At 67.7% G+C, this 57,671-nt stretch carries 49 protein-coding genes and 1 pseudogene (1 of these 50 running past the window's edge); 23 read left to right on the top strand and 27 right to left on the bottom strand.

The genetic code is table 11. The annotated features are described in order from the left end of the window. A partial coding sequence (locus E3T49_RS11940) for a DUF222 domain-containing protein (protein WP_134425135.1) occupies positions 1–807 on the top strand: 807 nt, incomplete at its 5' end. Positions 808–1,083: 276 nt separating this feature from the next. Here E3T49_RS11940 and E3T49_RS11950 read toward each other — a convergent pair. The 4 genes from E3T49_RS11950 to rpoB all read right to left on the bottom strand — a co-directional run bounded on the left by E3T49_RS11950 (position 1,084) and on the right by rpoB (position 12,395). After that, the gene (locus E3T49_RS11950; protein ID WP_134425136.1) at positions 1,084–3,978 is read right to left on the bottom strand and encodes a putative bifunctional diguanylate cyclase/phosphodiesterase; all 2,895 of its coding nucleotides are present in this window, start codon (positions 3,976–3,978) and stop codon (positions 1,084–1,086) included. A 78-nt stretch (positions 3,979–4,056) separates the two neighbouring features. Continuing rightward, positions 4,057–4,749, bottom strand: a complete 693-nt coding sequence (locus E3T49_RS11955; protein ID WP_134425137.1) for a hypothetical protein — start codon at positions 4,747–4,749, stop codon at positions 4,057–4,059. A 209-nt stretch (positions 4,750–4,958) separates the two neighbouring features. Next, the gene (locus E3T49_RS11960) at positions 4,959–8,855 is read right to left on the bottom strand and encodes a DNA-directed RNA polymerase subunit beta' (RefSeq protein WP_134425138.1); all 3,897 of its coding nucleotides are present in this window, start codon (positions 8,853–8,855) and stop codon (positions 4,959–4,961) included. Positions 8,856–8,900: 45 nt separating this feature from the next. Continuing rightward, entirely contained in the window at positions 8,901–12,395 is a 3,495-nt protein-coding gene (gene rpoB / locus E3T49_RS11965; protein ID WP_134425139.1) for a DNA-directed RNA polymerase subunit beta, read from the bottom strand. A 303-nt stretch (positions 12,396–12,698) separates the two neighbouring features. On the opposite strand from rpoB, the gene E3T49_RS11970 reads away from it, so the two are divergent. The 4 genes from E3T49_RS11970 (at position 12,699) to E3T49_RS11985 (ending at position 16,257) form a co-directional block, all read left to right on the top strand. Beyond that, a complete protein-coding gene (locus E3T49_RS11970) occupies positions 12,699–13,568 on the top strand; it encodes a spermidine synthase (RefSeq protein WP_134425140.1) in 870 nt (289 codons plus the stop codon). A gap of 155 nt (positions 13,569–13,723) precedes the next feature. Continuing rightward, positions 13,724–14,287, top strand: a complete 564-nt coding sequence (locus E3T49_RS11975) for a hypothetical protein (protein WP_241972801.1) — start codon at positions 13,724–13,726, stop codon at positions 14,285–14,287. Positions 14,288–14,602: 315 nt separating this feature from the next. After that, a complete protein-coding gene (locus E3T49_RS11980) occupies positions 14,603–15,760 on the top strand; it encodes a PQQ-dependent sugar dehydrogenase (protein ID WP_134425141.1) in 1,158 nt (385 codons plus the stop codon). Then, entirely contained in the window at positions 15,760–16,257 is a 498-nt protein-coding gene (locus E3T49_RS11985; protein ID WP_134425142.1) for a SprT-like domain-containing protein, read from the top strand. The genes E3T49_RS11980 and E3T49_RS11985 overlap by 1 nt, the downstream gene beginning before the upstream one ends. A gap of 8 nt (positions 16,258–16,265) precedes the next feature. On the opposite strand, the gene E3T49_RS11990 is transcribed toward E3T49_RS11985, so the two are convergent. The 4 genes from E3T49_RS11990 to E3T49_RS12005 form a co-directional block, all read right to left on the bottom strand. After that, complete coding sequence (locus E3T49_RS11990) at positions 16,266–16,568, bottom strand: DUF427 domain-containing protein (protein ID WP_134425143.1); 303 nt, start codon at positions 16,566–16,568, stop codon at positions 16,266–16,268. Positions 16,569–16,665: 97 nt separating this feature from the next. Then, a complete protein-coding gene (locus tag E3T49_RS11995) occupies positions 16,666–17,262 on the bottom strand; it encodes a 2-phosphosulfolactate phosphatase (protein ID WP_198414252.1) in 597 nt (198 codons plus the stop codon). Between the two features lie 61 nt (positions 17,263–17,323). Continuing rightward, positions 17,324–18,589, bottom strand: a complete 1,266-nt coding sequence (locus tag E3T49_RS12000; RefSeq protein ID WP_134425144.1) for a hypothetical protein — start codon at positions 18,587–18,589, stop codon at positions 17,324–17,326. Between the two features lie 125 nt (positions 18,590–18,714). Beyond that, positions 18,715–19,143 (bottom strand): EVE domain-containing protein, encoded by a 429-nt coding sequence (locus E3T49_RS12005; protein WP_241972802.1) that lies wholly within the window; start codon positions 19,141–19,143, stop codon positions 18,715–18,717. A gap of 43 nt (positions 19,144–19,186) precedes the next feature. Here E3T49_RS12005 and E3T49_RS12010 point away from each other — a divergent pair, with 43 nt between their 5' ends. The 4 genes from E3T49_RS12010 (at position 19,187) to E3T49_RS12025 (ending at position 22,935) form a co-directional block, all read left to right on the top strand. Beyond that, positions 19,187–19,789: a hypothetical protein gene (locus E3T49_RS12010; protein WP_174722425.1), complete on the top strand. Its 603-nt coding sequence runs from the start codon at positions 19,187–19,189 to the stop codon at positions 19,787–19,789. Then, a complete protein-coding gene (locus tag E3T49_RS12015; protein WP_134425146.1) occupies positions 19,786–20,466 on the top strand; it encodes a DUF1684 domain-containing protein in 681 nt (226 codons plus the stop codon). The genes E3T49_RS12010 and E3T49_RS12015 overlap by 4 nt, the downstream gene beginning before the upstream one ends. Before the next feature lie 234 nt (positions 20,467–20,700). Next, entirely contained in the window at positions 20,701–22,254 is a 1,554-nt protein-coding gene (locus tag E3T49_RS12020; RefSeq protein WP_134425147.1) for a DEAD/DEAH box helicase, read from the top strand. Between the two features lie 147 nt (positions 22,255–22,401). After that, positions 22,402–22,935 (top strand): GNAT family N-acetyltransferase, encoded by a 534-nt coding sequence (locus E3T49_RS12025; protein WP_134425148.1) that lies wholly within the window; start codon positions 22,402–22,404, stop codon positions 22,933–22,935. A gap of 124 nt (positions 22,936–23,059) precedes the next feature. Here E3T49_RS12025 and E3T49_RS12030 read toward each other — a convergent pair whose 3' ends face one another. Further along, positions 23,060–23,647 carry an NUDIX hydrolase family protein gene (locus E3T49_RS12030; RefSeq protein WP_134425149.1) on the bottom strand — a complete coding sequence of 196 codons (588 nt, stop codon included), beginning with the start codon at positions 23,645–23,647 and terminating at the stop codon, positions 23,060–23,062. Between the two features lie 464 nt (positions 23,648–24,111). On the opposite strand from E3T49_RS12030, the gene E3T49_RS12035 reads away from it, so the two are divergent. After that, complete coding sequence (locus E3T49_RS12035; RefSeq protein WP_134425150.1) at positions 24,112–24,837, top strand: alpha/beta hydrolase; 726 nt, start codon at positions 24,112–24,114, stop codon at positions 24,835–24,837. 23 nt (positions 24,838–24,860) lie between these two features. On the opposite strand, the gene E3T49_RS12040 is transcribed toward E3T49_RS12035, so the two are convergent. Continuing rightward, the gene (locus tag E3T49_RS12040; protein ID WP_134425151.1) at positions 24,861–25,298 is read right to left on the bottom strand and encodes a DUF5997 family protein; all 438 of its coding nucleotides are present in this window, start codon (positions 25,296–25,298) and stop codon (positions 24,861–24,863) included. A 96-nt stretch (positions 25,299–25,394) separates the two neighbouring features. Between E3T49_RS12040 and E3T49_RS12045 the strand changes: the two genes are divergently transcribed. Next, positions 25,395–26,189 carry a LysR substrate-binding domain-containing protein gene (locus E3T49_RS12045; protein ID WP_166785534.1) on the top strand — a complete coding sequence of 265 codons (795 nt, stop codon included), beginning with the start codon at positions 25,395–25,397 and terminating at the stop codon, positions 26,187–26,189. Between the two features lie 7 nt (positions 26,190–26,196). After that, the gene (locus E3T49_RS12050) at positions 26,197–27,426 is read left to right on the top strand and encodes a GAF domain-containing protein (protein ID WP_134425153.1); all 1,230 of its coding nucleotides are present in this window, start codon (positions 26,197–26,199) and stop codon (positions 27,424–27,426) included. 18 nt (positions 27,427–27,444) lie between these two features. Here E3T49_RS12050 and E3T49_RS12055 read toward each other — a convergent pair whose 3' ends face one another. Genes E3T49_RS12055 through E3T49_RS12065 form a run of 3 tightly spaced genes read right to left on the bottom strand, consistent with a single transcriptional unit; the run spans position 27,445 to position 30,009 of the window. Beyond that, the gene (locus E3T49_RS12055) at positions 27,445–28,140 is read right to left on the bottom strand and encodes a GyrI-like domain-containing protein (RefSeq protein WP_134425154.1); all 696 of its coding nucleotides are present in this window, start codon (positions 28,138–28,140) and stop codon (positions 27,445–27,447) included. A gap of 49 nt (positions 28,141–28,189) precedes the next feature. After that, positions 28,190–29,017, bottom strand: a complete 828-nt coding sequence (locus tag E3T49_RS12060) for an ABC transporter permease (RefSeq protein ID WP_134425155.1) — start codon at positions 29,015–29,017, stop codon at positions 28,190–28,192. Next, positions 29,014–30,009 (bottom strand): ATP-binding cassette domain-containing protein, encoded by a 996-nt coding sequence (locus E3T49_RS12065; RefSeq protein ID WP_134425156.1) that lies wholly within the window; start codon positions 30,007–30,009, stop codon positions 29,014–29,016. The genes E3T49_RS12060 and E3T49_RS12065 overlap by 4 nt, the downstream gene beginning before the upstream one ends. A 198-nt stretch (positions 30,010–30,207) precedes the next feature. Between E3T49_RS12065 and E3T49_RS12070 the strand changes: the two genes are divergently transcribed. Then, positions 30,208–30,837, top strand: coding sequence for a potassium channel family protein (locus E3T49_RS12070; RefSeq protein WP_134425157.1), 630 nt, complete (start codon positions 30,208–30,210; stop codon positions 30,835–30,837). A gap of 26 nt (positions 30,838–30,863) precedes the next feature. Here the strand turns inward: E3T49_RS12070 and E3T49_RS12075 are convergent, their stop codons facing one another. Then, a complete protein-coding gene (locus tag E3T49_RS12075) occupies positions 30,864–31,679 on the bottom strand; it encodes a transglutaminase-like domain-containing protein (protein WP_134425158.1) in 816 nt (271 codons plus the stop codon). 78 nt (positions 31,680–31,757) lie between these two features. On the opposite strand from E3T49_RS12075, the gene E3T49_RS12080 reads away from it, so the two are divergent. After that, positions 31,758–32,315, top strand: coding sequence for a pyridoxamine 5'-phosphate oxidase family protein (locus E3T49_RS12080; protein ID WP_134425159.1), 558 nt, complete (start codon positions 31,758–31,760; stop codon positions 32,313–32,315). A 1-nt stretch (position 32,316) separates the two neighbouring features. Here the strand turns inward: E3T49_RS12080 and E3T49_RS12085 are convergent, their stop codons facing one another. The 7 genes and pseudogenes from E3T49_RS12085 to E3T49_RS12110 all read right to left on the bottom strand — a co-directional run bounded on the left by E3T49_RS12085 (position 32,317) and on the right by E3T49_RS12110 (position 41,710). Next, positions 32,317–33,279, bottom strand: coding sequence for an FKBP-type peptidyl-prolyl cis-trans isomerase (locus E3T49_RS12085; protein ID WP_134425160.1), 963 nt, complete (start codon positions 33,277–33,279; stop codon positions 32,317–32,319). Between the two features lie 187 nt (positions 33,280–33,466). After that, on the bottom strand, positions 33,467–35,251 hold the full coding sequence (locus tag E3T49_RS12090; protein ID WP_134425161.1) for a MinD/ParA family ATP-binding protein: 1,785 nt from the start codon (positions 35,249–35,251) through the stop codon (positions 33,467–33,469). Positions 35,252–35,405: 154 nt separating this feature from the next. Continuing rightward, positions 35,406–35,609: a hypothetical protein gene (locus E3T49_RS12095; protein ID WP_134425162.1), complete on the bottom strand. Its 204-nt coding sequence runs from the start codon at positions 35,607–35,609 to the stop codon at positions 35,406–35,408. Positions 35,610–35,799: 190 nt separating this feature from the next. Further along, complete coding sequence (locus tag E3T49_RS12100; RefSeq protein WP_338145428.1) at positions 35,800–37,449, bottom strand: AMP-binding protein; 1,650 nt, start codon at positions 37,447–37,449, stop codon at positions 35,800–35,802. A 93-nt stretch (positions 37,450–37,542) separates the two neighbouring features. Then, on the bottom strand, positions 37,543–38,760 hold the full coding sequence (locus E3T49_RS16620) for an acyl-CoA dehydrogenase family protein (protein ID WP_241972810.1): 1,218 nt from the start codon (positions 38,758–38,760) through the stop codon (positions 37,543–37,545). 339 nt (positions 38,761–39,099) lie between these two features. Further along, positions 39,100–40,800: pseudogene (locus E3T49_RS16625) on the bottom strand (3-hydroxyacyl-CoA dehydrogenase NAD-binding domain-containing protein); the annotation flags it as partial. A 175-nt stretch (positions 40,801–40,975) separates the two neighbouring features. After that, positions 40,976–41,710 carry a TetR/AcrR family transcriptional regulator gene (locus E3T49_RS12110; protein WP_134425164.1) on the bottom strand — a complete coding sequence of 245 codons (735 nt, stop codon included), beginning with the start codon at positions 41,708–41,710 and terminating at the stop codon, positions 40,976–40,978. A gap of 514 nt (positions 41,711–42,224) precedes the next feature. On the opposite strand from E3T49_RS12110, the gene gtfA reads away from it, so the two are divergent. Both gtfA and E3T49_RS12120 read left to right on the top strand, forming a co-directional pair. Further along, positions 42,225–43,715, top strand: coding sequence for a sucrose phosphorylase (gtfA, locus tag E3T49_RS12115; RefSeq protein WP_134425165.1), 1,491 nt, complete (start codon positions 42,225–42,227; stop codon positions 43,713–43,715). Positions 43,716–43,763: 48 nt separating this feature from the next. Next, on the top strand, positions 43,764–44,738 hold the full coding sequence (locus E3T49_RS12120) for a magnesium transporter CorA family protein (protein WP_134425166.1): 975 nt from the start codon (positions 43,764–43,766) through the stop codon (positions 44,736–44,738). Positions 44,739–44,864: 126 nt separating this feature from the next. Here the strand turns inward: E3T49_RS12120 and E3T49_RS12125 are convergent, their stop codons facing one another. Further along, on the bottom strand, positions 44,865–45,098 hold the full coding sequence (locus tag E3T49_RS12125; RefSeq protein ID WP_134425167.1) for a hypothetical protein: 234 nt from the start codon (positions 45,096–45,098) through the stop codon (positions 44,865–44,867). A gap of 121 nt (positions 45,099–45,219) precedes the next feature. Here E3T49_RS12125 and E3T49_RS12130 point away from each other — a divergent pair, with 121 nt between their 5' ends. The 3 genes from E3T49_RS12130 to E3T49_RS12140 are packed head-to-tail and all read left to right on the top strand — an operon-like array spanning position 45,220 to position 46,761. Next, positions 45,220–45,798 (top strand): RNA polymerase sigma factor, encoded by a 579-nt coding sequence (locus E3T49_RS12130; protein WP_134425168.1) that lies wholly within the window; start codon positions 45,220–45,222, stop codon positions 45,796–45,798. Next, positions 45,795–46,388, top strand: a complete 594-nt coding sequence (locus E3T49_RS12135) for a hypothetical protein (protein WP_241972803.1) — start codon at positions 45,795–45,797, stop codon at positions 46,386–46,388. The genes E3T49_RS12130 and E3T49_RS12135 overlap by 4 nt, the downstream gene beginning before the upstream one ends. Then, positions 46,381–46,761, top strand: a complete 381-nt coding sequence (locus E3T49_RS12140) for a hypothetical protein (RefSeq protein ID WP_134425170.1) — start codon at positions 46,381–46,383, stop codon at positions 46,759–46,761. The genes E3T49_RS12135 and E3T49_RS12140 overlap by 8 nt, the downstream gene beginning before the upstream one ends. Before the next feature lie 94 nt (positions 46,762–46,855). Here the strand turns inward: E3T49_RS12140 and E3T49_RS12145 are convergent, their stop codons facing one another. After that, on the bottom strand, positions 46,856–49,765 hold the full coding sequence (locus E3T49_RS12145; protein WP_134425171.1) for a putative bifunctional diguanylate cyclase/phosphodiesterase: 2,910 nt from the start codon (positions 49,763–49,765) through the stop codon (positions 46,856–46,858). A gap of 212 nt (positions 49,766–49,977) precedes the next feature. On the opposite strand from E3T49_RS12145, the gene E3T49_RS12150 reads away from it, so the two are divergent. Then, entirely contained in the window at positions 49,978–50,811 is an 834-nt protein-coding gene (locus E3T49_RS12150; RefSeq protein WP_134425172.1) for a shikimate 5-dehydrogenase, read from the top strand. Positions 50,812–50,838: 27 nt separating this feature from the next. On the opposite strand, the gene E3T49_RS12155 is transcribed toward E3T49_RS12150, so the two are convergent. The 3 genes from E3T49_RS12155 to E3T49_RS12165 are packed head-to-tail and all read right to left on the bottom strand — an operon-like array spanning position 50,839 to position 53,450. After that, positions 50,839–52,032, bottom strand: a complete 1,194-nt coding sequence (locus tag E3T49_RS12155) for an acetyl-CoA acetyltransferase (RefSeq protein WP_134425173.1) — start codon at positions 52,030–52,032, stop codon at positions 50,839–50,841. Then, positions 52,029–52,685 (bottom strand): CoA transferase subunit B, encoded by a 657-nt coding sequence (locus tag E3T49_RS12160; RefSeq protein ID WP_134425174.1) that lies wholly within the window; start codon positions 52,683–52,685, stop codon positions 52,029–52,031. Before E3T49_RS12160 ends, E3T49_RS12155 begins: the two co-directional genes overlap by 4 nt. Before the next feature lie 48 nt (positions 52,686–52,733). Beyond that, positions 52,734–53,450, bottom strand: coding sequence for a CoA transferase subunit A (locus tag E3T49_RS12165; protein ID WP_134425175.1), 717 nt, complete (start codon positions 53,448–53,450; stop codon positions 52,734–52,736). A gap of 177 nt (positions 53,451–53,627) precedes the next feature. On the opposite strand from E3T49_RS12165, the gene E3T49_RS12170 reads away from it, so the two are divergent. Beyond that, positions 53,628–54,425, top strand: coding sequence for an IclR family transcriptional regulator (locus E3T49_RS12170; protein ID WP_241972804.1), 798 nt, complete (start codon positions 53,628–53,630; stop codon positions 54,423–54,425). Positions 54,426–54,440: 15 nt separating this feature from the next. On the opposite strand, the gene E3T49_RS12175 is transcribed toward E3T49_RS12170, so the two are convergent. Next, positions 54,441–55,121 (bottom strand): TetR/AcrR family transcriptional regulator, encoded by a 681-nt coding sequence (locus tag E3T49_RS12175; protein ID WP_134425176.1) that lies wholly within the window; start codon positions 55,119–55,121, stop codon positions 54,441–54,443. Between the two features lie 107 nt (positions 55,122–55,228). Between E3T49_RS12175 and E3T49_RS12180 the strand changes: the two genes are divergently transcribed. Together E3T49_RS12180 and E3T49_RS12185 are read left to right on the top strand one after the other, a co-directional pair. Further along, positions 55,229–56,821 (top strand): oleate hydratase, encoded by a 1,593-nt coding sequence (locus E3T49_RS12180; protein WP_134425177.1) that lies wholly within the window; start codon positions 55,229–55,231, stop codon positions 56,819–56,821. A gap of 90 nt (positions 56,822–56,911) precedes the next feature. Further along, a protein-coding gene (locus E3T49_RS12185; RefSeq protein ID WP_134425178.1) for an oleate hydratase crosses the window boundary here: on the top strand, positions 56,912–57,671 show its 5' portion. The gene runs 836 nt beyond the window's last position; only the first 760 of its 1,596 coding nucleotides appear in the window; it begins with the start codon at positions 56,912–56,914; its stop codon lies beyond the right edge, outside the window.

Here is a 57,671-nt window from a genome sequence, read left to right on the forward strand (position 1 = left end):
GGCCTCTTCGCTCCGGAAGACGGCGAGTTCGTGCTCTCGACTTTTGACTCCATCACCAGCCCTCGCCGCGGCGGGGTGCGGTTCGTCGACAAGGAGAAGTCAGCCTGGGCCAAGCGCGTCCAGGATGACCCCCGCAGCACCGAGCAGATCGCCGCCGACGCCCTGGTGCAGTTGCTGAAGATCGCCGGTGAGGCCGACCAGGGCCGGGTCTTCGGCGGCCGCCGCCCCGCGGTGCGGGTGATCGTGACCGAGAAGGCCCTGAAGTCGGGCCAGCCGGGCCAGCCGGCCGGTCAGGCCGGACAGCCGGCCCCCGGCCAGGCTGCCCAGGGCGGACCGGTTCCCGCCACAGCCGCCGAAACCCTTCACGCCACCGACGCCCATGGTCAGATCGAGGGCAACCCCGTTCCCATCTCGCAGGAAACCATCGACCGGCTGCTCTGCGACACCGGCACACGAGGCATACAAGTCGACGACACCGGGCAGATCATCAACGTCGGCCGTGACCAACGCCTCTTCACCGAAGCCCAGCGCGCCGCGATGGGGGTGCGGGACGGCGGCTGCCGCTGGGTCGACTGCGACCGATCACCCGCCTGGAGCGAGGCGCACCACATCAACGAATGGTTGAAAGGCAACGGGTACACCGACCTTGCCGACGGAATACTCCTCTGCCATCCGCACCACCTGCTGCTGCATAACCAGCACTGGAGCATCATCCGCACCGGAACGGAGTACTGGCTTCGGCCACCCGTGGAGGTTGACCCGGAACAGAACCTGATCCCGCTGCCGAGCAAACGGGTGGGGCTGTAGGAGTTGGTGTTTGGTTGCTGGTCTCTGGTCTCTGGTCTCTGGTCTCTGGTCTCTGGTCTCTGGTCTCTGGTCTCTGGTCTCTGGTCTCTGGTCTCTGGTCTCGACAGGCTCGACCACCGTCGCGGGCGCCTCTGGCGAGCGGGTCACCGGGTCTCGACAGGCTCGACCACCGGGGCTCGACAGGCTCGACCACCGTCGCGGGCGCCTCGGAGGGGCGGGTCGCCGGGTCTCGACAGGCTCGACCAACGGGGCTCGGGCGACGGGCAGCGGGGAGGGTCAGTGCGCGAAGACCACCGCGGGAGCTGCACTCGGAGCCGGCTTGGAGAAGAGATAGCCCTGACCGTAACGGCAGCCCATCCCCTGCAGCAGATCACGCTGGGACGTTGTCTCGATACCCTCGGCCACGACATCCAGGTTCAGGGAATCGGCCAGACGCAGAATGCCCTCCACGATCGCGCGATCGTGGTCAGAACTCTCCACGTCGCGAATGAACGTCAAGTCGATCTTGAGCAGGTCAACCGTGAATGCGCGCAGATGAGTGAAGGACGAATACCCTGTGCCGAAGTCGTCGATCGCCAGTTTCACGCCGAGCCCACGCAGCTCCTGGAAGGTCCTCGCCGCGGAATCGATCGCGTCGAGCACCGCGCTCTCGGTCAACTCCAGCCAGAGCTGTTCCGGGGGCAGCCCCGACTCGGCAAGGGCGCGCTTGACGACGTCACCGAAGTCATCCTGCACGAACTGGCGTGCGGAAACGTTGACGCTGACCGCCATCCCCCGGTCCAACTCGGTGGCCGCACGGCACGCCTGGCCGAGCACAGTCGATCCGATCCCCTTGATCAAACCCACCTCCTCAGCCAGAGCGATGAAATCGCCCGGCATCACGATGCCGCGGTCCGGCCGCCGCCATCGCGCCAGAGCCTCGGTGGCCACCACCGTGTGGTTCTGCAGATCCACGATCGGCTGGTACCAGGTTTCAATCTCGCCCAGTTCGACCGCATCGCGCAGGGCCAGTTCACAGTCGAGCCGCTGGTGAATGCGGTAGCGCAGGTCGTCGTCGAAGACCTCATAGCGGGCCCGCCCGCGATCCTTCGCCTGATACATGGCCTGGTCCGCGTTGCGCAGCAGCAGCTCGGCATCGTCGTGCCCGAGGCCGAAGGCGATCCCGATGCTGGCATCGACGGATGCGATCTGGTCGCCGACCGCGATCGGCCGCGCGATGGACGCCTGGATCGTATCGGCAATCTGGCGCACGTCGGCGCTGCTGCCGACATCCGGGCAGATAACGACGAACTCGTCGCCACCGATCCGGGACACCGTGTCACCGGAGCGGATGCTCTGCCGCAAACGGATGCCCACCTCAGTCAGCACGGCGTCGCCGGCGTGGTGCCCCAAGCTGTCATTGACGAACTTGAATCGGTCGAGATCGATGAACAGGACCGCGACGCCGAGCCCCAGGCGCGACGCCTGCAGAAGCGCCTGATTCAAACGGTCAAGCAGCAAGAGACGGTTGGGAAGGTTCGTGAGCGGGTCGTGGAAGGCCAGGTGCTCCACCCGCGCTTCAGCCAGGCGTCGGGCGGTGATGTCCTCCACCTGGTACAGCAGTCCCCCGGCCTGGTCGCCCTCGAGGATCTCGGCAATGCTGACCTTGACCCAGGTTTCCTGCTCACCGCCGTGGCGCATCCGCCGGTCCATGCGCTGTCGAGTGGACGCACCATTGAGGCCCGTGCCCTCGGCCAGCCCGTCGTCACCGTGCTCAGCCGGCATGAAGATCGTCTCGATGTGCGCGTTGACCAGAGTGGCGCTCCCACCCGCCAGGCTGAGGAGCCTTCTGTTGGCGGCCACCACAAGCCCGTCCAGGGTGACGATGGCCGTGCCGAGCGGCGAGGACGCGAAGGCCGCCTCGAACCGTGCGGCAGCCTCCGCCGCCGCGTTCTCGGCCACCCGCTGCGCCGTCACATCGGTGACACTGGCCAAGTGCCCGACGATGCCCCTCTCGTCGCGCATCGGGGCGGTGTTCACCTGCACCCAATTGACCTGGCCAACAGGGGTAAGGAACCGCATCGTGGTCTCGTAAGGCTCACCGGCGGCGGCTTTCAACTCCCATTGGGCGAACACGCGCTCCGCGTCGTCCGGATGAACCGCACTCGCCCAGCCGTCACGACGCGATGCACTCTTCGTCAGCCCGCTGAGCGCATGCCACTGGTCGTTGGCGGAAACAAGACCGCCCGCGGCATCCAGCTGCACGATCCCGACCGGCGCGATCTTGATGAGGGTGTGCAGGGTGTCCGCTGTTTCCGCGAGCTGACGGGTGCGGTTCTCGACCGTCTCCTCGAGCGTGTGGTTGGCCTCGGCGAGATCCTGCATGGCCGCCTGGCGCAGGCGATCGACGACGCGCAGTCGACGAGCCGCGACCCACGCGAGGACGCAGCCGAGAATCGTCACGCTCATGACCAGGATGGCGATGCCGAACGCTGTGTCGTACCACCCTCGGCGCTCACCCCAGAGCTCAAGCCAACCGAGCACGAACGGTCCGACAACCAGGAACGGAACCACCTGACGGAGAAGTCGCCCCGCGCTCCCATCGGTGCGGATCAGCCCGAGGAGACCGGCATCGGGACGCTGGAGCAGAACGGCCGACGCCAGGATCACGATGCCCAGGGCCGTGGGCCAGGCCATGCTCGTGTAGCCACCGACGGAATAGAGGGACGAGACCCCGAAGGCATAGCCCATGATCGCGATCAGACTGACGCTCAGCGCCGCGAACGCGAAGCCGAGCATCGCGGCCGAGCGAGCGGTTCGGCTGGCGATGACGGATGTCCCGAGCAGGATCAACGCCACCGCGGTGGACGGCGCCATCCGCTCCGACTGGCCCTGGAAGTCGATCCCCGGCAGGAGCGCGTCGATGCCGAGCGAGTTGCCGGAGACGAACTCTGCCACGGTGAGAGCCCCGATCACGAGGGCCATCAAACCCAGTGTGAGCGAGAGCCAGCGCCGGTCGAACGAGAAAACGCCGACCGCGACCAGAACGAGCCCCAGCGCTGTCATCGGCTTCATCGCCAGCAGGAAACCCATCGACGAGGGCATGGAATCGAAGCCGATGTACCACCCGGCGAGAATGATGAGCGCCGTGGTACCGACGAATGCCGCACCGAGCCTGCCGACCGCGCGCATGCTTATCCCCCGCTTCCGAAAAGCAGGACTGCCACTCGTTGTTCCAACACTACTTCGTTCGCGGATTGTGATCCGGCGCTACGCGTCGGCCCAGACATTCGCGATCATGTCGTGCGTGTAGCCATCCGGACCGGCGTTGAAGTAGTACGTGGCCAACCAGATTCCATCCCTGAGGAAATGCGACTCACCAGAGACGCCACCGTCATCAGTGCCCTCGACGATGCACCGCATCCCCGCGAGTTCCTCGTAGCAGTTCATTCCCGCCGCCGACAGCCGGCTCTGCACCGCGGCAGACTGCTCGGGCGTCACCCAGACCAGTTCCGTGGTGAGTCCGACACCGGAGGCACCGCCCGCATTGGCCCACACGCAGGTGAGTTTCTCTTCGGCCGCGTCGATCAGGGTGACGAGTTCCGGGTCGGCAGACCCGCGATTGGCTCCCGAGTTCTCCTCGGCGACCCAGGCGGGATTGAGCGCCAGATCGCCGAAGGCCGCCACCATCGCCGGGCTGTACAACTGCTCACACTGTGACGGATGCGGCCCGTCCGTTACCGATTTCGACGGGGGTTGCGGCGAGGCGGTGACCGCCAGCGGGGCCGGCGTCGAGCTCGGCTGCGGGCGACTCGCCGCTTCGGTCTCAGGCACACCGGCACCCCCGCGCCACACGATGAGCAACACAACGAGGGCGATGACCAGCAGGGAGCCGACGGCACCGAGGAGCACCCACATCCGTCGACGCGTCATTGCCGAAGCGGACACTGGACCTGCAGCCATGCGATACCCCCAGAGAGAATTTCGGCTAGCTTATCGCGGGTCTCGACGCGCTCGGGTCTCGACAAGCTCGACCACCGGGTGGCTCGGGGTCTCGACGCGCTCGGGTCTCGACAAGCTCGACCACCGGCGGCTCGACCACCGGCGGGCGGTTAACGGAGGATGGCCCCCTGCCGAAGCAGGGGGCCATCCGTGGAACCTATCGCTAGTGACTAGTTGTAGGTGCCGGGGGTGAAGTCATCCGACGAGAAGCTGTCGAAGTCGACGAAGCTCAGGTCACCCTCGTTGAACGTTGCATCATCGGTGAAGATGCGGTTCGGGTAACGCTCAGCCTTGGCCTCATCCGTTGCCTCGACGGTGACGTCGCGGTAGCGGGGAAGACCGGTGCCGGCCGGGATCAACTTACCGATGATGACGTTCTCCTTGAGGCCCATCAGCGGGTCGCTCTTGCCTTCCATGGCCGCCTGGGTCAGAACCCGGGTGGTCTCCTGGAAGGAAGCGGCCGACAGCCAGGACTCGGTCGCCAGTGAAGCCTTGGTGATACCCATGACTTCCTGACGGGCAGAGGCCGTCTTCTTGCCCTCGGTGAGCGCGGTGCGGTTGAGTTCGTTGTACTTCAACCGGTCAACGAGCTCGCCGGGGAGCAGGCCGGTGTCGCCGTGCTCGACGACGGTCACCTTGCGAAGCATCTGACGAACGATGACCTCGATGTGCTTGTCGTGAATCGGCACACCCTGCGAACGGTAGACATCCTGCACGCCACCGACGATGTGCTTCTGCACAGCGCGGACACCCTTGACTCGAAGAACTTCCTTCGGGTCGACGGCGCCGATGATGATCTGCGTGCCGAGCTCGACGTGCTGGCCATCCTCGACGAGGAGGGTGGAGCGCTTGAGCACCGGGTAGGCAATCGCCTCATCGCCGTTGTCGGGGGTCAGAATGACCTTCCGGCTGCGGTCGGTGTCTTCGATGGTGATGCGACCGGCGGTGTCGACGATCGGCGACGCACCCTTGGGGGTACGAGCCTCAAACAGTTCCTGCACACGAGGCAGACCCTGGGTGATGTCGTCGGCGGATGCCGATCCACCGGTGTGGAAGGTACGCATCGTGAGCTGGGTACCCGGCTCACCGATGGACTGCGCGGCGATGATGCCGACGGCCTCACCGATGTCCACGAGCAGCCCGGTGGCGAGCGAACGGCCGTAGCAGACCGCACACACACCGACGGCCGACTCACAGGTCAGAACCGAGCGCACCTTGATGGTCTCGACACCGGCCTCGACCAGCTTGTCGATGAGCACGTCGCCCACGTCGTCGCCGGCGTCAGCGACAACCTCACCCTTGGCGTTGACCGCCGGGGTGGCCAGGCTGCGAGCGTAGACCGCGTTCTCCACGTTGGGGTGACGAACGAGATCGCCCATCGGGTTGATCTCGGCGATCGGCAGTTCGAGACCCTTGGTCGTTCCACAGTCGTCTTCGCGGATGATGACATCCTGCGAGACGTCCACGAGACGACGCGTGAGGTAACCCGAGTCGGCGGTACGCAGAGCGGTGTCGGCCAGACCCTTACGAGCACCGTGAGTAGCAATGAAGTACTCGGCGACGGACAGGCCTTCGCGGTAGCTCGAGATGATCGGGCGAGGGATGATCTCACCCTTCGGGTTGTTGACCAGGCCTCGCATACCGGCGATGTTTCGCACCTGCAGCCAGTTACCACGGGCACCGGACGTGACCATGCGGTTGATGGTGTTGTCCTTCGGGAAGTTCTCCTGCATGGCCGCGGCAACGTCTTCCGTTGCCTTCGTCCAGATCTGGATGAGCTCCTGGCGACGCTCGAGGTCGGTCGTGAGACCCTTCTCGAACTGCGACTGAACCTTGGCGGCCTGCTTCTCGTAGCCGGCAACGATCTGCGGCTTGTTCGGCGGGGTCAGGATGTCGCTGAGTGCCACGGTCACACCGGAGCGGGTAGCCCAGTAGAAACCGGCATCCTTGACGCGGTCCAGCGTCGCGGCAACTTCCACCTTCGGGTACCGCTCGGCGAGGTCGTTGACGATCGCCGAGAGGGTGCCCTTGTCGGCAACCTTTTCGAAGTACGGGTAGTTGACCGGCATGGCCTCGTTGAAGATGGCCCGACCGAGCGTGGTCGTGACCAGCACGACACCGACAGCCTGTCCGTCGACGAGTTCGACGCCCTCGGGCTGCGTGCCCTCCTCGAAGAACTTGTCGGTGAGACGGATGCGCACCTTGGCGTTGAGGTCGAGCGACTTCTGGTCGAAAGCAAGGATCGCTTCCGCAACAGAGGAGAACGCGCGGCCCTCGCCGATGACGCCTTCCTTGAGCGTGGTCAGGTGGTGCAGACCGATGATCATGTCCTGCGTGGGCAGGGTCACCGGGCGACCGTCAGACGGCTTCAGGATGTTGTTCGAGGCGAGCATCAGAATGCGCGCTTCGGCCTGGGCTTCCATCGACAGCGGCAGGTGGACTGCCATCTGGTCACCGTCGAAGTCGGCGTTGAACGCGGCACAGACGAGAGGGTGCAGCTGGATGGCCTTACCCTCCACGAGCTGCGGTTCGAACGCCTGGATGCCGAGGCGGTGAAGCGTCGGCGCACGGTTCAGCAGCACGGGGCGCTCACGGATGATCTCCTCGAGCACGTCCCAGACCTGCGGGCGTGAACGTTCGACCATGCGCTTGGCGGCCTTGATGTTCTGAGCGTGGCTCAGGTCGATCAGGCGCTTGATCACGAACGGCTTGAACAGCTCGAGCGCCATCTGCTTGGGCAGACCACACTGGTGCAGTTTGAGCTGCGGGCCGACGACGATGACCGAACGGCCGGAGTAGTCGACGCGCTTGCCGAGCAGGTTCTGACGGAAACGACCCTGCTTGCCCTTGAGCATGTCGCTCAGGGACTTGAGGGCGCGGTTGCCGGTACCCGTGACGGGACGGCCACGACGACCGTTGTCGAAGAGCGCGTCAACGGCCTCCTGCAGCATCCGCTTCTCGTTGTTCACAATGATCTCGGGGGCACCGAGGTCCAGCAGACGACGCAGACGGTTGTTGCGGTTGATCACACGACGGTAGAGGTCGTTGAGGTCGGATGTCGCGAAGCGGCCACCGTCGAGCTGCACCATCGGGCGCAGTTCGGGCGGGATCACGGGGACGACGTCGAGCACCATGGCAGCCGGCGAGTTGCCGGTGATGATGAAGGCGTTGACCACGCGGAGACGCTTGATCGCACGGATCTTCTTCTGGCCCTTGCCCTCGGCGATCTGCAGGTGCAGGTTCTCGCTCTCGGTGACCAGGTCGAAGGAGAGCAGGCGCTTCTTGATGGCTTCGGCGCCCATGTAGGCCTCGAAGTACATGCCGAAGCGGTCCTGCAGCTCGTGGAAGACCGAGTCCTCAGGCTTGAGGTCGCCGACCTTGAGGGTGCGGAAGTCTTCCCACACGCGCTCGAGGTGAGCGATCTGCTCGTCGAGAGACTTGCGGACCTGGCTCATCTCCTTCTCGGCGGCGTCCTTGGTGCGCTTCTTCTGGTCGCTCTTGGCGCCTTCGGCCTCCAGTGCGGCGAGGTCGGTTTCCAGGCGCTGCAGACGGTCGGCGATGCGAGAATCGCGCTGGCCCTCGAGGGTCTTGATCTCGAGGCGAAGCTCGTTCTCAAGGCCCGGCATGTCCTGGTGGCGGCCGTCTTCGTCCACCGTGATGACCATGTACGCAGCGAAGTAGATGACCTTTTCGAGGTCCTTCGGAGCCATGTCCAGCAGGTAACCGAGACGCGAGGGGACACCCTTGAAGTACCAGATGTGGGTGACCGGGGCGGCGAGCTCGATGTGGCCCATGCGCTCACGGCGCACCGACGACTTCGTGACCTCTACGCCACAGCGCTCACAGACGATGCCTTTGAAGCGAACTCGCTTGTACTTGCCGCATGAGCATTCCCAGTCCCGGGACGGTCCGAAGATCTGCTCGCCGAACAGGCCGTCTTTTTCCGGCTTGAGCGTGCGGTAGTTGATGGTTTCGGGCTTCTTGACCTCACCGTGAGACCAGCGACGGATGTCGTCGGCGGTCGCAAGGCCAATGCGAAGCTCGTCAAAAGTGGTTACGTCGAGCAATTTCTCTCCTTGGAAAGTATTCGAAGTGTTCGTCATCGGCCGGGCCTAGATGTCGTCGATCGAGGACGACTCAAACCGGGTGGAAATGTTGATGCCGAGCTCTTCCGCAGCGCGGAACACCTCGTCATCCGTGTCGCGCAGGCTGACGGCGGTACCGTCGCTCGACAGCACCTCGACGTTCAGGCACAGCGACTGCATTTCCTTGATCAGAACCTTGAAGCTCTCGGGGATACCCGGCTCCTGGATGTTCTCACCCTTGACGATGGCCTCGTACACCTTCACGCGGCCGAGGATGTCATCCGACTTGATGGTGAGGAGTTCCTGCAGGGCGTAAGCGGCTCCATATGCTTCGAGCGCCCACACCTCCATCTCACCGAAACGCTGTCCACCGAACTGCGCCTTACCACCCAGCGGCTGCTGCGTGATCATGGAGTAGGGGCCGGTGGAACGGGCGTGGATCTTGTCATCGACAAGGTGGTGGAGCTTCAGGATGTACATGTAGCCCACGGAGACCGGGTTCGGGAACGGCTCACCGGAGCGGCCGTCGAACAGCTGGGTCTTGCCCGAGGAACCGATCAGGCGGTCGCCGTCACGGGTCGGGGTCGTGGAGTCGAGGAGACCCTCGATCTCGACCTCGAGCGCGCCGTCGAACACCGGGGTCGCGACCTTGGTGTTCGGAGCTGCGCTGTGCGCGGCCTCGGGCAGACGGCCGGCCCACTTGGGCTTGCCTTCCACCTGCCAGCCCTGCTTGGCGATCCAGCCCAGGTGGGTTTCCAGGACCTGGCCGAAGTTCATTCGGCCCGGGATGCCCAGCGGGTTGAGGATGATGTCGACCGGGGTTCCGTCGGCGAGGAACGGCATGTCCTCGATCGGCAGGATGCGGGAAATAACACCCTTGTTGCCGTGACGGCCGGCGAGCTTGTCACCCTCGGTGATCTTGCGCTTCTGGGCGATGAAGACGGCAACGCGCTGGTTGACGCCCGAGCCGAGCTCGTCGTCGCCATCCTGCGAGTCGAAGACCTTGACACCGATGATGGTGCCGCGCTCACCGTGGGGAACCTTCAAGCTCGTGTCGCGAACTTCACGGCTCTTCTCGTTGAAGATGGCACGCAGCAGGCGCTCCTCGGCGGACAGCTCGGTCTCGCCCTTGGGCGTGACCTTGCCGACGAGGATGTCGCCGGGGCGAACCTCGGCACCGATCCGGATGATGCCGCGCTCGTCGAGGTCGGCGAGCAGGTCGGGCGACACGTTGGGCAGGTCGCGAGTGATCTCTTCCTTGCCCAGCTTGGTGTCGCGAGCGTCAACCTCGTATTCCTCGATGTGAATCGAGGAGAGGGTGTCGTCCTTGACCAGGTTCTGGCTCAGGATGATCGCGTCCTCGAAGTTGTAGCCTTCCCACGGCATGAACGCGACGAGCAGGTTCTTGCCGAGAGCGAGCTCTCCGTTCTCGGTGGCGGGGCCGTCGGCGATGACTTCGCCGACTTCGATCCGCTCGCCGGCGGTGACGATGACGCGGTGGTTGTAGCTCGTGCCCTGGTTGGAGCGCGCGAACTTGCGCAGGTAGTACTCCTGCGTGCCGCCCTCGTCGAGCTGGATGGTGACGACGTCGGCCGAAACCTCCATCACCACACCGGCCTTGTCGGCGGTGAGCACGTCACCGGCGTCGATGGCCGCGAAGACCTCCATGCCGGTACCGACGAGCGGGCTCTCGCTCATCAGGAGCGGGACGGCCTGACGCTGCATGTTGGCACCCATGAGGGCGCGGTTCGCATCGTCGTGCTCGAGGAACGGGATGAGCGAGGTGGCGACGGACACCATCTGGCGAGGCGAGACATCCATGTAGCCGATGTCTTCCGCGGGGAAGAGGTCGACCTCTCCACCCTTCTTACGGGCGAGAACACGGGCGTCGGCGAAGTGCCAGTCCTTGGTGAGGGGGGCGTTCGCCTGGGCGACGATGAACTCGTCTTCTTCGCTGGCGGTGAGGTAGTCGATCTGGTCGTTCATGACCTTGCCATCGACGACGCGGCGGTACGGGGTCTCAATGAAACCGAAGGCGTTGATCCGCGCGAATGAGGCGAGCGAACCGATCAGGCCGATGTTCGGGCCTTCCGGGGTTTCAATGGGGCACATGCGGCCGTAGTGCGAGGGGTGAACGTCTCGCACCTCGACGCCGGCACGGTCACGGGACAGACCACCCGGGCCCAGCGCGGACAGGCGACGCTTGTGCGTCAGTCCGGCGAGCGGGTTGTTCTGGTCCATGAACTGCGACAGCTGGCTGGTTCCGAAGAATTCCTTGATCGCGGCGACGACGGGGCGCACGTTGATCAGGGTCTGCGGGGTGATCGCTTCGATGTCCTGCGTGGTCATGCGCTCGCGAACGACGCGCTCCATACGGGACAGGCCGGTGCGCACCTGGTTCTGGATGAGCTCGCCGACGGCACGGATGCGACGGTTACCGAAGTGGTCGATGTCGTCGATGTCGATGCGGATGTCGGTCTGCTTGCCGTCGCGGACGCCGGAGATCGTGGTCTGGTTGTCGTGCAGCGCAACCAGGTACTTGATCGTGGCCAGGATGTCCTGCAGCGTCAGCACGGAGTCGCCGAGCGGCGCCTCGAGGCCGAGCTTGCGGTTGATCTTGTAACGACCGACCTTGGCCAGGTCGTAGCGCTTGGAGTTGAAGAAGAAGTTGTCGAGGAGCGCACGCGCGGCCTCGGCGGCGACCTGCTCGCCCGGACGCAGCTTGCGGTAGATGTCCTTGAGGGCTTCTTCCTTGGTCAGGATGTTGTCCTTCTCAAGGGTGAGCTCGATGGACGCGAAGCCCTTGAACTCTTCGAGGATCTCTTCGCTCGTCAGGCCGAGGGCCTTGAGGAAGACCGTGACGGACTGCTTGCGCTTGCGGTCGATGCGAACGCCGACCTGGTCGCGCTTGTCGATCTCGAATTCGAGCCAGGCACCGCGGCTCGGGATGACGCGAGCGGAGTAGATGTCCTTGTCGGACGTCTTCTCCTGCTGGCGGTCGAAGTAGACGCCCGGGGAGCGGACCAGCTGCGACACGACGACACGCTCGGTGCCGTTGATCACGAAGGTGCCCTTGGGGGTCATCAGCGGGAAGTCACCCATGAACACGGTCTGGGTCTTGATCTCACCGGTGAGGTGGTTCATGAACTCAGCGTTCACATAGAGGGGTGCGGAGTAGGTCTTACCCTTTTCCTTGCACTCGTCAATGGTGTACTTCTCCGGCTCGAGCTCCGGGTTGGTGAACGACAGTTGCATCGTTTCGCCGAGGTCCTCGATGGGTGAGATCTCTTCGAAGATCTCGTCGAGTCCGGTGCGAGTCGGCAGGTCCTGACGACCGGCCGCCTGGCCTTCTGCGACACGCTGTTTCCAGTTGTCGTTACCGACGAGCCAATCGAAGCTCTCGGTCTGCAAGGCAAGCAGATCCGGAACAGTCAGATTGTCGGTGATCTTCGCGAACGAAAGACGGCCAGCGGCACGTCCGTTCTTGGGTGAGTTGGTGGTTGCGTTGCGCGCAGCAGCCAAGGAAATAACCTCCGTGGACCCCGTCAGGTCTAGTCACTGTTAGTAAGGAATACCGAGTACGAACTCCTCAGACCCTCGAGTTCTGAACTACTGAACGAGGTATGCGTCAAGGTGGCTTGAGCACGCAAAGCCGACCGCAATATGAAGGCAGAGTTTAGTCTGGGAGCGCAAAGAACAACTATATGCTGATTGACCCGCTCTGTCCACTAAATTCTTGACCTCTTGCATATTCTCAGGTATAACCCGGTTTTGGGTGTCTTCCGTCGGCGTTGTCGCCTGGGATGGAGGGCGCACACTTGAGGAATGAGTAGGCCTGTCGCGCAGCATCCGTCGATCACCCTGAAACTGAGCGGCCACCACGCCGTCATCGAGCCCGACCGGTTCACCCCGGGCAGCTTCAACCTGATCGTGGACGGCACGCCGCAGTCGAACGTGAACATGGACGACCCCGGTGAGCTGTTCTTCGAGTACGTGCAGCGGATCGGGCACGTGATCGACCTGATCGGCGACGTGGGCGAGCCGATCACCGCCGTGCACCTGGGCGCCGGGGCGCTGACCCTCCCCCGCTATGTGGAGGCCACCCGGCCCGGCTCCCGCCAGCAGGTCGTCGAGCTGGAGAGCGACCTGATCGACTTCGTGCGCGGCGAGCTGCCCTGGGACAAGCGCGCGCAGCTGCGCGTGCGGCACGGGGACGCCCGCGAGGTGCTCGCGAAGCTGCCGGCCGGACTGCACGGCGCCGTCGACCTCGTCGTCGTCGACATCTTCTCCGGAGCGCGCACCCCCGCCCATGTGACCAGCCGTGAGTTCTACGAACTGGCCGCTCCTCTGCTTTCGCCGCGCGGGGTACTCGTGGTGAACGTCGCCGACGGGCCCGGGCTGCCGTTCGCCCGCTCGCAGGCCGCGACGCTGTCCGCCGTGTTCGGGCATGTGCTCGCCCTCGCCGAGACCCAGGTGCTCAAGGGGCGCCGGTTCGGCAACATCGTCTTCGTCGCCGCGCACACCCCCATCGACACGAGTTGGGTGTCGCGGTTGCTGGCGGGCGGGCCGCATCCGTCGAAGGTGGTCGAGGGCGCCGAGCTCACCCAGTTCATGGCGACCGCCCTGGTCACGACGGATGCGACGGCCACGCCGTCGCCGCTCCCCGGCCGCACGGTGTTCCAGCTCGGAAGCTGAACGGGGTTGGGCTCGCCAGGTCGGGCCCGCTCACACGTCCAAGTCGCCTGAGTCAGCCACAGACTCAGCGACGGATGTGACGGATCGCCCCCGATCGGGGACCGTCCCACCCGGCCGGGGCTACGCTGGATGGGACCACGTTTCGCCCGCGGCATGTGCCGCCTTCGCCTCAGGACCACACCCTGCCCATCATCACTGGCTACGATGCCGTCACCCTGCGTGAGAAAGTCGACCTCCAAGCTGCGCAGCTGCGCCTCGAAGAACTCGGCGAGCTGCGCAGCCTCTCCGCTCTCAACGAGAAGGTCGTGCTGCTGCGACTGACCGGCCGGCTCGACGAGGCCTGGGACATGGCCAACACGGCACTGCGCCAGTCCCGATTCACCGGGTCGCGGGAGGAGCTGGCGTTCAGCCGCATCCGTCGCGCCCAGGTGCAGCAGTACCGGGGCAAGCTCGACGAAGCGGTGACCGAACTGACCCACTGCGTGCTCGAATCCGAGACGCACGAATGGGCCAGCGTGGCATCGTTCGCCCGGGAGAGCCGCGGCAAGGTGTACTTCGAACAGGGCGACCTCGACGCCGCCCTGGCCGACTTCCGGGCTTCCGTGACGCTGCGCGAGCAGGCCGGGGCCACGCCGGCCCTCCTCGAGAGCGCGCTCGTCGCCGTCGCGGTGGTCGAGTCCTTCATCGCTGAGCGTCGCCAGGGCCGCCCACAGCAGTAGGGCGGCGCACCGCACACCGGGCCCCTGCGCCAGGACGAGGCAGCGAGCATCCGTGCGAATGCACAGTGCGCCCTGCGCCCTGCACCCTGCTCCCTTCGCCCTGGGCAGTGTGCATAACTCCTGCAATTTGTCTCGCGGCCATCGCCGCGGGCCCGGAATTCAGGGGTTCACCCACTCCGCGGCTGCGATTTGCAGGAGTTATGCACAACAGCGGCCGCTCACCCGCGGCGGCAATCCGGGGCATGCTGGATTTATTGCCGGCGGGCATGCCGGTTCGAGACGAGGTGGAGCGTGAACGGCAGCATGAATCGGCGGATGCACGCACGCACCGGCGCGGCCGGGGCGCTGGCCCTGGCCGCTCTCCTGCTGCTCGGCGCGTGCGCGGCGAGCCCACCGCTCCCCTCGGCGTCTACCTCGACCCCGGCCCAGCCATCCCCGACCGACCCCGGGGTGCCCGGATCCGCCGCACCCGGCCCCCCGGTGCGGCCCGTGGGTGACCCGGTCGTCATCGCCTCCGGCCTGAACGCGCCCTGGTCGATCCTTCGCCTGCCGAACGAGGGCACCCTGATCAGCGAACGGGACACGACGCTTGTGCGCGAGCTCCTGCCCGACGGCAGCCTGCGCGACGCCGGCCGGATCGCCGAGGCTCGCCCTGACGGAGAGGGCGGGCTGCTCGGCCTCGCCGCGCTGGCCGATCCGGCCGCACCGGGCGGCACGGGCTGGGTCTACGCCTATGTCACGGCCGTCGACGACAACCGCATCGTGCGGATGCCGCTGCTCGGCTCCGTTGGCAGCCACACCCTCGGCGACGCCGAACCGGTGCTCGACGGAATCCCGAAGGCCGGGTACCACAACGGGGGCCGGCTCGCCTTCGGCCCTGACGGCCTGCTCTACGCCACGGCCGGGGACGCCGGCAACCCCGGCAACGCCCAGGATCCGGCGTCCCTCAGCGGCAAAATCCTGCGGATGACCCCGACCGGCGCCGTCCCGGACGACAACCCGTTCGGAACCCTCGTGTACTCATTCGGGCACCGCAACCCTCAGGGCGTGGCCTGGGACTCCACCGGCCAGCTCTGGGCCAGCGAGTTCGGCCAGAACACCTGGGACGAGCTCAACCGCATCGAGGCCGGCGGGAACTACGGCTGGCCGGTCGTCGAGGGCATGCAGGGCACGGATGCCGACCCCGGCTTCATCGACCCGGTGCAGCAGTGGCCCACGAGCGAAGCCAGCCCGAGCGGACTCGCGATTGTGAACGACACGATCTTCCTGGCCGCCCTCCGCGGTGAGCGACTGTGGCGCATCGATCCCTCTACAGGCGAGGTCGACGACTGGTTTGTGAACAGCTTCGGGCGGCTGCGGGACGTGGTGTCGGGGCCCGATGGCACACTGTGGTTCGTGAGTAACAATACCGATGGCCGCGGCACCCCCTCCCCCGGCGACGATCGGCTCTATCAGGTGGCGGTGGCACCCTGATGGCCGACCTCGACCGCGTGCGCCACTGGGCGAACGCCTTGATCACCCTGCACCTCGACCCCGGCTGGACCTTCGCTTTCGACAACGCGAAGAAACGGGCGGGGCTGTGCAATTACACCGTGCAGCGGATCACCGTGTCCCGGTACCTGGCCGCGCGCTATGACGACGACGACGTTCACCAGATCCTTCTGCATGAGGTTGCGCACGCGCTGGCCGGTCCGCGCGCCGGTCACGGGCCGAAATGGAAGCTGACCGCGCAGAACCTCGGCTACGAGGGCAAGCGCACCCACGACGGGGAGATCGCGGATGAACTCGCCCCCTGGGTCGGAACCTGTCCGTTCGGGCACGTGCACTACCGGTACCGCCAACCGACCCGGGCATTCGCCTGCGGGCTGTGCGGGCGCGGATTCGACACGGCGTTCCTCATCCGGTGGACGCGGCGGGAGATCACCGCCGCGGCCCGGCGTCGGGCCGCGGCGGCGACAGGAGACAGATAGGAGCCGGACTACTCGGAGACCTGAATCTCTTTCCAGAAGGCGACGTAGTTGCTGTAGTCCTGACCGACACGGTCGAACGAGGCCGGGGGCGGTGTCGGGTAGCTGAACGCGCGATCCTGCAGCAGGGTCTCGCCGTCCTTGATGTTGAAGTACTGGCACTCACCCTTCCACGAGCAGGTGTACTGGGTCGGGCTCGCGACGAGCAGGTCGGCGTTGACGCTCGCCGGCGGGAAGTACCAGTTGCCCTCGATCTTGAGGAGGTCGGCCTGGGGTGCTTCGGCGATGACGACGCCGTTGAGTACTGCCTTCATGGGGAGGTGCTCCTTCTCGGTGGTGTGCGACGCTGCAACGCGCGCTGCGACGCGGTTCGGTGGGCACGACCAGGGATCGATCGTGCTGGATGCAACCTCAGGCCGGAAAGGCGAATTCCCGCAGTCGGGAGATTCCCGGGGACGACGCGGGGACATCCGTCATCGATGCACCGGCCGGTGTCGACACCGCGGCCGGCACCGCGGCCCTCACCTCGGCCTGGCGACCGCACCGGGAGAGTTCCTGAGCAGTTTCGGACGCGGTGACCAGGTGCCGCACGGCCTGCCGGAGCCCCGCGAAGCCGGCGGCGGCCGCGGCCGCCTCCGGTGAGCAGTGGTCGATTCCGCGAACGGCGAGGGCGTCGATCACGGCGCCGGCCACGAGCAGGTCCTCCACCGCGAAGCGGCTGCTGCCGTCGGCCCGCTGCTCCCCCACGGCGATCACGGCGACGGCGAACCGGTCGCCCTTCTCCGCCTGCCGGGCAAGCACCCATTCCGCCACGCTGGCGCTGTTGGCCAGGTTCGCGGCGATGACCTGGTGGGCGTCCACCGACGTGGAAACCGCGGAGGCGAGGTCGGTCGCCGGCAGCCCGTCGGCCAGGACGATCACGTCAGCGGTGGCAGCCAGGGCCTGGAACCCGGCCAGACCCATGTCGAAACGAACCTGGTACTTCTGCTGGGGTGCGGCGTTGGTCACGGCTCAAGGGTACTGGTGCCGGCCAGGGAGCCGGAGCGCCAGGACCCGCGCCGCCGCACTCCTACCGGGCGTCGAAGCGGGCGAGCGCGTCGGCATCCGTGGCGTGAGTCATCGCCTTTCGCGCGGTGTCCAGGGCGGAGACCGGGTCGGCCTCCGCACTCGCCAGGCTCAGCTGACGTTCGGCCTCGGCGAGGCGGGTGCGGGCGGCAGCACCCACGCGCCCGGGGTGAGCATTGATGAAGTCGCGGGTCACGGTGATCTGACTGCGCGCGGCCAGGAGCGCCCCGGTCAGCGCGCCGCGGGCGTTGTCGAGCCGCAACTGGCGGTTGCGGGCCTCGGAACGGATCAGGTCGAGACCGTCCATCGCGGTGCGCAGCCGGGACTGGTCCGCTGCCGGGTCGCTCAGGCGCGACGGATGCCGCAGCTCGCCCACGACGCGGTCGGCCTCCGCGATGACACCGTTGAGTTCGCCGCGCGCAGCGGTCTCCTCGTGCCCATCGCGCAGGGCGCGGACCTCCGCCAGCTCGATGTCTGCGGCGTCGAGCGCGCGCGCCAGGGAGGCGAAGCCGACGTGCAGCTGGTCCTCGCCGAGTTCGATCGCGTCGAGGAGGGTGCCGGCCTGATGCAGGGCCTGCTCCGCCGCGAGCAACTGGTCGCCCACGGGGTCGGTGGCCTCCCGGGCGAGCCGGGCGGCCGCGGTATCCGCTGCCCGGCGGGCGTCGTCGAGGGCGCTTTCGGCGCGGGCGACGTTGTTGCTGATCGGAGCGAGGGCAGGCGCAGCGTAGGTGCGGCCGAGTCGGGCGAGGCTGGCGGTGCCGGCCGCGACACGGTCGGCAACCCGGTCGAGACGGCGGCGCAGCTTCTCCAGCAGCAGCGGGGCGTCCCGTTCGATGCCGCGCCGGGAGTCGAAGACCCGGGTCTCGGAGCCGAGGCGCTTGACGGCCTCGTCGGCGAGCGCGATGATCTGCTCGGTCCAGCGGCGCCGCTCACCCTCGGAGTCGGGCACGCTGTCGTCGAGTCGCTGCTGCAGCAGGAAGGCGTCGCGCACCTGCCGTTTGGAGGCATCGAGCGCGGCGGCGAACTCGCCGGTCGCGTTCTCACCGAACTGGGCGAGCGCGAAACCCAGCTCGTCGGAGGCGGCTTCGATCACGTCGTCCGCGCGAACCAGTGCAATCGCGGCGGCACGCGTGCGCTCCGCGGCCAGAGCCTGGTCGACGCGGGTGCGCTCCCGGGAGCGGCGGCGCAGGAGCGCCACGATAAACGCCAACACCGCTGCCGCACCGCCGAAAACGACGACCGAGGGCACCCACCAGAACTCGCCAGTCATACCTTGAGTGTACCGAACGGATGCGTTCCCGCCCGGCCCCGCACTCGGCAGCGCCACCGCGAAAATCGCCGATCCCGCCCCTAATCGCGGAGCAACGGACGAGCGGGAGCGGGCTCGCTCGGGCGCTACACCCGGCGCATCTGGCGGCGGATCAACTCGAAGTCGTGCCGGGAGATCTCGAGCAGCCCCCGCCGCAGCTGGTACCCCCAGTTGGGGTCGCTCCGGGTGAATTCGAGCACCGACAACAGGGGTCGGATCGAGGTGGCGACGGCATCCGTCTCGTAGTCGATGTGACGACGCCAGGGGCGATACGAACTCGGGGCGGCGGATTCCCCCTGATGCACGATTCCCGGGGCGATGCGCCCGATCGCGGTGAATTCACGCAGGCTGTCACCGTCGATGTCGGTCTTCGGGGAGTAGTAGACCACCCCGTCGGACTCGCCCATCTGCTCGAGCGCCGCCCGGGCCCCGTGGCGGGCCTGCACGAGCCCGACCGCCACGGCGCGCAACACGTGTTCGCGGGACGCGACGCCCAGCCAGTATCGAATTGCCACCCTCTTAGTTGTACTGCATGCCCCGGCACCACAGACTGGGGTCATGCGTGTTCTTCTGAAAGAGATCCTCGACTGCTCCCCGGATGCCGCCTGGCGCGCCCTGCGGAGTCCCGCCGTGTTCCGCGAGGTGAGTTCGCCCGTGGTGAGCGTCGAATCCCTCGAGATGGATGGCTTCCCCACCATCTGGGAACCGGGTGAGCATCCGGTCAGCCTGACCGCGCTCGGCCTGGTGCCGATGGGCGAACAGGTGATCCGGCTGACCATGGCCACCACCCGCAAAGACGGGGTGCGCATTCTGCGCGACACCGGCCGCGGCGTGTCGGGGCCGCTCGCCTCGGTCACGCTCTGGGACCACCGGATGGCCGTCGCTCCCGACCCGGCCGGCACCGGCAAGACGCTCTTCCGGGACCAGCTGATCTTCCGCACCGGCGTGCTCACCCTGGCCAGCTGGCCTGTGTTCTGGACGCTCTGGCAGTGGCGGCTGCACCAGCTCAAGCGCCTGGCACCGAACTGGAGCCTCGACCTCGGCGTCGACGAGCCGGTCCAGCCGGACGCGGCCGGCACTACCGGCACCGCCGGCACCGCCGGCACCGATCCCGTTCCCGACGCCGCTCCGGAGTCCCGCGCATCCGGGGTGACCTCATGACCACCACCCTCGGCGCGCTGCAGGTGGCCGACTGGCGCCGGCGAGTGTTCGGTCTCTACGCCGGCGTGCGGCAGCTCAGCGCGCACGACCCGGCAGCCGGCCACGAGCTGTGGCGGAGCGGCCGGGATGACCTGTTCGGCGGGCATCCGGCGTCGCCGCTGATGCCCGACGACCGGGCCGGGTTCACCGGGCTGCCGGTCGCGGCCTACGACCCCGACTGGCGGTTCGAGGCCGAAGTGCACCGGGCGGAGCATCCGCTGCGCATCACGGTCGACACCGGAACCGACGGCCAGGTACCGTTCGACCTCGTCGGAACCGTTCGTCTGCCCTATCTGGGACCGATCGACCTGTGGCGGCTCTCCTGTTACGGCGGCGGACTGTTCCTGCCCCTGCGCGACGGCCTGGCCGGTAAACCCGGCGGCACCTACGGCGGCGGACGCTACCTGCTCGACACCGTCAAGGGCGCCGACCTGGGTGCCGGGGCCGACGACGACAGCATCATCCTCGACTTCAACTTCGCCTACAACCCGTCCTGCGCGTACGACCCGATGTGGGCCTGCCCGCTTCCTCAGGCCGGCAACACCGTGACCGCTGAAGTGCCCGTGGGCGAGCTGGCACCCGGCGAGGAGCGCCACCCCACGGCTCCCGCAGGACGCGCCCACGACCCGGAGGCTTGACAGCATCCGCTAGGATGGGAACTTGCGAGTGCGTAGATGCGCTCGCTGCGTCGTAGAACGCCCTCTTCTTATTGCGGCAGCCCCCACGGGCCGGCCGGATTTTTCGAATCAAACCTTCTTACGGCGAACGGATGTGCCCATCGGCACCTTCGCCAAGTGAGTCCTCACAGGTTCCGAGTTACCGCCCTTGCGGAACGGATGCCGTGAAGCCTCTGATGCCCGAAAGGCACCACTTTGTCTGAAACTTCCTTTAGCGCGCTCGGCGTGCCTGCCCCCCTCGTGTCCATCTTGACGCAGCAGGGCATCGACAGCCCGTTCCCCATCCAGGTGGACACGCTGCCCGACACCCTCAACGGCCGCGACGTGCTCGGCCGAGGCAAGACCGGCTCCGGCAAGACCCTCGCGTTCGCGCTGCCCATGGTGTCGCGCCTCGGCGGCAAGCTCGCCGGCGGCAAGCGCCGCCCGGGCCGCCCGCTCGGACTGATCCTCGCCCCGACCCGCGAGCTCGCCACCCAGATCACCAACGCGCTCACGCCGCTGGCCGAGGCCTACGGCCTCAACACCACCACGATCTTCGGTGGCGTTTCACAGGGCCGTCAGGTCTCCGCACTCAAGGCCGGCGTCGACATCGTCGTGGCCTGCCCCGGCCGCCTCGAGGACCTGATGAAGCAGGGCTTCATCAGCCTCGACGCCGTCGAGATCACCGTGCTCGACGAGGCCGACCACATGGCCGACCTGGGCTTCCTGCCCGTCGTCACCCGCATCATGGACAAGACGCCCAGCAGCGGCCAGCGCCTGCTGTTCTCGGCGACGCTCGACAACGGCGTGGACAAGATCGTGCGCCGCTTCCTGCACAACGAGGTCATGCACTCGGTCGACGAGGCCAACAGCCACGTCTCCGCGATGACCCACCACGTGTTCGAGATCGACGGCGTCGAATCGAAGAAGGCCCTGGTCGAGAAGCTCGCGAGCGGCTCCGGCCGCCGCATCCTCTTCATGCGCACCAAGCACCAGGCCAAGAAGCTCGCCAAGTCGCTCACCGACGCCGGGATCCCCTCCGTCGACCTGCACGGCAACCTCTCGCAGGTGGCGCGTGACCGCAACCTCGCCGCGTTCAGCGCCGGCGACGTCAAGGTGCTCGTCGCCACGGATGTCGCGGCCCGCGGCGTTCACGTCGACGACATCGAACTCGTCATCCACGTCGACCCGCCGGCCGAGCACAAGGCGTACCTGCACCGTTCGGGCCGTACCGCCCGCGCCGGCAGCGCCGGTGACGTCGTCACCCTGGTTCTCCCCGAACAGCGCCGCGACACCGACGCACTGCTGCGCAAGGCCGCCATCAAGGTGACCCCGCAGCGCGTGACCGCAGCCTCCCCCGCCGTGGACGCCCTCGTCGGCGACGTTGCCGCCTACGTCAAGCCGGTTCCCCGGGTTGAGCAGCCGAACGGCCAGTCTCAGGGCGGCCGCTCGCAGGGCGCCAACGCCCAGCGCAAGCGCGTCAACCGCGACGAGCGCGACTCCGGCGGACGCGACACCGGCGCCCGCGCCGGTGCGACCCGCGGCAACCGCGGACACCGCGGCAGCGACGCCGTGGCACCCTCCGGTGCAGCGCGTCAGGAGCGCTCGGGCCGCCCCGCGGCATCCGGTCGCGGTCAGGGATCGGGCAACGAAAAGAGCCGTCCGGCCCAGAATGGTCGCTCCGGCGGCCTGCAGGTCGGCGGCCTCGTTCGCGGTGCCGGCGCCAACGGTGGCGCACGCCGCTCGGCCCCGCGCCGCGCGCAGGGCTAGTCACTCGGCACGCTCTGCCAGCGCAGTGAATAGTTGAACGGGTCGGTCTCTCACGAGGCCGGCCCGTTCTGCGTCGGGCGGCGCGATCCTCCGTTGCCGGGCGAGGACGTGTCAGTCACACGTCTGCCGCTGAGCTAGTCTCGGGTCATGATCACCACCGCAGACATCCGTCCCGTCGTAGAAACGGACGCCGAAAGCCTCGGCCGCGTGCATGCCACCTGCTGGCATGAAACCTACGACCAGCTGCTCAGCAAGGCCGCTCTTGAACAGCTGCAGCCCGCACGTCTGGCCGCGATGTGGCGGCGCTTCAGCTCCCAGGGACCGAACTACCGCCAGGTGGCAGCTCTCGTCGACGGCGAGATCGTGGGCTTCGCCGGCAGCGGGCCGTCCCGCGACGAGGACAAGCCGACGCCCCGGGAGCTCTATTTCATCTACCTGCTCGACGCCTATCACGGCACCGGAATCGGCCAGCAGCTCTTCGACGCGGTCGTCGACGACGGCCCGTCCTCGCTGTGGGTCGCCGAGGTGAACCCGCGCGCGCACTCGTTCTACAAGCGCAACGGCTACGCCCCCGACGGTCACAATCAGGACCAGGAGGTTCTCGGCGAGCAGCTCCACGAGGTGCGCCTGGTCCGCCCCCGGGCGCTGGCACGCCGGTTGTCACTGGTCACGAACGACTAGCCGGTAGCGGGGCTGCGCGCCCGGCAGTCCGCCGCGCCGACTGTCGCCTGTTCTGCCGAGAGTCGCCGTTCCGCCAGGTCAACTGGGCAGGAACGGCGACTTTCGGGGGCTGCGCACCTCCGTATCAGCGCAGCTGGCCCACGGAGGCGAGCGCCATGCGCAGCAGCGCTCCCCGGCCGCCCTCCATCTCGGCTGCCACCGCATCGGAAGCAGCCTCCTTCGGGGTCATCCAGGTGAGTTCGAGGGCGTCCTGGCGCGGGTCGCAGGTGCCCGTGACGGGCACGACGTAGGCCATTGAGACGGCGTGCTGGCGGTCATCCGTGAATGCGGTGATACCCGGCATCGGAAAGTATTCGGCCACGGTGAAGGGCACCGGGCTCGTCGGCAGCTGCGGGAAGGCCATCGGGCCGAGGTCCTTCTCGAGGTGGCGGAAGAGCGCGTCGCGCAGGGTCTCGCCGTACAAAACCCGGCCGGACACCAGCATCCGGGTCATCTCGCCGGTGGAGCGGGCACGCAGGAGCACGCCGACCTCGATCACCTGGCCGAGGCCGTCGACCCGCACGGGCACGGCCTCGATGTAGAGGATGGGCAGTCGGCGACGCACCTCGGCGAGCTCGACATCGCTCAGCCAGCCCGGGTTGGTATTGGGCGGCCGTGCGCCCTCGGGGCCAGGCGTCCAGTCCGGATCGGGGTCAGGGGTGCGCACGCTCATGAATCCATTCTGTACTACCCGTCGCGGGATCGGCCACGCCACCGGGGCGGCACGTCCGGTGCCCGGACCGGGCCGTCGCGGACGAGCCCCTCGACTGGGACACGCGGGTGCGGGCGCGCGGCTCCGTCGACCTGCTAGGACCCTCGACGACACCGGCGGTCGAGCGGGCGACACCGACACGATCGCCGCGATCTGCGGGGCCGAGCTCGGTTCCGTGTTCGGATGCAGCCGTCCTGGGCCGATGCACCCCGGTTGTGTGCATAACTCCTGCAAATCGGAGGAGCCGCGGCACAGTTTCCCGGAATTCCGGGTGTCGATTCGCCCGTGTGCTGCAGATTGCAGGAGTTATGCACACGGGGCCGCGACGAGAGGCAGCCGATCCGACGGATGCCGTCGCTACCCGGGGAGTGGAAGGATTGACCCGTCGGCGTTTCCCGGTGTCGACCTCGAACAGGAGGACCACCATGGACCAAAACGACAGCACCAACGCCGGCGACGACACCGGCGACACGACCGGCACCCCAAGCCCGCGCGCCGAGCCCATCGACCCGCAGGCCGTGCTGTGGAGCGCCTCGGCCGCCGACCGTGCCGGACGCCCGTTGCTGCTCATCCTGCACGGCTACGGATCGCATGAGGGGGACCTGTTCTCCCTGGCGCCGCACCTGCCGCTGCATCCGGTGATCGCCGCCCTGCGCGCCCCGTTGCCGGCCGGGCCCGGTTGGGCCTGGTTCCCCATCGGCGCGGCCGGCGCGAAGGTCAACCCGGGTGCGCCGAGCGCCGACGCCCTGGACGCGGCGGCCACCGGCGTGCTCGCCTGGCTCGATTCCCTGCCCGAGCAGCCGTCATCCGTGGGTCTGCTCGGCTTCTCGCAGGGCGGGGCGATGGCGCTGCAGCTACTGCGTCAGGCACCGGATCGCTTCACGTTCGCGGTGCAGCTGTCCGGGTTCGTGGGCCGCAGCGCGCATCCGGGCGACGAACGCCTGGCCGAGCGCCGCCTGCCGGTGTTCTGGGGCCGCGGCACGGCGGACCCGGTCATCCCGCAGGACGCCGTCGACCGCACCCAGGCCTGGCTGCCGGGCCATTCCACGCTCACCGAGCGCATCTACGAGGGGATGGGTCACTCCATCTCGCAGATCGAGCTCGCCGAAATCGTCACGTTCTTGCGGGCACAGTACGACTCCCAGGAGTAGCGGCGCGGCGGCGGCCGCGGGGTCTAGCGGCCGCGGCCGGCCTTCTCGTTCTGCGCGGCCTGGCGGGCGACGTGGGCGATCTTGCGGGCACGCTCGGCGTCGCGGTCCTTGACCCGGATCTGCTCCTCGCGCACCTCGTACTGGGTGGCGCGCTCGGTGACGAGCCAGGCCGGCGGCTGCTGCAGCAGGGCCTGGATCTCGGCCGAGGTGAGCGGCTCGGTCACGGCGCCGCGCACGAGGCCGGAGATCGAGACGCCGAGCTTGGCGGCGACGACCTGCTTGGGGTGCGGTCCGTTTGCGCGCAGCTCGACCAGCCAGGCCGGCGGGTTCGCTTCGAGCGCGGCCAGCTCGGTGCGGGAGACGGGTGCCGTCTGGAATTCTTCCGGGGCTGCTTCGAGCAGAATCCCGAGCTTCTGGGCCGCCGTGGCGGGCTTCATGGTCTGGGTCTTCTTCTCGCTCATCAGTCAAGCGTATAGCCTGAGAGCACCCGCATCGCCGGAGAGAGCGCCGTTCCCCGCGGATCGACGTTCGAAGCGCCATCACAAGAAAGGATGCCGGTGACCTTTTCCATTGCCTTCGTCGCCGGTGTGACTCCCACCAAGTGGACGCGCACCTGGGCCGATCGACGCCCCGACCAGCCACTCGAGGTCTTCCGCACGGACCCGTCCGACCAGGACGCCGTTCTGCGCGACGGCCGCGCCCAGGTGAGCCTCGTTCGCTTGCCCGTGGATGAAACCGATCTCAGCCTGATCGCCCTCTACCGCGAGATTCCCGTGGTCGTCGCGGCCAAGGACCACTTCATCGCCGACGCCGACAGTGTGCTGGTGGCCGACCTCGCCGACGAACACCTTCTGCAGGACCCCGACGACGTGCCCGAGTGGCGCCTCGTGGCCACCGAGCTGAAGGACGGCACCCGCCGCCCCCTGCCGGCGATGCGCGATCTCGACGACGCGATGGCGCAGGTTGCGGCGGGGGTGGGCATCCTGATCGTCCCGCACTCGATCGCACGAATGTACAGCCGCAAGGATGTCGTGTCCCGCCCGGTCGAGGACGTCGCCGAGAGCCAGGTGTCCCTGGCCTGGCTGACGAGCGAAACGACCGAAGACGTCGAGGAGTTCATCGGCATCGTGCGCGGCCGCACCAAGGACAGCTCGCGGGTCGACTCGGTGCCGGCCGGCACCGAGAAGGTCAAGAAGGAAAAGAAGACGGACAAGGCCAAGGCGGCGGCGAAAGCCGTGCGGGTCGCGGCGGCGAAGTCCAAGCCCGCCGTGGCGAAGAAGGCGACCAGCGCCCCCGGCCGCACCCGCAACACGCCCAGCCCGCGGGCGGGCAAGCGGCGCGGGGGCAGGTAGCCCGTCCGTGCCGGAATTCCTGCGGTGGGCGCTGGTGCCCCTGATGAGGGCGCTGTCCGCGGCGGTGAGCCGCGACTACGGCGACGTTCCGCGCCCCCGGGACAGCCCGCAGGCGCACTCCCCCGGAAACGACAGCGATCGCATCCTGATCTTCGGCAACGGGCCCGCCGCGGGCTGGGGCGTGCTCAGCCATGACGTGGCCCTGCCGGGATCCCTGGCGCGGGCGCTGTCGGTGCGCACCGGGCGCGGCACGGATGTCGACGTCATTCCGAACCCGCAGGTCACCATCCGCACGGCCCAGGCTGAGCTCGACGGGGTGGGCCTCTGGCGATATGACGCCGTCGTCGTGAGCGTCGGCACGTCGGATGCCATCACCCTGCTGTCCGCGCGGGTGTGGCGGCGCGAACTGTCGGCGCTGCTCGACCGGATCGAGCGGGAATCCTCGCTCAACACCCGGATCTTCGTGCTCGGGGTGCAGCCGATCCGCTCGATCGCGGCCTTCGACTCGGCCCTCGGAGCCGTGGCCGGGAAGCACGCCCGCCGGCTGAACGCTGCCAGCGCGGCACTCTGCGGCGAGCGGGCGCAGAGCCACTTCATTCCGATGGGGGCGAACCTCAGCCCGACGCCGGGGCGGGTGCGCACGTCGGCGCACTACACGCGGTGGGCCGAGGCGCTGGCCGACCGGATGGCGCCCGCGCTCGATGCCGACCACCTCGACTCCGGTCGGGCTGCGGCCGAAGTGCGCGCGGTGGAACGCGGTGCCGAGCAGCTCTCCCCCGGCCCGCGCCGTGCCGTCGACCGGCTCACGGGCATCGGCACCGCCGCCGAGGTGGCCTGCGACCGGCTCGTCGCCCTGGCCCGGAGCACCTACGGCACCAGCTCCGCCGCTCTCACCTTCGTCGACGGCGATCGGCTCTGGGACATGGTGCACCTCGGTTTCACGCCCCGGGTCTACCCGTTGGCCGGTTCGATCACGGCCCGTGCGGTGAGCGGGGCAGGCGCGTTCGTGGTGTCCGACGCCCTGCTCGACGATCGGTTCGCAGCGCGTCCGCCCGAAGCCGGCCAGGCGGTGACCCGGTTCTACGCGGGCTTCCCGATCGAAGCCGACTCCGGCGAGCGGATCGGTGTTCTGTGCGTCTTCGACACGAAACCCCGCCGCCGGAACGAGGTCGACACCGTGCTGCTGCGGGAACTCGCCCTGTCGATCCAGGCCGAACTCAGCGAGCGTTCCGAGTAGACCACCGGCGTACCACGATCAGGCCGGGGCGACCGGCTGTCGCAGCACGGTTTTCAGGTTGGCGGGCGCGGCACGGCGCGGATCGCCCAGGTAGACCTCGTGGTGCAGGCCGTTCATCCGCAGTCCGTGCTCCGCCAGGTACTCGTCGTGAAGCCGGGCGAGGATCGGCGCCTCGTCGGCGTACGGTCCGAGGTGCAGCACCTGCGCGGAGAGCCCCTCGTCGAGGGTGTCCACCCGAACCCGGGCGAGCGCGGGGAGCTTCTTCTTCGCGAGCGCCCCGGCGATGGCCTCGGCGATCGCGGCATCCGTCACCCAGTCCGGCTGGCTGATCAGCAGCGTCCACTTCCATTGCGCCTTCGCGTCGGCCGTGAAAACGGATGCGTCGTCGGCGTACCAGAGGCCCTCGAGCGGAGCCACGACCATTTCCCGGCCGAGGGCGCGCTTACCCGCGAACTTGATCGCATACGCCACCGCGTAGAGGGATTCGACGGCCTCCGTGTACGCGGGTGCCGTATTGGGGTCACCGGTCCCGTCGACGGCGATGAACCGCTGGGCGGGAACCTGGACCAGCTCCCAGTCGCGGTTTTTGGGCCCGTAGAGCGGCGGGTGCACCCGCTTCACGTCCCAGGGCCCGGCCCCGACCGGTGCGGTATTGCGGGGGGCGCGCAGCGCACCGGTGCGCCGGTCGGTGCGAAACGGAACCGCGTCACTCATGGCGACTCGTCGACTCTGGGGCACGGTTCATGGGGATCACTGACTCCTGCTAACGGGAACTGATGGACGCGAACTTGCGGATGCACAGCGGAACGAATAGTACCAGCATCACCGTGATCCCGATCAGCACCGTGAGGATCGGGTTCTGCATGGTCCAGATGTCGGGCACGGGCGCCGTGCCCTCGTTGCCGAACAGCTCCCGGGCCGCTTGCACCAGGGAGGAGACCGGGTTCCACTCCGCGAACACCCGCAGCGGGGTCGGCAGTGTGTCGCTGGGCACGAAGGCGTTGGAGATGAAGGTCAGCGGGAAGAGGATCAGGAACGAGGCGTTGTTGATCACCTCGGGTGTTTTCACGCTCATGCCGAGCAGCGCCATCACCCAGCTGAAGGAGTAGCTGAACAGCAGGAGCAGACCGACACCGGCCAGGAATTCGGACACCGACGAGTTCACCCGCCAGCCCACGAGCAGCCCGGTCAGCATCATGATCACCATGGAGATCGTGTTCAGCACCAGGTCGCTGTTGGTGCGCCCGATCAGAACCGCGGAGGAGCTCATCGGCAGGCTGCGGAACCGGTCGATGATGCCTTCCTTGAGATCCTGCGCCATGGCCGAGCCGGAGAACGTCGACCCGAACACGACGGTCTGCGCGAAGATCCCGGCCATCAGGAACTGCACGTAGTCGGTGCCCTGCACGGAGATCGCGCCGGCGTAGACCTGGCTGAACAGCAGCACGAACATGATCGGCTGGACCACGGCGAAGACGAGCATGTCCGGGGATCGCTTGATCTTGATCAGGTTTCGCTTGGTGACGGTCCACCCGTCGGAGTACCAGAGCGAGAGCGGGTTCCAGGTGGGGAGGGTTGCTGCAGCGGTCATTTCGCCTTCTCCAGTTCCGCGTCGGCGGCCACGTCTGCCGTCTGGTCGGCCTTGTGGCCGGTCAGCTTGAGGAATACGTCGTCGAGGGTGGGTCGACGCATGCCGGCGTCGTGCAGACGGATGTCCGCTGCGCCCAGAGCCGCCAGCACCTGCTGCAGGGCGCGCGGACCGTCGATCACCGCGACCTCGAGGCCACGGCCGTCGCTGGTCACCATCGGTTCCCCGGCACCGTAGCGGGCGAGGATCTCCTGGGCGGCCGGGCCGTCGCCGGACTCGACCAGGGCGACCACGAGCCGGTGGCCGCCGATCTGCGCCTTGAGCTGATCGGAGGTGCCCTCGGCGATCACCCGGCCGTCGTCGATCACGACGATGTCATCCGAGAGCTGGTCGGCTTCCTCGAGGTACTGGGTGGTGAGCAGCACGGTGGTGCCGTCGGCAACCAGACGTTTGATGACGGCCCAGAGCGCGATCCGGCTGCGGGGGTCCAGTCCCGTGGTGGGCTCGTCGAGGAACAGCACCTTCGGATTGATCACCAAAGCCCCGGCCAGGTCGATCCGGCGGCGCATCCCGCCGGAGAATCCCTTGACCGGACGGTTGCCGGCAGCGGTCAGCTCGAAGAGGTCGATCAGCTCCTGGGCCCGGCGCCGGGACTCGGCACCACCCAGATGGTAGAGCCGGCCGACCATCTCCAGGTTCTCGAACCCGGTCAGGTTCTCGTCGACGGCCGCATACTGGCCCGAGACGCCGATGACACGCCGCACCCCCTTGGGGTCGGCGACGACGTCGATCCCGTCGACATAGGCGGTGCCGGAATCCGGCCGGATCAGTGTGGTGAGCATCTTGACGACGGTCGTCTTGCCGGCGCCGTTCGGGCCGAGCAGCGCTTTGACGGTTCCGCGCGGCACGGACAGGTCCAGCCCGGCGAGAGCGTGCACGGGGCCGGACTTGGACCGGTAGACCTTGGTCAGCCCGGAGGCTTCAATGATATTCATCGGGGGTTCCCTGTCTGTCGGTATGCGCGGTGCGGGGCGACCCGGAGCGGTGCGGGGCGAGCCAGAGAAAGCGGCGCCTCACAGGCGGGGCGCAAGCGGATGCTGCCGACATCCGTCTCATATTTTAATGAGGCCCTGCCGTAACGGCAACCGTCGCGGGTGATCGCACTCCCGAATCCTCCTGACTATGGTGTGCTCATGGATCAGGCGCGCTGGGAGAAGGTCGTGCAGTGGCCGCTGCTGTTCGCCTCGGTGCTTTTCCTGATCAGCTACACCTGGCGGGTGCTCGCCGATGTCGACGGCCCCCGCGATGCGGTGTCGGCGGTCGTGCTGCTGACAGCCTGGCTGGTGTTCGCCGTCGACTACCTGGTCAATCTCGCCCTCGCGCCCGAGCGCGGGCGGTGGTTCATCACCCACCTGTTCGATTTGGCGGTGGTGTTCCTGCCGGCGCTGCGACCGCTGCGTCTTCTCCGGCTGGTGACCTTGCTGCCGATGTTCCAGCGCACTCCCGGCCAGGCCGTGCGCTCCCGGGTCGGCCTCTACCTGGTCGGGGCGTCCAGCCTGCTGATCTGGATGGGCTCTCTGGCCGTGCTCGACGCCGAGCGGGCGGCCCCCGGCGCGAACATAATTACTCTGGGCGATTCTCTCTGGTGGGCTTTCGTGACCGTGTCGACGGTGGGCTACGGCGACTACTTCCCGGTGACCGGCGCCGGACGGCTCGTGGCCGTCGCGCTGATGCTGGGCGGCGTCACGCTCGTCGGCGTGATCACGGCAACCCTGGCGTCGTGGATCATCGACCGCATCGCCGCCGTCGGCCAGAACCGCTGATCTGGCCCGCTATGCGGGGGCGTTCGTCAGGCTAAGCGCACGAGCTGCCCCAGGTCGTCGCGCGGCAGCTCGTCGACGACGGCCGCGACCGTGAGGGACTGCAGCAGCACGCCGCCGCCGATGGTCGTCAGGAACGCGGTGTCTGCCGCGTCGCGGCCCGTGGCGATGCGCACCAGCGACTGCCGGGGAGCCAGCGTGGTCGCGTCGACCACCTGCCAGGCGTCGTCGACGAAGGCCTCGGCCACGGCATGGAAGTCCATCGGCGCCAGACCCGGGGCGTAGACGGAGACCAGGCGGGCCGGCACATCGCGGGCCCGCAGCAGCGCGACGACCAGATGGGCGTAATCCCGGCAGACACCTTGGCGGGCGAGGAGGGTGCGTACCGCGCCATCGGTCGGCAGGCTCGATCCCGGCACGTAGAACAGCTTCTGCCCGACCCAGGAACTCACGCTGTTCAACAGATCGGTGCCCTCCAGGCCGGCGAATTCTGCCTGGGCCGTGGGCCCGAGGCTGTCGGACTCGCAGTAGCGGCTGGGGCGCAGGTACCGCACCAGGTCGATGTCCCGGACCGTCGGCGGGTGCGCCCGGCCGGTCAGGTCGGCGCGGTAATCCACCTGCACCGGCCCGGCGCTGACATCGGCCAGGTGCAGGCGGGTTCCGTGTTCATCGGTGATCTCGCGCACCGCCACGACGGCGTCGTTCTGCACGACGGTGAGCAGGTCCGCGCACTCACGCCCCGGGTCGGCGGCGTCAGCGGAATCGGCGGCCACGGCAACCGACAGCACGAGACGTGCCGGAGCCAGGGCCTCGAGCGAGAGGTGAGCGGAGACGGTGCGGTTCATGCCTCGATCCTGACATGCGCACGCCGGCGCCGGCCACAGCTACTGGCGCGGCCTCCGGCCTGGGGCCACACTGACCGCATGCTCGGTGAACTGAACGACCAGGAAATTGAAGGCGTGCTGCTCGAGGCGATGATCGGCCGGATCGGCTGCCACATCGATGAGCGGACCTACATCGTGCCGGTGTCCTATGCCTACGACGGAGAAGCCGTCTACGGTCATTCAGGCGCCGGCCGCAAGGTGACGATGATGCGAGCCAACCCGTCGGTCTGCTTCGAGGTGGAGCAGGTCGACGACCTGGGCAACTGGCGCACAGTGATCGCCTGGGGTCACTACGAAGAACTGACCGGAACGGATGCCGCAGCGGGCCGGCAACTCCTGCTGGACCGATTCAAGCCGCTCCTCGGCGGCGGCGCCCCCTCCAGCGCCGCCGCCGTGCCCAGCCTCGGGCCCGACGGGACCCCGTTGCGCGCCCCGGTGCCCGGAGCCGCACCGGCACCCGTCCCGAAGCCGGGGCCGGTGCGCGCGCACGTTCCGGCTCCGCACCCTGCCGGCCGTGAGCCGAACGGGAGCGGGACGGCCGCGGTGCTCTACCGCATCCGTCTGACGGAGAAGACCGGACGCTTCGAGCGAAGCTGAGCTAGCCGGCCGCGAGGATGTCGACCACGAAGACGATCGTGTCCGTGCCCTCGATGCCCGCGGCGGGCTGGCCTTCGGCACCATAACCGAGTTCCGGCGGGATCACGATCATGACCTGGGAGCCGACGGTCTGGCCGACGAGACCCTGGGAGAAGCCCGGAACGACGGAGGCAAGGGAGATCGCGGTGGGACCGCTCTTGCCCCAGGTCTGGTCGAAGACCACGCCGGTGGACCAGACGACGCCCGAGTAGTGCATCACCACGGTGTCCCCCTCGCCGACGGTGGCGCCATCGCCCTTCTTGAGGACCGAGGTCTTCAGCTCGGTCGGAGCCTCGGCGGCCGGGATCGTCACGGTCGGGGCGCCGTCCTCGGCCAGCTCGACGGTCGGGAAACCGTCTTCCGGTGTCTGGTCGTCACCGTTCGCCGTGGCCGGGATCTTGCTCTTGACGTCGATCACGAAGACGATGTTGTCGTCGGCTGCGACCTTGAGCTCTTCGTTGCCCGCATCGCCGAACGCGTCAGCCGGGGGCGACACGACCGCGACGCGCGATCCGTAGGTCGCACAGGCGACACCCTTCATGAGGGCCGGGAAGACGGTGGATTCTTCGGCCATGGTGATCGGTGCGCCGAGGTCGTCCCCGAAGCCGCCGGCGTTCATCTTCTCGCCCGTGGTCGCGTTGTACACCGAGAATCCCAGTTCGACGATGTCATCGGTGGCGACGGCGTCGCCCTTGCCCTCGGTGACGACGCTGACCTCGGTGGCCTCCGCCTTGAGGGGCGACTCGAACGTCACAGTGGGCTCCGCGTCGGCCTTGCCGGAGACTTTCAGGGCCTCGGAGGCCTTACCGGAGTCGACGCAGGCGATTCCCGCCGCGCCGGTTTCGTCGGAGGGAGACGTGCTGCAGCCGGTCAGGGCGAGCACGGCGACCGTGGCAATGGAAATGAAAGCAGGAAGTTTACGCACACTGATCTTTCTGTTCGACGGTGTCTGGTACGACACGGGCAGGGGGTCGAGGACGTCTGGTTCGAGACCGGGCTCCGGCCAGTATGCCCGACCGAACGGTACGCCGCCTGTGTTCCGGCTGGCACGCACGTGCCAGCCGGTCGATCGCGAGGTCGTTCCGGGCCGGCGGGCCGCTGGGCCGATGAGCCTACAGTCCCTCGGCGATCGCGGCCGTGGCCAGGAGCCAGGCCTCGCGGGTGCGTGGTGCGAGGGCGTCGATGTTGAGCGAGCCGCCGGCAACCAGCGCCGCGTCGTACGGGACGTCCACGACGGTGCGGGTGAGCTGGCTGAAGTGGTCGTGCAGACGCACGGACAGCTGGCGGTCGGCCGTCTTGGCCGGGGAGGCGAGGATGGTGACCGCGTGGGCGACCTTATCGGCGTGGCCCTTCTGGCGCAGCCCGTCCAGCAGGGAAGCCGCGCCGTAGGCCGTGTCTTCCCGGATGGTGGAGACCACGACGAGCTGGTCGGCGGTCTCGACGGCTGCCTCCCAGTTGGAGGCGCGCATGTTGTTGCCGGTGTCGATGATCAGCACCCGGTAGAACCGGCTGAGGGCGGCGTGCAATTTGCGGAAGGCCACGTCGTCGATGCTGGCCGCGCCGGCCGGGTCGAGGTCGGAGGCCAGCGCGTCGAACCGGGCGTCGCCCTGATTGCGCACGTAGTTGTCGAGGTCTCCCACCCGGGCGGAGCTGGAATAGGCGAAATTGTCGAGGTCGCGGAGCAGGTCGACGGCCGTGTTGGTGTGGGCGGCAGTCTGCGCCCGTACGCCGAGGGTGCCCATGGTTTCGTTGTTGTCCCAGGCGAGCGTGTAGCCGCCGCGGTGGATGCCGAACGTCGCGGCGATGAGCAGGGTGGCCGTGGTCTTGTGCGCGCCGCCCTTCGGGTTGAGCACGACGATGGTGCGCGGGCCCACCAGACTGCGCTGAACGGAGGCGACCGCCGCGCGGTGCGCCATCTCGCCGGCACCGGGGGCAGGGGCGACCATCCCGCCGGTGAGGCGCCGAATCGCTCCCTGCCAGCCCAGAAGGGCGGGACCGGCCACGAGGGGCGGGCGGGAGTTCATGAAGTCGGCGAGGTTGGGACCCTCCCCGCTGATCACCGCGGGGGAATCCGACCCGACCAGCACGGCCAGCGCCGCGGCGGGATCCACCAGGGGCGGGCTCGGCACCGGTGCCGGCTCGGCCGTGGCCGTGGCGGTGTCACTGTCCGAGGCTGACCGCGGTGCGAAGTAGCCTGCGGCGGCGACGTCCTGCTCGGCGCCGTCCTCGTCGTCGTCCGCGTCGGCGTCCAGGTCGAGCACCAGGTCGTCAAAGGTGGTTGCGTGCTCGGAATCACCGAGCATGCCGGCGTCGGCCACGGCATCCTCGATGTTGCCGGCGTTCACTGCGGCGGCGTCGAGCACGGCGGCGTCCAACACGGCGGCGTCGAGATCAGGCGCGTCATCCTCCGGTGCCTGATCCTCCGCCGTCTCAGGCTTCGGGGCGACGACCAGGGCGACCAGTTCGACGACCTCGGTTTCGGTCGCGGTGGCCGACACCGGGGTGGCCCCGGGCATGGCCGAGATCCGCGCCGCCGGACGCGGTGAGTGCTGCGGGGCATTCTCGGCCTCCGCCTCGGCGTCCTCGGCGTCCCCTGCCTGCTCCACCGCGTCCTGCTGCGGTGCGACGGGAGTGGGGATGAACGCCCCGTCGTCTTCCACATCTCCGTTGGGGTGCACGATCAGCGGCGATTGCCCCTGCTCGTCTTCCGCGGTCAGGCGCACGGCACGGCGGATCGAGCGCGCGGCATCCGTGACCCGGTTGATGATCTCCTCGCGCACACCGGCTTCGTCGGCTGCGGTGATGTGCTGGCTGACACCGTCGATCAGCAGATCACCCGTACCGTCGCTTCGGATCATCGCGCGAATGCGAGGGAGTTCGGAAATGTTCTGCGTCATGTTCGGCCTTTTTTCGTCGAGCTCAGCTCATCAAGCGTGAACACGTCGAAAAACCCTCGGGCGTGCCCTGTTCAGCCTAACGGGGCGAACGGAGCCCACCCCTCGTTTGGGCGGGTACGGCGACTATCGGCAGAAAGCGCCTCGGCGGGCGGCGCTACGCCACGCGGGGGGCCTGCACCTCCCAGCGGATGGCGCACAGGCCGCCCCGGGTTGCATGCGTGTCGTCGTGCCCGGTCTGGCGGCGACACTCCACAAGGTCATTCGTCGGAGTGATGTGCGGGTCCCGGCAGGAACTGGCGTAGCTGGTGTAGTCCGTTTCGAGGAGCAGTTCGTCGTCGGTGGGGGTGCTGTGGCTCATGGTTCAGGTTTCTGTTCAGGCGCTCTGTCCGCCCCCTCGGCGGCTTGCGCGGTGCTGCCTGGTCGATTCCCGGATGGGTCAGGCTGGTGATTGCGTGCAAGCGTACGTTGACTTGGTGCCATTATGCGAGTATTGGTCACTTTGTTAACACGATGGAAACCCGGCCGCACCGATCAGCTGGGGGCGGGTGTCAGTCCGGGGTGGCCGCGTGCAGGTCGCGGAGCATCATCTTCATGACCTTGCCTGTGGCGGTGCGGGGCAGCGTTTCGACGAAGTGCACATCATCAGGCACCTTGAAACTCGCGATCAGGTACCGGGTGTGGGTGAGCAGGTCCACGGCCGTCACCGCGTGGTCGGGCCGCAGCACGACGTAGGCCTTGGGCCGTTCGCCCCACTTCTCGTGCGGGATGCCGACGACCGCCACGTCGAGCACGGTGGGATGGGCGAGCATCGCGTTCTCGACCTCGATCGAGGAGATGTTCTCGCCCCCGGAGATGATGATGTCCTTGACCCGGTCTTTGAGTTCGAGGTAGCCGTCCGGGTGCATGACGCCCAGGTCACCGGTGTGGAACCAGCCGCCCCGGAAGGCCTCCGCCGTCGCCTGGGGGTCCCGGTAGTAACCGAGCATGACGTTGTTGCCGCGCAGCACGATCTCGCCGACCGTGGCACCGTCCTTCGGCACGTCGACCATATCGGCATCGACCACCCGGGCCGATTCGGCCTGCAGCATGCCGACGCCCTGGCGGGAGATCTTGCGGGCCCGCTCCTCGCTGGGCAGGCCGTCCCACTCCGGCTGGTACTCGCAGATCGTGTACGGCCCGTAGACCTCGGTCAGGCCGTAGACGTGCACCACCGTGACGCCGAGGGTCTCCAACTGTTCGATCACGCTGGGTGCCGGCGGCGCCCCTGCCGTGGTGATGCTGAGCGGCTTGGACAACGGATGCGCCTGCTCGGCATTGGCGATCAGGCTGCACACCGTGGGCGCGCCGCAGAGATTCGTGATGCCCAGGGTGTCGATCGCCGACCAGACGGCGTCGGGCCGCACCGCGCGCAGGCACACGTGGGTGGCACCGGCCGCGGTGACCGCCCAGGGGGTGCACCAGCCGTTGCAGTGGAACATCGGCAGGGTCCACAGGTAGACGGATGAACTCGTGAACGAGTTGTGGAAGACCTCGCCGAACGAATTCAGGTAGGCACCCCGGTGGGAGTAGACGACGCCCTTCGGCTTGCCGGTCGTGCCGGAGGTGTAGTTGATCGTGAGCGGCGAACGTTCGTCGTCGATATCCCAGCGCAGCGGGCGGGCATCCGTCACTGCAGCCTCGTCGGCCTCGGCCAGGAAGGATTCCAGGGTCTGCTGGCCGAAGTCCAGGCCGCTCGCAGCCAGGCCGAACTCGGCGTCCGGGATCTCGATCGTGCCGGTCAGGAAGGTCGAGGCGGGCCGGGAGTCCCCCACGGTGGCGACGAGTTCGGCGTCGACGAACAGGAGCGTGGCTTCGGAGTGCCTCAACACGTACTCGATCTCGGGCCGGGCCAGCCGCGAATTGAGCGCCACCAGGATGCCCCCGGCCAAGGGCACGGCGAAGTGCGCGATCAGCATCTCCGGCACGTTCGGAGCCAGGAACACCACTCGGTCACCCGGTGTGATGCGGGCCCGGATGCCCCGGGCCATCCGTTCCGCGGCCGCCTTGAACTCGGTGTAGCTGTAGCGGCGGCTGCCGTAGAGGATGGCGTCCTTGTTCGGGTACACCTCCGCGGACCGCTGCAGGAAGCGCAGCGGGGTGAGCGGCGAATCGTTGGGCAGTCCGGTCAGGGGTTCGAGCGTCGTCATCTGTTCAAACACGGTGGACTCCTTTGTCCTTCGGTTGGTGCAGCAGTGTCGTTCGGCGCCGTGGGCGCGGGGTGGCGCAGGGTCTGTCGCAGTGTCGTGCGCGGGTCAGCGGAAGGCGCCGACCCCGGTCAGGTCCCTCCCGATCAGGAGCGACTGCACACTCTCGGTGCCCTCGTAGGTGTGGATGGACTCGATGTCGGCGAGGTGCTGGATGACGTGGTTCTCGAGCAGGATGCCGTTACCGCCGAGCATGTCCCTGGCCATCGACGCGATCTCCCGCGCCGCCCTGGTGTTGTGGTATTTCGCCAGCGACGCCTGGATCGGCCGCAGCGTTCCGGCGGCGTCGAGCTCGGCCAGGCGCAGGCAGTGCAGCTGCATCGACGTGAGCCGGGACAGCATCATGGTCAGGCGCTCCTGCACCAGCTGGAAACCGGCGAGCGGCTTGCCGAACTGGATGCGCTGGGTCGAGTAGTTCAGGGCCGCCTCGAACACCGCCGTGGCATGGCCGAGGGCCGACCACGCCACTCCGAGCCGGGTGGCGAAGAGCACCGCTGAGGCGTCCTTGAACGTGCGGGTGCCGGGGAGCACAGCGTCCTGCGGGATCCGCACATCCGTGAGGGTGATCCGGGCCTGGTGGACGGCGCGTAGGGAGCCTTTGCCGGTGATCGTCACGCCGAGGTAGCCGGGGGTGTCCTGTTCCACCAGGAACCCGCGCACATTGCCGTCGTCGTCGCGGGCCCAGACCACCGTGACGTCGCCGACCGAGCCGTTGCCGATCCACTTCTTCTCGCCGTTCAGCACCCACTCGTCTCCGTCGCGCTGCGCGGTGGTCTCCAGGCCCACGGAGTCGGAGCCGTGGTCGGGTTCGGTCAGGGCGAAGGCGCCGAGCTTCTCGGCGCGGGCCAGCGGCACCAGCCAGCGCTCCTTCTGTTCCGGGCTGCCGAAGAGGGCGATGCTGCGCAGGGCCAGGCCGCCCTGCACGGCGACCACGGTGCCCATCGAGCCGTCGCCGCGGGAGATCTCCATGTTCACGAGCCCGGCTGCCAGCGGCGACATGGGGCTGAGTCCGGGGCCGACGACGCCGTCGGTGAGGAGATCGAGCTCACCCATGCGCCGAACCAGGTGCAGCGGGTACTCGGCCCTGTCCCAGGCCTCGGTCAGTTCGTCCAGGGATTCCGTGGCGAAGGTGCGGGCCCGGTCCCAGAAGGCCCGGTCGGCCTCGGGGACGTCGGAGAACACACCGTAGTAGTCGGTGTCGAGGGGCATGGATACGTCGTAGTCGGGCACGGTTTCCCTTTCGTGGAGGACGGGTTCGAAGCTCATACGCCGGCCACGCCGGCCGGGTGGAACAGGGCGCCGCGGGCCGCCAGGGAGGCTCCCGAGCGGTCGAGCAGCGGGGTCAGCCCGCCGGTGTGGTGCGGGTAGTTCGCCCCGAGGATCATGCAGGCGTCGATGTCGGCGGGGCTCTGCACGGTGCCGTCGGCGAGCATCCGCCCGACTTCGTCGGCCAGACCCCGCAGTAGTCCGAGGCGCACGACGGCCGGGTCGGTGGGCACGGGCGGGCGGGCGGCGGCCGGCGGGCAGGATCTCCTCGACCGCGGCGGCGGCGGCGGCCGTGAGCCGGCCGTCAGGCCCGATATAGCCGGGCAGCGAGAGCTGCACGATCCGCTGCAGGCTCGGGCTCACCGTGAACCGGTCGGCGAAGCCCTGGTGCAGGGTGTCGAGGATGTGCAGTTGCACGGCCGGTCCGATGTGACGGATGAGCGTGAGCGGCGTCATCGGGAACCCGTCACCGACGAGGGCCGCGTCGACGATCTCGGCGTCCGCTCCGGCGTCGATGAGGGCGAGCGTGTCGCTGAACCAGCGGGTGATCAGGCGGTTGACGACGAACCCGGACGAGTCCGCCACCAGCACCGCGGTCTTGCCGAGCCGAACGGCGAGCGCGAAGGCCGCGTCCACGGTCTCCGCGCTGGTGCGGGTTGCCCGCACGATCTCGACCAGCGGCAGCACCGCGACCGGGTTGAAGAAGTGAAAGCCGATCAACCGTTCCGGGTGGTTCAGCTGCGCACCCTGGTCTGCGATCCCGAGCGACGACGTGTTGGTGAGGAGCAGGGTGTCACTGGTGACGACCTGTTCGACCGACGCCCAGACGTCCCGTTTGATCTCGAGGTCTTCGAAGACCGCCTCGATCACGATGTCGCAGTCGGCGAAGTCGGCGACCTGGCTGGTGCCGGACACCAGGGCGGCGATCCGGGCGCTGTCCGCGGCCGTGCGGGTTCCCCGGGTCACGGCACGCTGGAGCTGGTCGGTGATGCGGTCGATCGCCTGGCTCACCCGGTCGGGCGTGAGGTCGGTGATCCGCACGGGAACATTCAGGCGGTCGGCGAACAGCAGTGCGAGCTGGGTGGCCATCAGCCCGCCGCCGACGACCCCCACGCGGGTCGGCTCCCGGCCGGTCCCGGCACGGCTGCTGCGTTTCTGGGCGGATTGCAGGGCGTAGAACGCGTAGACGGCGGCGCGGCACTCGTCGCTGTGCAGCAGCGCGCCGAACGCCTCGATGGTCTCGGCCTCCACCGGGTCGGCTCCCCGGGCCCGTCGCGCGGCCGTGCGGGTCAGCCCGGGCGCGGTTTCCAGCGCTCCCGAGTCGGTCGTTGCGGATGCGCCCGCTCGGCGGGAATGCCAGATGGCCAGCAGTCCCAGTGCCGCCTCGACTGCGGGGATGGCGCCGGAGATCCGTCGGGCGACGCCGGCACGAACAGCCGCCGGATCCCAGACATCGGGCACCGCCGCGGATGTGGGGGCGAGAGTCAGCGGGTCGGCAAGGGTCCGGGCGGCCCAGTCGAGCGACGCCTCGAGGAAGCCCTCGTCAGCGACGATCACATCAGCGAGACCTCGATCGCAGGCCTCGACGGCCGTGAGGGACCGGCCGGAGAGCGAGCGGGAGATCGCGATGTCCGCGGCGTCGTCGACTCCGACGAGGTCAGCGAGGGAGGACAGGCCGCCCCAGCCCGGCACGAGACCCAATCGAACCTCGGGCAACCCGAAACTGCGGGCCGACCGGGCCACGGTGCGGTAGTCGGTGCGCAGGGCCAGTTCGAGGGCGCCGCCCAGGGCGGTCCCGTTCAGGAAGGCGAAGGTGGGCACGCCCAGACGGCTGATGTCGTCCAGGACCAGGTAGCCGGCGCGGGCGATGCGCTCACCGTCGGCCGGGGACGCGGCGAAACGGAAGGGCCCCAGATCGGCTCCCGCGCCGAACACAGCGCCCTCTCCCGTGAAAGCGACCGCATCGACCTGGCTGATGTCGATCGAGCGCACCGCTTCACCGAGGGCCTCAAGCGCCTCCCAGCCCCAGGAGAGGATCATCCCGGGCGGAGGCGCGAAGCCCACCAGGGCGAACCGTCGGCCCCCGACCCGTCGGGTGGTGACGCCGACTCGTATGCTCAGCCCATCGTGCACGGTGCCCCCTTGCGCCGGTCAGAAAAATGCCTAAGTACAAGTTCTAGCTGACACTCAGTCTCAGGTCAAGTGAAACTGAGTCTCAGAGAGAACGCGCCTGAGCGCGCAGGCGCTCCTCGATGGCGCGAGCCAGCACTCCGGGGTCCGTTGCGGCCGGGAAGACGGCGACGACCAACTCGCCGGCGGACCGCCCCTCCGGGGCCGGCGCCGCCGCATCCGGATGGAAGAGCCGTCGCACCTCGGCGAGTTCGGCGGCCAGCGAGAACCGGCCGACGTTGTCCTCGGCCCGGATCAGCCGGCGCAGGACGAAGTTATGGGTGGCGGTCACCGCCGCTGCGAACCGGATCGCGGTCAAAGGCGGCACTCCCGGAACGGCGCTGCGCAGGTAGCTGGCGAACAGCCGTTCATAGCGGATGGCCATGATGGCCTCCCGGTCGCGCAGGACAGGGGTGTCCCGCACGACCCGATCGCGGACTCGGGCGATCTCGAGCCGCTCGTGGAACCGGGCGAAGACCATGGTGGCGGCCTCGCAGACGGCCAGCCAGGGGTCGGCGTGCGACACCCGGAAGTACTCATCGATGCTCGCGACCAGTTCTGCGTGGTCGGCGAAGATCACATCTTCCTTGGCCCGAAACTGCCGGAAGAAGGTGCTGCGCGAGATCCCGGCCGCCTCGGCGATGTCCACCGTGCTGGTCGCGTCGTAGCCCTGCTGGTCGAACAGCCGCACTGCGATATCGGCGACCGCCACCCGCGAGAGCGCGGTCTGCGGGCGCGTTGCGTCGACGGGACGGACGGAACCACCGGGAGGGCCTGACATGATCTGGCGAAATTATCACGGATTCCGAGGCCGGATGTCCCGGCCCGCCCTGCGCCCTTTTCGCCGGAGCGGAATCGGAGTATCGTCCACGTCACGGTCATTTCGCAACGGGTACCCCTCGCCGCCGAGTTCCACCGCGCGTCAGCCTGCCCGAGTCTGTTCACGTTCACAGTCGGGCTTCACGTTCACCTTCACATTCACCGTCGCGCTCGGCGACCAGGGAGAAGTGGTCATGGATTTTCATCCTCAATGCCAACAGCAGGCCTGCACCGGGAGGATGCGAACCCGGGCGCCGGCCGGGGAAACGCTGGTCGACGATGAAATCTGGTTCCTCTGTGAGGTGTGCGGATTGGAAATGCATTGGACCAATCTGGCCGACCAGGACGGTTCCCGGTGACTCCGCCCTGACCCGGCAGGTGACCAGACTCGACCCGGAATTGCACTGACCGACCCGGTGCCGTAACTTCTGAATCGGCACCTCTTCGGGTGGCGCCGAATCGAACCGGAGTTGAACATGACCGCTGTCGAACTGCTCGTCTACGCCGATCGCCTCGGCGGCACCATTCATGACCTGCAGGCAGTGCTGGATGGGCCGTTGCGCGCGTTCGGCAGCGTGCACGTGCTGCCTTTCTACGTACCCTTCGACGGCGCGGATGCCGGGTTCGACCCGATCGACCACGCGGCGGTCGATGCCCGCCTCGGCAGCTGGGACGATATGCGCGCCCTTGCCGGATCGCGCGGGCTCACCGCTGACCTGATCGTCAACCACGTGTCCTCTTCCTCGGTGGAGTTCATCGACTGGCTGGCCAACGGCACCGCCTCCGACTACGAGGGCATGTTCCTCACCTTCGACACCGTGTTCCCGAACGGCGGAACCGAGAAGGATGTGACGGCGTTCTACCGGCCCCGGCCCGGCCTTCCGTTCACCGCCTATCAGGGCGCCGACGGCAGCCGCCACCTGGTCTGGACGACCTTCATGCCCACCCAGGTCGACCTGGACGTCAACCACCCGGCCGCCCTCGCCTACCTGCGCCGCGTGCTGCAGACGCTGGCCGGAGGCGGGGTGTCCACGGTGCGGCTCGACGCCGTCGGTTACGCCGTGAAGACCCCCGGCACCGACAGCTTCATGACCGAGCAGACCCTCGAGTTCGCCCGCACGGTCGTCGCCCTCGCCCACGAGGAGAACCTCGAGGTGCTCGTCGAGGTTCACGCGCACTACAGCCAGCAGCTCGCGATCGCCCCGCTGGTCGACCGTGTCTACGACTTCGCGCTGGCTCCCCTGCTGCTGCACTCGCTCGGCACCGGAACCGTCGACCGCCTCGCCGACTGGTTCCAGATCCGCCCCGAGAACGCCATCACAGTGCTCGACACCCATGACGGCATCGGCATCATCGACGCCGGCCCGATCGGTGACAAGCCGGGCCTGCTGACCCAGGCCGAGATGGTCGACATCTTCGCCCGCGCGGAACGCGCCACGAACGGCCACTCCGCGATCGCATCCGTCATTCCGGAGTGGTTCACGCTGCCGCACCAGATCAACGCCACGTTCTTCAGCGTTCTCGGCGGCGAGGAGGTGCCGTACATCCTGGCCCGCGCCGTGCAGCACTTCCTCCCCGGCCGCCCCCAGGTGTACTACGTCGGGCTGCTCGGCGGCCTCGACGACACCGAGCTGTTCGGGCGCACCGGCAACGGCCGCGATGTGAACCGTCATGTCTACACCGCGGAGGAGGTCGACCGAGCCCTTGCCACCGACGTGACCCGGGCCCAGCTGGGCCTGGCCCGCATCCGCAGCACGCACCCGGCATTCACGGGAGACTTCTCCTGGTCCACCGTCGGCGGCGACCGGCTCGAGCTCCTCTGGACGGCGGCCGACGCCAGCGCCCGCCTCACGGTGGCCACGACTCTGGGCTCACCGAGCTTCCGCATCGAGCTGACGGATGCCGGGCGCACGCAGGTGCTGGACACGGTCGCATCCGTCGCCGCCTGGGTCGGCTCGAACGACTGATCCGGCGCGCCCCGCGGGCGCAACCCGTTCGGCGCGCTTGACTGAGGTGTGCGCACACGAACCCGCTGTTACCGCGACGGCACCCTCGTCGATGAGGACTTTCCCCTCGCCGAGGTGTCGGAGCATCTCGCCCTGCCCGACAGCGTCGTCTGGGTGGATCTGTCCGATCCCGGCGAGAGCGACCTGGCCCTGCTGGCCGGGGAGCTGGGGCTGCACGAGCTGGCGGTGGAAGACGCTCTCACCCTGCGTCAGCGCCCGAAGCTCGACCGGTACCCGGACCACCTGTTCCTGTCTGCGTATTCCATCGACATCGAGCCGTCCACGGCGAAGGTGACCACGAACGAAATCGCTGCGTTCATCACCGACCGGGCGCTCGTGACCGTGCACACCAACGGACAGTTCGACCTGGCTGCGGTTGTGAACCGGTGGGATTCTTCACCCGATCTGGCTCGCAACGGAGTGTCCTACCTGCTGCACGGTCTGCTCGACTATCTCGTCGACGGCTACTTCGAGGCGGTTGAAGCCCTCGACGATGAAATCGAGGACCTCGAGGATCAGCTCTTCCTGCCTAATTCCGATCAGGAGCAGGTGCAGCGCCGCTCTTTCCAACTGCGGAAGAGCCTGGTCACGCTGCGGCGGATCATCCTTCCCATGCGCGAAGTCGTGAACACGCTGCTCCGGCGGGACTTGCATCTGCTCCAGGACGAAATGGGACCGTATTTCCAGGACGTGTACGACCACGTGCTTCGGGCCATGGAATGGACGGAGAGCCTGCGCGATCTGGCGACCAGCATCCTCGAAGCGAATCTGGCGATTCAGGGAAACCGACTGAACGTGATCACCAAGAAGGTCACCGGCTATGCAGCCATCATCGCCGTGCCCACCGCCATCACGGGTTTCTATGGCCAGAACGTGCCGTATCCGGGCTTCGCCCAACCTCTGGGCTACTACAGTTCGGCCGCGCTGATCGTTGGCCTCTCGGCGCTGCTCTATGTGCTCTTCAAACGCAACGACTGGATCTGAGAGGTCGACCGGGGCGGGACGGCGCGGAGCCGGTGAGGTGGTGGGGGCCGCTTTTCGCCCCTGTCGATCGCGGCCCCCGGTCGTGCGGCGCCTCGGATGCCCGAGCGCCAGTCTTGAGGGAGGGGTTCAGTGCGTGACGGTGTCCTTGGCGATTGCGCCGGCCTTCGTCACGCTGATGTCGGTTTTCCGCTGGTGTTTCGTGGGGGGCAGCCAGGCTCGGGTGCGCCACACATACGGCGACGCAGCCACCGGCTCCTCGGTTTCGGCGTCATCGTCGGCCGGTCCGGCGAGCAGGGCATCGAACGTTGGCACGATCGCGATGGCGGGTCGAGTGTCATCGGCGGCGGGTAGATAGAGCATCGGGCGTCCTTCGGGTCTGCGGGTGACAGAGACTGTCAGTTATATGACGTTGTTTGTGGGATATTTGTCACACGGATCTGTCATGTGTTTTTCTTGCTGGTGAATGGAGGGCGAACGGACCATGCCACCTACCCCGACCCGCGAACCAGTCTCGTCTCCGCTCGAGTCTTTCCCCGACCAGGTCCTCTCCGATCGCGCCGCAGACGGGGACATGCGGGCGTTCGAGGTGCTGGTTCGTCGCTACGGACCGTTGATGCGGGTCTACGCCAGCCGGGTCCTGGGATCGAACGATGAAATGGATGACGTCGTTCAGGAGTCCTTCATCACGGCCTGGCAGCAACTGCCCACTCTCGAGAACGGCGCCGCGGTCAAGAGCTGGTTGATGCGCATCGTGAGCCGCAAGAGCGTCGACCGGGTTCGCGCCCGGCGCCAGCACGTGAACATCGACCTCACCGACGCCCCAGCCCCCGCACAGCAGTCCCCCCATAGACTGGCAGAGGCAGGGTCGCAGACCGAAGCACTGACTCGGGTCCTTGCCGAACTACCCGAAGACCAGCGCCGCTGCTGGATGCTGCGGGAACTCGCGGAATGCAGCTACGGCGAGATCGCTGCCGAACTGGAGATCCCCGTTTCGACGGTTCGCGGCTTATTGGCACGTGCACGAAAAACTCTGCTCCAAGAGATGGAGGAATGGCGATGACATCCTCCGACGCGCTTGCCGGACACACCTTCGAAGAGCTGAGCGACTACCTCGATCGGGACCGCACCCCGGCCGATCCGAGCATCGAAGGCTCCCCCGAGTGCCAGACCGCGCTGAACGGGATGCAGCGACTGCGCAGCGTGCACCGCGACCTGCTCCTCAAGGACGCTCAACGTGAATCCGAGCGCGAGGACAGCTGGGTCAGCTCGATTCTGCAACACATCAGCCTCGAGGCCCGCGCAGGCCGCGATATCCCGATCAGTCACTCCTCGCCGACCGCTCGCCTGAGCGTGACCGAAGGCGCGGTGCGCGGCATCCTGCGTGCCGCCGGCGACAGCGTGCCGAACATCATCGTCGGACGGTGCCACCTCGACGGCGATGTCACCGAGCCGGGCGCACCCATCACGGTGCGCGTGGATGCCACGGTCCTGGAGGGCGAGATCATCGCATCGCTCGCCGATCAGCTCCGGGAGGCGCTCTACGCCGCGCTGCGCCAGCACACCGAGCTCGCGGTCGAGGCCATCGACATCACCATCCGCGATCTGTACCAACCCTTTGTCCCACCGGCGAAAGCGAGCAGTGATGAGTGACGCCCCTTCGCCGGACCCGGTGTCGACCGACCCCGGAACGTCGTCCACGCTTCCCGACCGGCTCGACAAGGTGGTGCTGGCCGTCCCCGGCGTGGATGAGCTGTACTCGGCGGCGCCGCTCGTCGCGGCCGTGGTCAAAACGGTGATCGCCACCACCGTCGAAGCCGTGACCGGCGAGCAGAAATCGAACAGTTCCGTCTCGGTCGACGAGAAGAAGGCCGGCCTGGAGATCGCGGTCAAGATCGGCGTCAACGCCCCCTACACGGCGATCGATGTGAGTCGTCGCGTGCACGACGCGATCACGGATCAGCTCGAGCAGAACGGCAACCCGGACGTGGCCGAGATCGCCGTCAGCGTCGCCCGCATCGACTGACCCCGCCGCAGCACGCCGGCCCGGCCCGCTCGGCCCGAACCAATTCGACGGAGATTTCGCCTTCCAGCGCCCGTTTCCACGGCTGTGAGGGTGTTTACGGCAGAATCTCCGTCGAATTCGTGGGGGCTGTCCCCGCCGGGATGCGCGCCTGGCGCTGGGCAGGGCGGGCGGCCGCCACGGACCGCATACTGGCCGGGTCGAAGGTCGCGCTCGGGCGACCCAGCAGGTAGCCCTGGGCCAGCACGCATCCGCTGGCACGCAGAATTTCGAGTTGGTCGAGGGTCTCCACACCCTCGGCGACCACCTCGACGCCAAGCTTGGACGCGAGCGCCAGGATTCCCTGCACGAGCGGCACGGAGGCGGAGTCAGGCAGATTCATGATGAAGCTGCGGTCGATCTTGATCTGATCGACCGGCAGGCTGTTCAGCCAGGCGAGCGTCGAAAAACCGGTCCCGAAGTCGTCCAGTGAGATATGGATGCCCAGGCGACGCAATTCCACCAGGCGTTCGACGATGCGAGGGGTGTCGATGAGGGCACTGCTCTCCACAACCTCCAGGATGAGCCGCTCCGGCTCGAGGGAATGCCGGTTGAGGGCGGCACGAACCGTGGGAACCAGTCTTCGGTCGAGCAGCGTGGCGGCGTCGAGGTTGACCGCGACGCCGTACGGTCGCCCTGCCCGCTGCGGCCAGCCGGCCAGGGCGGCACAGGCGGCGCCGACAACCCACAGGTCCAGGTCAGTGATCAGACCCGTCTCCTGAGCCACCGGAAGGAACGCGGCCGGAGCCAGGAGACCCAGGCGAGGGTGCTCCCAGCGGATGAGAGCCTCCGCGCCGACCACGCTCTCCTCCCCCGCGCGGGAGATGTCGACCACCGGCTGGAAGTGCAGCCTCATCTGGTTCTCGTCCAGGGCGCACGCCAGTTCCAGCGGCAGGGACGTGTCGGCGACCCCCGGCTCCTGGCGTCCCGCGAGGGCGATCTGGTTGCGTCCGGTTCTCTTCGCCGTGTACATCGCGCCGTCGGCTTCGTCGAGCAGGCGCTCTCCGCGGCCTCCCTGTCCCGTGTGCACGGCCACGCCCACGCTGGCAGAGATCCGAAGATCCTGGCCGGCGAGGTGGAAGGGGAGGTTCAGGCGGTCCACCGCCCGACGGGCCAGGTCGATGGCCGCAGCCTCTCCCTCCAGGCCTGTGACCAGGACCGCGAACTCGTCACCCCCGAGCCGTCCGATCACGTCACCGCTGCGGACCTCCGCGCGCAGTCGCATCGCGACCTGCCGCAGCAGCTCGTCGCCGACCCGGTGACCCAGGCGGTCGTTCACGCGCTTGAAGTTGTCAAGGTCGCAGAACAGGACCGCCGTGGTGGTGTGGTTCTGACCCTCCGCTAGTGCGGTGTGCAGCTCTGCGGCGAAGAGGACACGATTCGGCAGGCCCGTCAGGGCGTCGTGCTGTGACTGGTGCCGAACCGTGGCGAGCAGCCGGGCCTTCTGCATGGCGGTCGCCCCCTGGTGACCGACGCCCTCGAGCAGGGCGCTGGCCTCCGCCAGGACCGAGGCTGAGACCGCTCCGGTCCAGCTGACCGTGGCCACCCCCATCAGGGTGTCGCCGGCCAGAAGCGGAACCGCCACGACGGTGTGTGCCCCGACATCACGCAGCAGCACAGCCAGGGCCGGGCTGGCCGTGTCCGCGGTGAAGACCACGAGTTCCTGCCGCTGGAGCACCCCGAGCAACTCCGGGGTCTGCTCCACCGTCAGTGCGACGCTCAGAAAGTGGTCTCGAACAGCCGGCTCGAAGCCGACGACCGAGGCCGGACGAAGCACGCCGATTTCGGCGTCCCACAGCAGCACCGAGGCCGCGTCGCATTCGACGATCGTCGGGAGGGCCGCCGTGAGCACCCCGGCGATCGCCTCGACGCCGTCGCTCGTGGCCAGTCGGTGCGCGAGGCCGAGCAGCGCGGCCGTTCGCAGCCCCTCCCGGCGTGATTCGTCGAGCGCGGTGAACAGGTCGAGGGCTGCCGCGGCGTGCCCGGCGTAGGCCTCCAGAAGAGCCCGGTCTCCGGGCATCGGGGCCTGTCCCTGCGCAAACAGTGCGGCCAGGCGGCCGTGGGTCCTGCGGTTGGAGGCGATGGCGACGACCAGCGCATGCTCGCCCAGGTACTCGCCACGCAACATCCGTGTCACGAGGCCGTCGGCAACGGTGTCACTGAGCCCGCGGTGGCGAACCAGCGGCGCACCATCACCGTCGGATTCGATCAGAAGCAGGTACCCCGGAGCAAGCACCGCAGAGGCAGCCCGATCAACGATCCGCGCGAGCACCTCGTCGACGTCGTCACTGCTGACGAGGTCGGCGGCGGCCGACTGCACCTCACGCACCTTGTTCCGGAGAACGTCCAGGGCGGCGGCAACCAGCCGGTTCCGGGTGCGCCACGCCCGCCAGCGCACCCGCGTCGACCAGGTCAGCACATATTCGCAGGCCGGGTAGCCGTCCGACTGGCATTCCGGGTGGCTGACCTCCGCGGGCGCAAGCCCGAAGCTTGCCGTGACGGCGGAGAACAGCCCCTGGGCGTATTGGCAGTCCAGTCGGGACGGGCGATACCCGTCGTGGAGGCGGTAGCGCAGGTGGGCCGAGGTGCGTCCGACCTCGATTGCATCGATCGTGGAAGTCGTGGTGAACTTGGGCACAATCCGCGGCATCTGGCGATACACCGCACTGGGCGAGGCGAACAGGCTCAGGAGCTGCACGAGCACGGGCGGGATGTTCTCGCTGACCGCGCTGGCGCCCACGGCGAACATGGTCGTCGCGTCGCCCAGAACCGCCGTCGCAGCCTCGAACAGCCGGATGCGTGTGTCGTACCCGACCCACATCGACGTGGCCTCCAAGGCCGAAGCATCCTGCTGCACACCAGCCCGGTCGAGCACTTCGGCCACGGCCCCGTCGCCGCCCTGCTCGCGGACGTAGCGCAGCAGCAGGCTGATCGTCGTGCTCGCTGTCTCGCGCGGCTCTGCATCCATCGTCTGACCCCCAGCCTCCTACGACAGACTCTATCGGCGGCGGACGGCAAGGGCATACTCGTGTTGCGGGACGGATGGGGCGCCCGCCCCCGGCGCCGAGATCGGCAGATCCGGTCGAGTTCGACCGGCGTACCGCCAGGGCTCGACCGCACGGGGCGACCTCGGCGCCGCACATCGCAGGATGGCAACGGTGCGCTCGTAAACTGGGACGCATGACCTCGCAGCCCCTGCTCAACAAAGACACCCGCCTCTGCATCTCGCTCGCAGCCCGGCCCAGCAACTTCGGCACCCGCTTCCACAACTACCTCTATGCCGAGCTGGGGCTCGATTTCGTCTACAAAGCGTTCACGACGGCGAATCTCGCGTCGGCGATCGGTGGGGTACGGGCGCTGGGCATCCGTGGCTGTTCGGTGTCGATGCCGTTCAAGGAAGACGTGATCGCCCTGGTCGACGAGATGGATGCCTCGGCGAGCGCGATTCAGTCGATCAACACGATCGTGAACGACGACGGCTGCCTGCGGGCGTCGAACACCGACTACATCGCCGCGGCCGACCTGATTCACGCGCGCGGCATCGATCCGGCCACCCCGTTCCTGCTGCGCGGCAGCGGCGGCATGGCGAAGGCCGTCGCTGCCGCCTTCCGCGATTCCGGATTCGAAAACGGCACCCTGATCGCCCGGAACAAGACGCGGGGGCAGGCTCTCGCCACCGAGCTCGGCTACCGGTGGGCGGCCGAGCCGGCCGGGCTGTCCGCGCCCCTGCTGGTGAACGTCACCCCGATCGGGATGACGGGTGGGGCCGAGGCGAACGACCTGTCCTATTCTGCCGAGGCCATCGCCGAGGCGACCACCGTTTTCGACGTGGTCGCTCTGCCCGCGGAGACTCCGCTCATTCTGGCCGCGCGGGCGGCCGGCAAAGTGGTGATCACGGGCGCCGAGGTCATCGCCCTGCAGGCGGCGGAGCAGTTCGAGCGCTACACCGGGGTGCGCCCGACTCCGGAGCAGGTCGCCGAGGCATCCGCCTTCGCCCGCACCCATATGGCGTAGTGAGGGGCGGGGCTCCGCCCTTCACCGCTAGACCTGCTCCAGCACGCTGACGTAGTTGGCGATCCCGACACCACCCATGTTCTGCACGACGGCCCGGCGCGGATCCGGCAGCTGCATCTCCCCCGCCGTACCGGTCAGCTGCATGGCCGACACCACGTGCTGGGAAACCCCGGTGGCGCCGACCGGGTGCCCCTTGGCCTTGAGCCCGCCGGAGATGTTCACGGGCATCCTGCCGCCACGGAACACCCAGCCCTCCTCGACGGCCCGACGGCCCTGCCCCGGTTCGGTGAGACCCATGACCTCGTACATGATCAGTTCCGCGATGGTGAAACAGTCGTGCACCTCGGCGAAGTCGATGTCGTCCAGCCCCACGCCGGCCATCGCGAGGGCACGTTCGAAGGAGACGCGGGTGGCCGCGAATTCGGTGGGGTCGCGGCGTGCGGCCGGCAGGAAATCGTTGGCCTGGCCGAAGCCGGCCAGGCGCACGGGCACGGTTGCCGCGCTGCCCGAACGGAACCGCTCAGAGGTCAGCACCACGGCGGCAGCCCCATCGGAGACCGGGGAGCAGTCGGTGCGGCGCAACGGGCTGGCCACCATCGGGTTCCTGTCCGAGACGGTGCGGCAGAACTCTTCACCGAGGTCCTTGCGCAGCTGGGCGTAGGGATTGGCCACGCCATTGCGGTGGTTCTTGGCCGCGATGGACCCGAGCACGTCCCCGACGGCGCCGTAGCGTTCCTCGTAGGCCTGGGCGACCGTGGCGAAGAGCCCGGCGAATCCCGTCGTCGAGCGCTTGCCGGCCATGTCGTAATCGGCGCCGAGCAGTGCTGAACCGACAAGTTCGGGTGCGGCCTGGGTCATCTTCTCGGCTCCGACCACGAGCACCGTGCGGGCGGTGCCCGCCAGGATCGACTTCACGCCCTGCTGGAACGCCGCCGAGCCCGAGGCGCAGGCGTTCTCCACCCGGGTGGCCGGCACGTTCGCCAGGGCCGGGTCGGTCTGCAGCACCAGGGATGAGGGGAAGCCGAGCGGAAGCAGACCCGAGTTGAACTGGCCGAGGAAGATCTCGTCGATGTCGGCGGGTTGGACGCCGGCGTTGGCGATCGCTTCGGAGGCCACCTGCACGATCAGGGATTCCAGGGTCTCGTCCGTGAGCTTGCCGAAGCGGCTGTGGCCCCAGCCCGCCAGCAGCACATCCGTGCCGAACTGCTCGCGCAGGCTCATGCGGCCACCCCGTTCAGGTCGGCGGCGACGGTGAAGTCCGGCTCTGTCGCCGCCCGAACCTCCTCGATGCTGACGCCGGGAGCCAGACGGCGCAGGAGGAGTCCGGCATCCGTCACATCGAAGACTGCGATATCGGAGATGATGCGGTCGACAACCTTGAGGCCGGTCAGGGGGAGGCTGCACTCATTGACGATTTTGGGCGAGCCGTCCCTGGCCGTGTGCTCGGTGAGCACGACCACGCGAGGCGTTCCCGCAACGAGGTCCATCGCACCGCCCATGCCCTTGACCATCTTGCCCGGGATGGTCCAGTTGGCCAGGTCTCCCCGGCCCGACACCTGCATGGCCCCGAGAATGGCCACCTTGATATGACCGCCACGAATCATGCCGAACGAGGCCGAGGAGTCGAAGATGGAGCCGCCGGGCTGCACCGTGACGGTCTGCTTGCCGGCGTTGATGAGGTCGGCGTCCTCCTCGCCCTCGAACGGGAACGGGCCCATGCCGAGCAGCCCGTTCTCACTCTGCAGCGTCACCTGCACCCCCTCGGGCAGGTTGTTGGCGACGAGCGTCGGGATGCCGATGCCCAGGTTCACGTAGTCGCCGTCGCTCAGTTCTTCGGCCGCGATTGCAGCCATCTCGTCGCGCGTCCATGCCATGGTCTTGCTCCCTGCAGTCGGTGGGTGGTCGGTGAAGTCGGATGCGTATCAGGCCGGCATTGCGGCGGGGCGGGGGCGCACCGTGCGCTGCTCGATGTCCTTGACCCGATTCGAGGCCTGCACCAGCCGCTGCACGAACACCCCCGGAGTCACGACGTCGTGCGGATCGATCTCGCCGCGTTCCACGATGACCTCGGCCTCGGCGATCGTCACGCGGCCCGCCGCGGCCACCACGGGGTTGAAGTTGCGGGCGGTATAGCGGTAAACGAGATTGCCCTCGGTGTCGGCCCGGTAGGCATGCACGAGGGAGACATCCGCGATGATCGCCCGTTCCTGCAGATAGGTCTCCCCGTCGAAGTCGGCCAGAGGCTTGCCCTCGGCGATCAGGGTACCCACGCCCGTCTTCGTGTAGAACGCGGGGATGCCGGCCCCGCCCGCGCGGAGCCGTTCCGCCAGGGTTCCCTGCGGGCTGAACTCCACCTCGAGCCGACCGTCGAGCAGCTGCTCGGCGAAGAGCCTGTTCTCGCCCACGTAGGAGGCGATCACGCGTCGCACCTGACCGGCCTCGAGCAGCACGCCGAGGCCCTTGCCGTCGACGCCCATGTTGTTGGACACCACGGTGAGATCCTTCACACCGGATGCCCGCACGGCGTCGATCAGGTCGGCCGGGATACCGCTGAGGCCGAAGCCCCCGACGGCGAGAGTCATGCCGTCGCGGAGCACGTCTCCGAGAGCTTCACGTGCGCTGGACCGGACCTTGGTCATGGAATTCTCCTCGTTGAGCATCCGTAAATGTATCCACCTTGTGGACACGACTTCCGTTGGTCATGTTAGGGGGCCGCGAAAGGGACTGTCAATCGCAACCACAAGGCGGAATTCGTTGAGCATCCACGCCATGAGCACTAGGCTCACTTGAATCCACATTATGGACAGGAGTCCACCGTGACCGGCATCAAATCCCCGCCGTCCGTGCCCGTGCAGGGAGCCCAGGTGGTCACCCGGATCGCCCGCATCCTGCAGCTCGTAGGGCGCAATCCCGCCGGCACACCCCTGGCCGAGATCGTGCGGGACTCCGGGCTGACCCGCCCCACCGTGCACCGGCTGCTGAGCTCCCTCGCCGCCGAGGGCCTGCTCGACCACGACCCGGTCAGGCACACCTGGCACTACGGCCCCGAGATCTTCGTGATGGGCACGGTCGCCGCCCACCGCTACCCGATCGAGGAGCTTGCCCGACCCAGCCTGCTGCGGCTGGCCGAGGAGACCGGCGAGAGCGCATTCCTCTCCATCCGGCGCGGCGCCGAAACCGTGTGCCTGCTGCGCGAGGAAGGCAGCTTTCCGATTCGCTCCTTCGTGCTGCACGAGGGTCTACGACTGCCGCTGGGAGTCGCCTCGGCGGGGTTGGCCATCCTCGCCTATCTGCCGGAGACAGAGATCGAGCAGTTCCTGGTGCAGGACGACGCCTTCGTCGAGCGGTGGGGTGAGAAGCACTCGCCCGCGGCCATCCGTGCCAATCTGGAACAGACCCGGATCACCGGCTATTCAGTGAACCCGGGGCTCATCCTCGAGGGCAGCTGGGGAATGGGGGCCGCGATCTTCGACCGATCCGGCCAGCCCGGCTGGGCGCTGTCACTGACCGGCATCGAGCGTCGCTTCGCGCCGGATCGACGCGTGGTGCTCGGCCAACTGCTGCTCGAGGAGGCCAGCCGCATCACCCAGTCGCTGCAGCGCGCCCGCGTGTAGGCGCCCGCCCGCCCGCTATCTCTGGGTGAGTACCCCGTACAACAGGACATCGACGTGGGAGCGCAGGGTCGCCGTCAGTGTCTGGGGATCCTCGCGCCCGATACTGACGCGGATCAGCTCCATGTGCAGCGTGGAGAAGGTTGTTCGTGCCGCGCCGTTGAGGTCGACCCCCGGCCTCACCCAGGGGGTACTGGCGAACCTCCTCAGGATGTCCCCGATCGCCTTCTCGAGCTCGGAGATCCGGGCGAGCGCCTCGGTGCGGTACGGTCCCTGCTCGGCGCCGAAGAGGATTTCCCGCTGGTAGACGGCCGTGTTCTCGGGAAAGTCCGGCAGCGGATGGATCTGGGGTGCCAGCAAAGCCATGATCGCCTCGGTCGGCGAGGTGCCGGACGCGGCGGCGGCGATACCCTCGCGGGTGTCGAGCCGCATCCTCTCGTTCATGACCATCATCAGCAGTTCCCCCTTTGAGCTGGCATAGCGGAACAGTGTGCCCGTTCCGACATCCGCCCGATCCGCGATCATCTGCGTCGTCACGGCCGAGTAACCCAATCCGGTGAACAGCTCGGATGCCGCCTCAAAGATCCGTTGCTGCTTGTCCGCCTTGTTGCGAGCCCGGCGGCCAACCGTTGCCAGCATTGGCGGCGCCTCCGATGGTGTCATGGTCAACGCTCCTTCCGTCTGGGTTGCCTCGCTCATGGTTCCACGTTTTCGTGACCGATTTGCTCGATTCACAAATTACGGATTACGCTCCTAAATGATTATAGTCCGGTTTGTCCGGAGTCAGCCGAGCGAGAGGAACGACCATGACAATCGACCCGAAAGAGGCACACCTGTGGATCGTGGGTGGAGGGATCGCCGGGATGGCGACCGCAGCCTTCGCTATCAGAGACGCCGGGGTACCCGGTGAGAACATCCACATCCTCGAGGAACTGGGGCACGTCGGCGGGGCCATGGATGCCGTGGACTCTCCGGCAATTCGTGGGGCCATGGTGACGCGCGGGGCCCGGATGTTCTGCGAAGAGGTGTACCAGACCACCTGGGACCTCTTCTCCACGATTCCTTCCCTGGAGGACCCGGATGTCACCGTTCGGCAGGAGATGCTGGACTGGAACGACAAGCACGAGACCCACGGCAAGACCCGGCTGGCCGATGCGCGGCACCGCATCTTGGATGCCACGGATTACGGCCTGAACACACGCGACCGGTTTGAGATTTCGCGCATGCTCGCCCTGAGCGAGAAGGCCCTCGGCGCTCGTCGCATCGAAGATCTCTTCAGTGCGCACTTCCTGCAGACCAATTTCTGGCACATGTGGCGCACCACGTTCGCTTTCCAGAAGTGGAACTCCGCCGCCGAGCTTCGCCGCTACTTCCTGCGCTTCATCCAGGAGTTCGAGAACCTCGACACGCTCTCCGGGGTACGGCGGACCAAGTACAACCAGAACGACTCGATGATCGTGCCGCTCCAGCGGTGGCTGGTCGCTCAAGGTGTCGACGTGCGCTTCGGCACGCGCGTCACGGATGTCGACTTCACCAGCTCTCCCCGGCGGCGGCGCGCAACCTGCTTGCACGTAGAGGATTCGGCCGGCAGCAGCGCAATCGACCTCGGCCAGAACGACCTCGCCTTCATCACCATCGGATCCATCGTCGCCGACACCACCTACGGCGGGAACGACACCGTGCCGCCGCTGGTCCGGGACCGGGTGGACGGCAGCTGGTCACTCTGGGAGGAGCTGGCCAAGAAGGCCCCCGACTTCGGGCGCCCCAACACGTTCTGCGGCAACGTCGACGAGAGCAAGTGGGAATCGTTCACCCTCACGATGCACAGCGACGCGCTCATCAAGCGATGGGTGGAATACACCGGCAACGAACTGGGCACCGGCGCCATGACGACGCTGGTCGATTCACCCTGGTACCTGTCGGCCGTCGTGGTGGGGCAGCCGCACTTCGCCAACCAGCCCGAGGGCACCTACACGATGTGGGGCTGGGGGCTGGAGATCGACAACGAGGGCGGCTACGTCAAGAAGCGGATGTCGCAGGCGACCGGCACGGAGATCCTCACCGAGCTCATCCACCAGTTCGGCTTCGAGGACATCCTCGAGGAGGTGCTCGCCACGACGGATGTCACGACGTCGATGATGCCGTACGCCTCCGCACTGTTCGCCCGGCGCGTTCCCGGGGACCGCCCCAAGGTCATCCCCGACGGCGCGCAGAATTTCGCGTTCCTCGGGCAGTTCACCGAGCTCCCCGGCGACGTCGTGTTCACCGTGGAGTACTCGATCCACGGTGCCATGCACGCGGTGTACGAGTTCCTCGGGGTCGACCGGGAGATCCCGCCGATCTTCAAGGGCCTGCACGACCCAAAGGTTCTGGTCAAGGCGCTCCAGGCCGCCTACTGAGCAGGCCCGGCGCCACCGCAAGAGGCCGGTGGCCTGGCTACCCGACAGCACCGCAGCACCGAAGCACGCACCAATTTGAAGGGAACGAACATGACCATTGATCCGAAGCAGGCCCACCTGTGGATCGTCGGCGGGGGGATCGCCGGCATGGCGGCCGCCGCCTTCGCCATCCGCGACGCCCAGGTGCCTGGGCCGAATATTCACATCCTCGAGGAGCTCGACGTCACCGGTGGGGGCATGGACGGGGCGAACTCCCCCGTGGTCCCGGGCACCTATGTGACACGCGGCGGCCGGATGTTCGAGGAGCAGGCCTACCAGACCACCTGGGACCTCTTCTCCACGATCCCGTCCCTCGAGAATCCGGAGGTAACCGTCCGCCAGGAAACCCTCGACTTCAACGCCACGTTCAAGACCCATGCCCGAGCGCGCCTGGTCGATGCGCAGCACCGCATCCTGGACGCCTCGAGTTACGGCCTGAGCAACGGGGACCGGCTCGAAATGACTCGCATGCTGGCGATGAACGAAAAGGCCCTCGGCGCTCGCCGCATCGACGAAATGTTCGGGAAGCACTTCTTCGAGACCAACTTCTGGCAGATGTGGCGGACCATGTTCGCCTTTCAGAAGTGGCACTCGGTCATTGAGCTGCGCCGCTACTTCCTGCGCTTTGTCCAGGAATTCGACCTGCTCGACACGGTCGGGGGGATCTGCCGAACCAAGTACAACCAGTACGACTCGATGATCGTTCCGCTGCAACGCTGGCTCGTGGCCCAGGGCGTCGACGTCCGCTTCGGCACGCGCGTCACCAATGTCGACTTCGCCGGCGCAGATCAGCCCCGGCGTGCCACGCGCC

Origin of the sequence: Cryobacterium cryoconiti (genome assembly GCF_004403065.1) — a bacterium.
Taxonomy (GTDB): domain Bacteria; phylum Actinomycetota; class Actinomycetes; order Actinomycetales; family Microbacteriaceae; genus Cryobacterium; species Cryobacterium cryoconiti.

Bases quoted from the DNA above. Each gene is read 5' to 3' on its own strand.
- E3T49_RS11970 (WP_134425140.1), top strand. From the start codon at position 12,699: ATGAGTAGGCCTGTCGCGCAGCATCCGTCGATCACCCTGAAACTGAGC.
- gtfA (WP_134425165.1), top strand. From the start codon at position 42,225: ATGACCGCTGTCGAACTGCTCGTCTACGCCGATCGCCTCGGCGGCACC.
- E3T49_RS12165 (WP_134425175.1), bottom strand. From the start codon at position 53,450: ATGACCAAGGTCCGGTCCAGCGCACGTGAAGCTCTCGGAGACGTGCTC.
- E3T49_RS11990 (WP_134425143.1), bottom strand. From the start codon at position 16,568: ATGAAGGCAGTACTCAACGGCGTCGTCATCGCCGAAGCACCCCAGGCC.
- E3T49_RS12040 (WP_134425151.1), bottom strand. From the start codon at position 25,298: ATGAGCGAGAAGAAGACCCAGACCATGAAGCCCGCCACGGCGGCCCAG.
- E3T49_RS11980 (WP_134425141.1), top strand. From the start codon at position 14,603: ATGCACGCACGCACCGGCGCGGCCGGGGCGCTGGCCCTGGCCGCTCTC.
- E3T49_RS12075 (WP_134425158.1), bottom strand. From the start codon at position 31,679: ATGAACCGCACCGTCTCCGCTCACCTCTCGCTCGAGGCCCTGGCTCCG.
- E3T49_RS11955 (WP_134425137.1), bottom strand. From the start codon at position 4,749: ATGGCTGCAGGTCCAGTGTCCGCTTCGGCAATGACGCGTCGACGGATG.
- E3T49_RS12055 (WP_134425154.1), bottom strand. From the start codon at position 28,140: ATGAGTGACGCGGTTCCGTTTCGCACCGACCGGCGCACCGGTGCGCTG.
- E3T49_RS12065 (WP_134425156.1), bottom strand. From the start codon at position 30,009: ATGAATATCATTGAAGCCTCCGGGCTGACCAAGGTCTACCGGTCCAAG.
- E3T49_RS12145 (WP_134425171.1), bottom strand. From the start codon at position 49,765: ATGGATGCAGAGCCGCGCGAGACAGCGAGCACGACGATCAGCCTGCTG.
- E3T49_RS12035 (WP_134425150.1), top strand. From the start codon at position 24,112: ATGGACCAAAACGACAGCACCAACGCCGGCGACGACACCGGCGACACG.
- E3T49_RS12150 (WP_134425172.1), top strand. From the start codon at position 49,978: ATGACCTCGCAGCCCCTGCTCAACAAAGACACCCGCCTCTGCATCTCG.
- E3T49_RS12070 (WP_134425157.1), top strand. From the start codon at position 30,208: ATGGATCAGGCGCGCTGGGAGAAGGTCGTGCAGTGGCCGCTGCTGTTC.
- E3T49_RS11950 (WP_134425136.1), bottom strand. From the start codon at position 3,978: ATGCGCGCGGTCGGCAGGCTCGGTGCGGCATTCGTCGGTACCACGGCG.
- E3T49_RS12140 (WP_134425170.1), top strand. From the start codon at position 46,381: ATGAGTGACGCCCCTTCGCCGGACCCGGTGTCGACCGACCCCGGAACG.
- E3T49_RS12080 (WP_134425159.1), top strand. From the start codon at position 31,758: ATGCTCGGTGAACTGAACGACCAGGAAATTGAAGGCGTGCTGCTCGAG.
- E3T49_RS16620 (WP_241972810.1), bottom strand. From the start codon at position 38,760: ATGAGCTTCGAACCCGTCCTCCACGAAAGGGAAACCGTGCCCGACTAC.
- E3T49_RS11985 (WP_134425142.1), top strand. From the start codon at position 15,760: ATGGCCGACCTCGACCGCGTGCGCCACTGGGCGAACGCCTTGATCACC.
- E3T49_RS12160 (WP_134425174.1), bottom strand. From the start codon at position 52,685: ATGGCATGGACGCGCGACGAGATGGCTGCAATCGCGGCCGAAGAACTG.
- E3T49_RS12110 (WP_134425164.1), bottom strand. From the start codon at position 41,710: ATGTCAGGCCCTCCCGGTGGTTCCGTCCGTCCCGTCGACGCAACGCGC.
- E3T49_RS12000 (WP_134425144.1), bottom strand. From the start codon at position 18,589: ATGACTGGCGAGTTCTGGTGGGTGCCCTCGGTCGTCGTTTTCGGCGGT.
- E3T49_RS12125 (WP_134425167.1), bottom strand. From the start codon at position 45,098: ATGCTCTATCTACCCGCCGCCGATGACACTCGACCCGCCATCGCGATC.
- E3T49_RS12135 (WP_241972803.1), top strand. From the start codon at position 45,795: ATGACATCCTCCGACGCGCTTGCCGGACACACCTTCGAAGAGCTGAGC.
- E3T49_RS12130 (WP_134425168.1), top strand. From the start codon at position 45,220: ATGCCACCTACCCCGACCCGCGAACCAGTCTCGTCTCCGCTCGAGTCT.
- E3T49_RS12180 (WP_134425177.1), top strand. From the start codon at position 55,229: ATGACAATCGACCCGAAAGAGGCACACCTGTGGATCGTGGGTGGAGGG.
- E3T49_RS12015 (WP_134425146.1), top strand. From the start codon at position 19,786: ATGACCACCACCCTCGGCGCGCTGCAGGTGGCCGACTGGCGCCGGCGA.
- E3T49_RS12010 (WP_174722425.1), top strand. From the start codon at position 19,187: ATGCGTGTTCTTCTGAAAGAGATCCTCGACTGCTCCCCGGATGCCGCC.
- E3T49_RS12155 (WP_134425173.1), bottom strand. From the start codon at position 52,032: ATGAGCCTGCGCGAGCAGTTCGGCACGGATGTGCTGCTGGCGGGCTGG.
- E3T49_RS12030 (WP_134425149.1), bottom strand. From the start codon at position 23,647: ATGAGCGTGCGCACCCCTGACCCCGATCCGGACTGGACGCCTGGCCCC.
- E3T49_RS12060 (WP_134425155.1), bottom strand. From the start codon at position 29,017: ATGACCGCTGCAGCAACCCTCCCCACCTGGAACCCGCTCTCGCTCTGG.
- E3T49_RS12025 (WP_134425148.1), top strand. From the start codon at position 22,402: ATGATCACCACCGCAGACATCCGTCCCGTCGTAGAAACGGACGCCGAA.
- E3T49_RS12095 (WP_134425162.1), bottom strand. From the start codon at position 35,609: ATGAGCCACAGCACCCCCACCGACGACGAACTGCTCCTCGAAACGGAC.
- E3T49_RS12090 (WP_134425161.1), bottom strand. From the start codon at position 35,251: ATGACGCAGAACATTTCCGAACTCCCTCGCATTCGCGCGATGATCCGA.
- E3T49_RS12175 (WP_134425176.1), bottom strand. From the start codon at position 55,121: ATGAGCGAGGCAACCCAGACGGAAGGAGCGTTGACCATGACACCATCG.